This window comes from Flavobacterium sp., assembly GCF_032153895.1.
Taxonomy (GTDB): Bacteria; Bacteroidota; Bacteroidia; order Flavobacteriales; family Flavobacteriaceae; genus Flavobacterium.
In genome coordinates, this window is the sequence record NZ_JALDYN010000013.1 from 1 (window position 1) to 57,671 (window position 57,671).

General features: G+C 39.2%; 44 protein-coding genes and 1 tRNA gene (1 of these 45 running past the window's edge). 20 read left to right on the top strand and 25 right to left on the bottom strand.

Features of this window, described 5'->3' with window-relative positions; genetic code table 11:
* The 5 genes from mscL to RUH60_RS06480 all read left to right on the top strand — a co-directional run.
* Positions 1-417 (top strand): large conductance mechanosensitive channel protein MscL (mscL, locus tag RUH60_RS06460; protein ID WP_313806584.1); only part of this gene is annotated, 417 nt, incomplete at its 5' end.
* A gap of 150 nt (positions 418-567) precedes the next feature.
* On the top strand, positions 568-1,557 hold the full coding sequence (locus tag RUH60_RS06465; RefSeq protein WP_313806586.1) for an aspartate-semialdehyde dehydrogenase: 990 nt from the start codon (positions 568-570) through the stop codon (positions 1,555-1,557).
* A 138-nt stretch (positions 1,558-1,695) separates the two neighbouring features.
* Positions 1,696-1,986, top strand: a complete 291-nt coding sequence (locus RUH60_RS06470; protein ID WP_313806588.1) for a hypothetical protein — start codon at positions 1,696-1,698, stop codon at positions 1,984-1,986.
* 62 nt (positions 1,987-2,048) lie between these two features.
* Entirely contained in the window at positions 2,049-4,253 is a 2,205-nt protein-coding gene (locus RUH60_RS06475) for a TonB-dependent receptor domain-containing protein (protein ID WP_313806590.1), read from the top strand.
* A 126-nt stretch (positions 4,254-4,379) separates the two neighbouring features.
* On the top strand, positions 4,380-6,464 hold the full coding sequence (locus tag RUH60_RS06480) for a prolyl oligopeptidase family serine peptidase (RefSeq protein ID WP_313806670.1): 2,085 nt from the start codon (positions 4,380-4,382) through the stop codon (positions 6,462-6,464).
* Positions 6,465-6,532: 68 nt separating this feature from the next.
* Here RUH60_RS06480 and RUH60_RS06485 read toward each other — a convergent pair whose 3' ends face one another.
* The 6 genes from RUH60_RS06485 to RUH60_RS06510 form a co-directional block, all read right to left on the bottom strand.
* Complete coding sequence (locus RUH60_RS06485; RefSeq protein ID WP_313806592.1) at positions 6,533-10,753, bottom strand: T9SS sorting signal type C domain-containing protein; 4,221 nt, start codon at positions 10,751-10,753, stop codon at positions 6,533-6,535.
* 245 nt (positions 10,754-10,998) lie between these two features.
* Entirely contained in the window at positions 10,999-11,799 is an 801-nt protein-coding gene (locus RUH60_RS06490) for a TIGR00266 family protein (RefSeq protein WP_313806594.1), read from the bottom strand.
* A 74-nt stretch (positions 11,800-11,873) separates the two neighbouring features.
* Positions 11,874-12,620: a monofunctional biosynthetic peptidoglycan transglycosylase gene (mtgA, locus tag RUH60_RS06495; RefSeq protein WP_313806596.1), complete on the bottom strand. Its 747-nt coding sequence runs from the start codon at positions 12,618-12,620 to the stop codon at positions 11,874-11,876.
* The gene (locus tag RUH60_RS06500) at positions 12,620-13,732 is read right to left on the bottom strand and encodes an FAD-dependent oxidoreductase (RefSeq protein WP_313806598.1); all 1,113 of its coding nucleotides are present in this window, start codon (positions 13,730-13,732) and stop codon (positions 12,620-12,622) included. Before RUH60_RS06500 ends, mtgA begins: the two co-directional genes overlap by 1 nt.
* A 6-nt stretch (positions 13,733-13,738) precedes the next feature.
* Positions 13,739-14,425: a VTT domain-containing protein gene (locus RUH60_RS06505; RefSeq protein WP_313806600.1), complete on the bottom strand. Its 687-nt coding sequence runs from the start codon at positions 14,423-14,425 to the stop codon at positions 13,739-13,741.
* 19 nt (positions 14,426-14,444) lie between these two features.
* Positions 14,445-15,695 (bottom strand): dicarboxylate/amino acid:cation symporter, encoded by a 1,251-nt coding sequence (locus tag RUH60_RS06510; protein ID WP_313806602.1) that lies wholly within the window; start codon positions 15,693-15,695, stop codon positions 14,445-14,447.
* Between the two features lie 168 nt (positions 15,696-15,863).
* Here RUH60_RS06510 and RUH60_RS06515 point away from each other — a divergent pair, with 168 nt between their 5' ends.
* From RUH60_RS06515 to RUH60_RS06530, 4 genes are all read left to right on the top strand, one after another.
* Positions 15,864-17,771: a S9 family peptidase gene (locus RUH60_RS06515; RefSeq protein WP_313806604.1), complete on the top strand. Its 1,908-nt coding sequence runs from the start codon at positions 15,864-15,866 to the stop codon at positions 17,769-17,771.
* A gap of 136 nt (positions 17,772-17,907) precedes the next feature.
* A complete protein-coding gene (locus RUH60_RS06520) occupies positions 17,908-19,101 on the top strand; it encodes an aminopeptidase C (RefSeq protein WP_313806605.1) in 1,194 nt (397 codons plus the stop codon).
* A 112-nt stretch (positions 19,102-19,213) separates the two neighbouring features.
* Positions 19,214-20,395, top strand: a complete 1,182-nt coding sequence (locus RUH60_RS06525; RefSeq protein ID WP_313806607.1) for a hypothetical protein — start codon at positions 19,214-19,216, stop codon at positions 20,393-20,395.
* A 113-nt stretch (positions 20,396-20,508) separates the two neighbouring features.
* The gene (locus tag RUH60_RS06530; protein ID WP_313806609.1) at positions 20,509-22,794 is read left to right on the top strand and encodes a GH92 family glycosyl hydrolase; all 2,286 of its coding nucleotides are present in this window, start codon (positions 20,509-20,511) and stop codon (positions 22,792-22,794) included.
* Between the two features lie 150 nt (positions 22,795-22,944).
* Here the strand turns inward: RUH60_RS06530 and accC are convergent, their stop codons facing one another.
* From accC to pdxA, 6 genes are all read right to left on the bottom strand, one after another.
* A complete protein-coding gene (gene accC, locus RUH60_RS06535) occupies positions 22,945-24,285 on the bottom strand; it encodes an acetyl-CoA carboxylase biotin carboxylase subunit (protein ID WP_313806611.1) in 1,341 nt (446 codons plus the stop codon).
* A gap of 111 nt (positions 24,286-24,396) precedes the next feature.
* Complete coding sequence (gene accB / locus RUH60_RS06540) at positions 24,397-24,882, bottom strand: acetyl-CoA carboxylase biotin carboxyl carrier protein (RefSeq protein ID WP_313806613.1); 486 nt, start codon at positions 24,880-24,882, stop codon at positions 24,397-24,399.
* Between the two features lie 26 nt (positions 24,883-24,908).
* Positions 24,909-25,907 carry a beta-ketoacyl-ACP synthase III gene (locus RUH60_RS06545; protein ID WP_313806615.1) on the bottom strand — a complete coding sequence of 333 codons (999 nt, stop codon included), beginning with the start codon at positions 25,905-25,907 and terminating at the stop codon, positions 24,909-24,911.
* A gap of 162 nt (positions 25,908-26,069) precedes the next feature.
* Complete coding sequence (rpmF, locus tag RUH60_RS06550; protein ID WP_313806617.1) at positions 26,070-26,264, bottom strand: 50S ribosomal protein L32; 195 nt, start codon at positions 26,262-26,264, stop codon at positions 26,070-26,072.
* 9 nt (positions 26,265-26,273) lie between these two features.
* The gene (locus RUH60_RS06555; protein ID WP_313806619.1) at positions 26,274-26,816 is read right to left on the bottom strand and encodes a DUF177 domain-containing protein; all 543 of its coding nucleotides are present in this window, start codon (positions 26,814-26,816) and stop codon (positions 26,274-26,276) included.
* A gap of 70 nt (positions 26,817-26,886) precedes the next feature.
* Positions 26,887-27,936, bottom strand: a complete 1,050-nt coding sequence (gene pdxA, locus RUH60_RS06560) for a 4-hydroxythreonine-4-phosphate dehydrogenase PdxA (RefSeq protein WP_313806621.1) — start codon at positions 27,934-27,936, stop codon at positions 26,887-26,889.
* 58 nt (positions 27,937-27,994) lie between these two features.
* Between pdxA and RUH60_RS06565 the strand changes: the two genes are divergently transcribed.
* Entirely contained in the window at positions 27,995-28,585 is a 591-nt protein-coding gene (locus RUH60_RS06565; protein WP_313806623.1) for a riboflavin synthase, read from the top strand.
* Between the two features lie 14 nt (positions 28,586-28,599).
* On the opposite strand, the gene RUH60_RS06570 is transcribed toward RUH60_RS06565, so the two are convergent.
* The 3 genes from RUH60_RS06570 to mce all read right to left on the bottom strand — a co-directional run bounded on the left by RUH60_RS06570 (position 28,600) and on the right by mce (position 29,628).
* Entirely contained in the window at positions 28,600-28,809 is a 210-nt protein-coding gene (locus RUH60_RS06570; RefSeq protein WP_313806625.1) for a hypothetical protein, read from the bottom strand.
* Positions 28,810-29,061: 252 nt separating this feature from the next.
* Positions 29,062-29,135, bottom strand: a tRNA-Ile gene (locus tag RUH60_RS06575).
* A gap of 88 nt (positions 29,136-29,223) precedes the next feature.
* Positions 29,224-29,628, bottom strand: a complete 405-nt coding sequence (gene mce, locus RUH60_RS06580; RefSeq protein ID WP_313806627.1) for a methylmalonyl-CoA epimerase — start codon at positions 29,626-29,628, stop codon at positions 29,224-29,226.
* 100 nt (positions 29,629-29,728) lie between these two features.
* Between mce and rbfA the strand changes: the two genes are divergently transcribed.
* The 3 genes from rbfA (at position 29,729) to RUH60_RS06595 (ending at position 32,904) form a co-directional block, all read left to right on the top strand.
* Entirely contained in the window at positions 29,729-30,121 is a 393-nt protein-coding gene (rbfA, locus tag RUH60_RS06585; RefSeq protein WP_313806629.1) for a 30S ribosome-binding factor RbfA, read from the top strand.
* 2 nt (positions 30,122-30,123) lie between these two features.
* Positions 30,124-31,323, top strand: a complete 1,200-nt coding sequence (locus RUH60_RS06590; RefSeq protein WP_313806631.1) for an ABC transporter permease — start codon at positions 30,124-30,126, stop codon at positions 31,321-31,323.
* A 153-nt stretch (positions 31,324-31,476) separates the two neighbouring features.
* A complete protein-coding gene (locus RUH60_RS06595) occupies positions 31,477-32,904 on the top strand; it encodes an MATE family efflux transporter (protein WP_313806633.1) in 1,428 nt (475 codons plus the stop codon).
* A 43-nt stretch (positions 32,905-32,947) separates the two neighbouring features.
* On the opposite strand, the gene RUH60_RS06600 is transcribed toward RUH60_RS06595, so the two are convergent.
* Together RUH60_RS06600 and dusB are read right to left on the bottom strand one after the other, a co-directional pair.
* Complete coding sequence (locus tag RUH60_RS06600) at positions 32,948-34,501, bottom strand: hypothetical protein (RefSeq protein ID WP_313806635.1); 1,554 nt, start codon at positions 34,499-34,501, stop codon at positions 32,948-32,950.
* Between the two features lie 327 nt (positions 34,502-34,828).
* Positions 34,829-35,821, bottom strand: coding sequence for a tRNA dihydrouridine synthase DusB (dusB, locus tag RUH60_RS06605; protein WP_313806637.1), 993 nt, complete (start codon positions 35,819-35,821; stop codon positions 34,829-34,831).
* A 266-nt stretch (positions 35,822-36,087) separates the two neighbouring features.
* Here dusB and lepA point away from each other — a divergent pair, with 266 nt between their 5' ends.
* The 3 genes from lepA to thiL all read left to right on the top strand — a co-directional run bounded on the left by lepA (position 36,088) and on the right by thiL (position 43,381).
* Positions 36,088-37,884, top strand: coding sequence for a translation elongation factor 4 (gene lepA / locus RUH60_RS06610; protein ID WP_313806639.1), 1,797 nt, complete (start codon positions 36,088-36,090; stop codon positions 37,882-37,884).
* A 122-nt stretch (positions 37,885-38,006) separates the two neighbouring features.
* The gene (locus RUH60_RS06615) at positions 38,007-42,221 is read left to right on the top strand and encodes a choice-of-anchor L domain-containing protein (RefSeq protein ID WP_313806641.1); all 4,215 of its coding nucleotides are present in this window, start codon (positions 38,007-38,009) and stop codon (positions 42,219-42,221) included.
* A gap of 107 nt (positions 42,222-42,328) precedes the next feature.
* Positions 42,329-43,381, top strand: coding sequence for a thiamine-phosphate kinase (gene thiL, locus RUH60_RS06620; RefSeq protein ID WP_313806643.1), 1,053 nt, complete (start codon positions 42,329-42,331; stop codon positions 43,379-43,381).
* 38 nt (positions 43,382-43,419) lie between these two features.
* Here thiL and RUH60_RS06625 read toward each other — a convergent pair whose 3' ends face one another.
* Together RUH60_RS06625 and RUH60_RS06630 are read right to left on the bottom strand one after the other, a co-directional pair.
* Positions 43,420-44,961 carry a glycine--tRNA ligase gene (locus RUH60_RS06625; protein WP_313806645.1) on the bottom strand — a complete coding sequence of 514 codons (1,542 nt, stop codon included), beginning with the start codon at positions 44,959-44,961 and terminating at the stop codon, positions 43,420-43,422.
* Positions 44,962-45,026: 65 nt separating this feature from the next.
* Entirely contained in the window at positions 45,027-45,614 is a 588-nt protein-coding gene (locus RUH60_RS06630) for a hypothetical protein (RefSeq protein ID WP_313806647.1), read from the bottom strand.
* Between the two features lie 126 nt (positions 45,615-45,740).
* Here RUH60_RS06630 and RUH60_RS06635 point away from each other — a divergent pair, with 126 nt between their 5' ends.
* Both RUH60_RS06635 and RUH60_RS06640 read left to right on the top strand, forming a co-directional pair.
* A complete protein-coding gene (locus RUH60_RS06635) occupies positions 45,741-46,430 on the top strand; it encodes a ComF family protein (RefSeq protein ID WP_313806649.1) in 690 nt (229 codons plus the stop codon).
* A 65-nt stretch (positions 46,431-46,495) separates the two neighbouring features.
* Positions 46,496-48,097, top strand: a complete 1,602-nt coding sequence (locus RUH60_RS06640; protein ID WP_313806651.1) for an Ig-like domain-containing protein — start codon at positions 46,496-46,498, stop codon at positions 48,095-48,097.
* Here the strand turns inward: RUH60_RS06640 and RUH60_RS06645 are convergent.
* The 4 genes from RUH60_RS06645 to RUH60_RS06660 form a co-directional block, all read right to left on the bottom strand.
* Positions 48,081-48,848, bottom strand: coding sequence for an amidohydrolase (locus tag RUH60_RS06645; protein WP_313806653.1), 768 nt, complete (start codon positions 48,846-48,848; stop codon positions 48,081-48,083). The genes RUH60_RS06640 and RUH60_RS06645 overlap by 17 nt on opposite strands.
* Before the next feature lie 85 nt (positions 48,849-48,933).
* Positions 48,934-49,695 (bottom strand): succinate dehydrogenase/fumarate reductase iron-sulfur subunit, encoded by a 762-nt coding sequence (locus tag RUH60_RS06650; protein WP_313806655.1) that lies wholly within the window; start codon positions 49,693-49,695, stop codon positions 48,934-48,936.
* A gap of 93 nt (positions 49,696-49,788) precedes the next feature.
* Complete coding sequence (locus tag RUH60_RS06655; RefSeq protein WP_313806656.1) at positions 49,789-51,798, bottom strand: fumarate reductase/succinate dehydrogenase flavoprotein subunit; 2,010 nt, start codon at positions 51,796-51,798, stop codon at positions 49,789-49,791.
* A gap of 16 nt (positions 51,799-51,814) precedes the next feature.
* The gene (locus RUH60_RS06660) at positions 51,815-52,666 is read right to left on the bottom strand and encodes a succinate dehydrogenase cytochrome b subunit (RefSeq protein ID WP_313806658.1); all 852 of its coding nucleotides are present in this window, start codon (positions 52,664-52,666) and stop codon (positions 51,815-51,817) included.
* Between the two features lie 209 nt (positions 52,667-52,875).
* On the opposite strand from RUH60_RS06660, the gene RUH60_RS06665 reads away from it, so the two are divergent.
* The gene (locus tag RUH60_RS06665; protein ID WP_313806660.1) at positions 52,876-54,168 is read left to right on the top strand and encodes an aminopeptidase P family protein; all 1,293 of its coding nucleotides are present in this window, start codon (positions 52,876-52,878) and stop codon (positions 54,166-54,168) included.
* A 121-nt stretch (positions 54,169-54,289) separates the two neighbouring features.
* Positions 54,290-55,075, top strand: a complete 786-nt coding sequence (locus RUH60_RS06670; protein WP_313806672.1) for an alpha/beta hydrolase — start codon at positions 54,290-54,292, stop codon at positions 55,073-55,075.
* Here RUH60_RS06670 and RUH60_RS06675 read toward each other — a convergent pair.
* Both RUH60_RS06675 and RUH60_RS06680 read right to left on the bottom strand, forming a co-directional pair.
* A complete protein-coding gene (locus tag RUH60_RS06675) occupies positions 55,072-55,740 on the bottom strand; it encodes an ATP-binding cassette domain-containing protein (protein WP_313806662.1) in 669 nt (222 codons plus the stop codon). The two genes, RUH60_RS06670 and RUH60_RS06675, sit on opposite strands and share 4 nt — an antisense overlap.
* A gap of 290 nt (positions 55,741-56,030) precedes the next feature.
* Positions 56,031-57,671, bottom strand: the 3' portion of a protein-coding gene (locus RUH60_RS06680) for a PD-(D/E)XK nuclease family protein (protein WP_313806664.1). It continues 1,122 nt past the right edge of the window; only the last 1,641 of its 2,763 coding nucleotides appear in the window; the start codon falls outside the window, past its right edge; the stop codon is at positions 56,031-56,033.

A 57,671-nucleotide genomic window follows, 5' to 3' on the forward strand; every position in this document is an offset into this window, starting at 1 on the left:
ATTTCAGAATTTAAGGAATTTGCCATGAAAGGCAACTTAGTGGACATGGCAATTGCTTTCGTTATGGGAGGTGCTTTCGGTAAAGTAGTTACGGCTTTCGTGGAAAAAATGTTCGCTCCGATTGTAGGTTTGATTATGGGCGGTATCGACCTGAATGACAAGAAATTTGTCATCACAGAAGCGGCTGCCGAAGTAAAAGACGCTACAGGTGCTGTAACCACACCCGCGGTTGCCGAAGTAGCTATTCAATGGGGAGCTTTCTTAACAGCTTTAATCGATTTCATCATCGTAGCTTTCGTGATGTTCCTTATCATCAAAGCGATGAACAAAATGAAAAAACCTGAACCGGCTCCGGCACCAGCAGGACCAACTCAGGAAGAATTGTTAGGTGAAATCCGCGATTTACTTAAAAAATAATCCGCTACACAACATATTCTAACCTAAACCGTCCAAATGGGCGGTTTTTTTATTCAAAATTTTTTCTTGTGATTTTTTAACGTTAGCACTTTTTAACACACGATTTGTTTTAATTTTGCAACTCTAATTAACTAAAACACACTAAGTAAAATGAAAGTAGCAGTTGTAGGCGCTACCGGTATGGTAGGCGAAGTAATGCTTCAGGTTTTAACCGAAAGAAATTTTCCCGTAACCGAATTGATTCCTGTAGCCTCGGAGAAGTCTGTTGGAAAAGAAATCGAATTCAAAGGAAATAAGTTTAAGGTAGTAAGCATGCAGACCGCTATCGATATGAAACCCGAAATTGCTATTTTTTCAGCGGGTGGTGACACTTCGAAAGAATGGGCTCCAAAATTTGCAGAAGTAGGCACAACCGTAATCGACAATTCATCGGCCTGGAGAATGGATCCGACTAAAAAATTAGTGGTTCCGGAAATCAACGCTTCTACTTTAACCAAAGAAGATAAAATTATTGCCAATCCAAACTGTTCTACCATTCAGATGGTGATGGCTTTGGCGCCACTTCACAAAAAATACGACATCAAACGAATCATCGTTTCTACGTACCAATCCATTACCGGAACTGGTGTAAAAGCGGTTCGTCAATTGGAAAATGAATATGCTGGTGTTCAAGGCGATATGGCTTACAAATATCCAATCCACAGAAACGCGATTCCACAATGTGATGTTTTCGAAGAGAACGGCTACACCAAAGAAGAAATGAAATTGGTGCGCGAAACGCAAAAAATCCTTGAGGACAAAACTATCGCTGTAACGGCAACTGCTGTTCGTGTTCCGGTAGTTGGCGGACACAGTGAAGCGGTTAATGTGGAGTTTGAAAACGATTTTGAAGTAAGTGAAGTGCGTTCCATTCTACATAACACAAACGGAATTACCGTTCAAGACAATATTGATACGTTTACTTATCCGATGCCGTTGTATGCACAAGGGAAAAACGATGTTTTCGTGGGCCGAATCCGTCGCGACGAAAGCCAACCGAACACCCTAAACATGTGGATTGTAGCCGATAATTTAAGAAAAGGTGCTGCTACAAACGCGGTTCAGATTGGGGAATATTTAGTGGCAAATCAGTTGGTGTAAATCCAAATTACATTACAAACAAAATCCGTTTTTCTTAAAAAGTTGAACGGATTTTTTGTTTTTACTATCTTTGTCAAAATGTCGAAAAAACTGCAAAATATAAGCCTCTCGTTACTGATTAGCGTATTGTTCGCAATATTGTTTCAATCAGTGCACTCTTACGAGCATTTGGTTCAGCAGTTTACGGAAGAACATTGCGATCACAAATACGATTTTTCCCAAACCGAATTTACACACAGCCATCACGATTTCGACGACTGTTTTGTTTGTGAGTTTTCGTTCAGCAATTACATTCCGTTTGAGTTTTTCTCCTTTAACTTTCGTTCAGTCCACAACACGACTGAATCTATTTCCTTCTTTGTTGAAAGCCCGATTGTCTTTTCAGGCAGTTTCTTTTCACTTCGCGGACCGCCAGCTTTTATTGTCTAATTTTTTAAGGCCGACTTTCTTATCGGCGCCATTAATTGTACAATAAAGCAAACTAAAAAAACATGAAATTTCATATAACAGTCCTGCTTTTAGGACTATCCGTATTTGCTTTCGGGCAAAACAAACTTGTTGGTATCATAACTGATTCTCACAACACCCCTATTGAAAATGCAGCAGTGTCAATAACTGAATTGCATTTGGAAACTCAAACCGATGTCAACGGAAATTATACATTGAACAATCTTCCAAACGGCACATTTAAAGTAAGCGTTTCCTTTTTTGGGCACGAAAACAAAACAGTAACCGTAACGCTTTCCGAACAAAACACGACTTCAAATATTACACTTGAAGAAACGTCAACTCACATGGATGAACTGATTGTTTCAACAGTTTTCAACAAACTCCAGTCGCAGAATGTGATGAAAGTGGAGCACAAATCGATGAAGGAATTGCAACAAACTGGTTCGGCTACCTTAATTGAAGGGCTTGCCAAAATACCAGGCGTAGCTCAAATTTCTACTGGAACTTCTATTGGAAAACCTGTAATTCGAGGACTAAGTGGTAACCGAGTTTTAGTATACACCCAAGGTATTCGCATGGAAAACCAACAGTTTGGCGACGAACACGGTTTAGGCATGAGCGATGCCGGCGTGGAAAGTGTCGAAGTCATCAAAGGACCAGCTTCTTTATTATATGGTTCTGATGCTTTGGGCGGCGTGCTGTATTTCAACCCAGAGAAATTTGCAAAACCAAATACTTTTTCGGGTAATTTCAATCAAAAACTCTTTTCGAATACGGAAGGCAGTAATTCCTCTTTCGGAATAAAAACTTCTTCTGACAACTGGAAATTCTTAACACGAGCCAGTTATTCCACTCATGCGGATTACAAGATTCCTTCCGGTGAAAAAATTACCAACACGCGTTTTATTGAGAAAGATTATAAAATTGGAATTGGATATTCCGGCATTACGTATCAAACCGATTTCCGTTACAATTACAACAATCTGAACATCGGTTTACCAGAAGAAGATATTGAAAATTCTGGATTCAGAACACCGTTGTATCCGAAACAGGATATCGACAACCACATGCTAAGCTGGCATCAGAAGTATTTCTTCAAAAATTCTAAACTCGAAGCCGATTTAGGGTATACGTACAACAACCGCAAAGAATTGGAAGCAGAAGACGAAGTTGCACTTCACATGAAACTGAAAACTGCGAGTTACAATTTGAAATATTATCTGCCGAAATTCGGAAATCTGGAAACTATTATCGGAGTTCAGGGGCTTCATCAAACCAATACCAACAATGGTGAAGAAATGTTAATTCCAGACGCGACCACTAATGACATCGGTTTTTTGGCGACTTCAATATACGAGTGGAAACAGCATACGTTTCAGGCCGGAATTCGCTATGACAACCGTAAAATTACAACAGAAACTCACGGTACTTTTGGAGAAGAAGGTTATTTTCAAGCAATTGACAAAAGCTTTGACAGTTTCAACACTTCGTTGGGTTACAAAACCAAACTTCGCGACAATTTGACCATGCGACTTAACCTAGCAACCGGTTTCCGTGCTCCGAATTTAGCGGAATTGACTTCTAATGGTGTTCACGAAGGCAGTAATCGTTACGAGATCGGGAATGCAGATTTGAAAAACGAACAGAATTTCCAAACCGATTTAAATCTGGAATACGGCAACGCCCACTTCGAATTTTTCGTAAACGGATTTTACAATCATGTAAACAATTATATTTTCATTGCGCCCAACGGTTCGACAATCGATGGTAATGATGTGTTTGATTACCTTCAGGACAATGCGGCTCTATATGGCGGTGAAGTTGGAATTCACCTGCACCCGCATCCTTTGGATTGGCTGCATTTCGTGAGCAGTTTTGAAACGGTAACCGGCAAAAAAGACAATGGCGATTATCTGCCTTTGATTCCGGCGAACAAATTTTCAAATACGTTACGCACTGAATTTGAGCTGAAAAACTGGCTACAAAAAGCGTATGCTTCCGTAAATGTGGATTATGTTTTCAATCAGAACAATAGCAGTACTTTCGAAACCAAATCGTTGGATTACACTTTAGTCGGCTTAGGGTTTGGCGGAACTATGGCTATCGGAAAAACAAAATTTGATGTAAATCTGACGGCTAATAATCTGTTAGACAAAACCTATATTTCGCATTTGTCCCGCTTAAAATCGGATGGTATTCCAAACATCGGGAGAAACATTTCATTAGGCGTCAATTTTAATTTTTAACACTGAAAAGCTATCCGTTTGGATAGCTTTTTCTTCTTTAAACATCAGATTCTTTATATTTGTTAGACTAATAAACCACACATGAAAAATACAATCATCGCTGCGGCTGTAATCTGCAGTTTTACTATGAATGCACAAACACCGAAAACTTCCGGCAAAATCAAATATCCGGAAACTAAAAAAATTGAACATACCGATACTTATTTCGATACCAAAGTAAACGATCCGTATCGTTGGTTGGAAGACGACCGTTCTGCGGAAACCGGTGCTTGGGTAAAAGCACAAAACGAAGTAACTTATGGCTATTTAAAACAGATTCCATTCCGTGAGGCAATCAAAACCCGTATGGAAAAACTATGGAATTATGAAAAAATCGGCGCTCCGTTTAAAGAAGGCGATTATACCTATTACTACAAAAATAACGGCTTACAAAACCAATCCGTTTTGTACCGAAAAGACAAAGCTGGCAAAGAAGAGATTTTCTTAGATCCGAATACGTTTTCAAAAGACGGAACAACTTCCTTAGGTGGCTTGGATTTCTCTAAGGACGGAAAAAAAGTAGCCTACGCAATTTCAGAAGGCGGAAGTGATTGGCGCAAAGTCATCATCATGGACGCGGTTTCCAAGAAAATTTTAGAGGACACTTTGGTGGATGTGAAATTCAGCGGTGTTTCCTGGAAAGGCAACGACGGTTTCTACTATTCCAGCTATGACAAACCCAAAGGAAGCGAATTGTCTGCTAAAACCGATCAGCACAAATTGTATTTCCACAAATTGGGAACCAAACAAAAAGAAGACAAAGTTATCTTCGGATTAGACCAAAAAAGACGCTATGTAGGCGGTGGTGTTACGGAAGACGACCGCTATTTAATCATCAGCGCATCGACTTCAACCTACGGAAACGAATTATATATCAAAGATTTATCTGTAGCAAACAGCCCAATCGTTCCGATTGTGGACAACTTCAACAATTCTAGTTACGTAATTGAAAACGAAGGTTCAAAATTATTCATCGTAACCGACTGGAACGCGCCGAACAAGCAAGTTATGACGGTAGATGCTACCAATCCGAAGCAGGAAAACTGGAAAACCTTCATCGCTGAAACCGAAAACGTTCTTTCGCCCTCTACCGGAAGCGGGTATTTCTTTGCCAATTATATGAAAGATGCTGTTTCATTAGTAAAACAATACGATTACAACGGAAAATTAATTCGTGAAATTGCTTTACCAGGCGTTGGTTCTGCCGGAGGATTCGGTGGTAAAAAAGAAGAAAAGACCTTGTATTATTCCTTTACCAATTACATCACCCCAGGAACTATTTACGCTTTTGAACCAAAAGCCGGAACGTCAACAATTTATGAAAAACCGAAAGTAGATTTCAAATCGGAAAATTACGAATCGAAACAAGTTTTCTATACGTCCAAAGACGGCACCAAAATTCCGATGATTATCACGCATAAAAAAGGCTTGAAACTGAATGGGAAAAACCCAACAATGTTGTACGGTTACGGCGGTTTCAATGTAAGTTTGACGCCAAGTTTCAGCATTGCCAACGCGATTTGGATGGAAAACGGTGGTGTTTATGCCGTTCCGAATTTACGTGGTGGTGGCGAATACGGTAAAAAATGGCACGATGCGGGAACCAAACTTCAGAAGCAAAATGTCTTTGATGATTTTATCGCTGCAGCAGAATATTTGATTGCTAACAACTACACTTCGAAAGACTTCTTAGCGATTCGCGGAGGTTCCAACGGAGGCTTATTGGTTGGTGCTACGATGACACAACGTCCTGATTTGATGAAAGTCGCTTTGCCAGCGGTTGGCGTTATGGACATGTTGCGTTACCATACCTTTACCGCAGGAGCAGGCTGGGCGTACGACTACGGAACGGCTGAGGATTCTAAAGAAATGTTCAACTACCTGAAAGGGTATTCTCCGGTTCACAACATTAAAAACAATGTTCAATATCCGGCAACAATGGTAACTACCGGTGATCATGACGACCGCGTGGTTCCGGCGCACAGTTTCAAATTTGCAGCAGAATTACAGTCGAAACAAACCGGAAACAATCCTGCTTTAATTCGAATTGATATTAATGCTGGGCACGGAGCTGGAAAATCTGTAGCGGCTACCATTCAGGAAAATGTGGATATTCAAGCGTTTACGTTCTACAATATGGGAATTACGAAATTGCCTGTTGTGAAAAAATAATAAAAATCATTTCCATAAAAAAAGCGACCAAATTATTGGTCGCTTTTTTTATCATCAACATTCAATGCTTAAAAAATCACTTTTTTGGTTACAATCGCACCGTTCTCTAATGTAATCTTAAGAATTAAACTTGAATTTGTTGGTTTAAGATTAGTAATCACAAACTCATTGGTCTTAACATTATTATGTGTTACCAATTGTCTTCCTTGCACATCAAAAACACTAACGGATTTAATGACTTCTATTGTAGATTTTACAACTATATCATTTTCTGTATAGGCAAATACCGATTGTTCTAACACCGTAAAATCAACATCTCTTAAAGTATTTTGCAGATAACGTAAAACAAAACGATTGTCGAAATTCCCCGAATCAGAAGTAAAGCTATAAGCCTGACTCTTAAGATCATGAGTAATGCCTAACAACTTATCTTCAAGATAAATAGTCTGATTTGCAAACGAAGCGTCGATATGGTCAATTCCGATAGTATAAGAGCCCTGTGATGTAGCGTTATAGCCAAGCGGAACCACATCCTCTTGATTAAATGGCCATGGTCTGCTTTGAATGGTTAATTTCTTATCCTGAATCAATGAATAAAACTTCACTGCATTTCCTGCTAAGGCCTGACCGTCAAAACCACGATCCCAACCCAAAGTTTGTCCTTGCACATAACCTACCAAAATTTGGCTGAAACCTCCGTTATTGTTTGACAAGTTAAGCCATACTCGTTGTTTGGATAAGTTCTGAGCATCAAAATTATTTGCATCAACTCCTGAAGCTTGTCTGTAGAAAACATTGTTGTTATTAAACACGCGCATGCTGTTCTCAAATGTGACATTATCCGTTGTACCATCTGCTTTGCTATCATCGGCACTCACAAAGAACGATTGTCCGGATGCTATATAAGTTGTTGGTGTAACTCCGCCTGTCGCTGCCGTGGTAACAGCTCCAGCTGAGTTCACTGTTGCGTAATCACTAATGGTATAATTATAGGTATAGTTCCCGTAAAAAGGATCTAAAGTAGCATCTGACGGTACTGTATTATGTGTCCACAAATAAATAGTACCATCTATAACCGGTACGTTACTAGGGTGATTCAAGAAACTAACAATATCTACCGCAGATGGATATGGATTCCCAATTAAATTCCACTCATCGTCTGCATCGGTAATAATTGTTGTATTACCAGGCACTGTTTGTCCGATATTGGCATCCGTTCCTTTAGAAATCGGCATGGCTATCGTTCCGTTGTTAGGGGTTCCCGTAAAGGTTGTTGTAAAAGTTTGTTTGGTTCCGGTAGTTGGAAAACTACTAGGTGCGCGTGCAATAACTCCATAGGTTGGATTCATAGACGCTGCTGCACTCATTTGAATCCATTTTCCATTTCCTCCCGCTATTGTTGGTGAATAGCGATAAATAAGATTGGTTCCGGATGTTAAATTACCCACCGCAAAAGCAGAAGTAAGTGTGATTGGAGAATTCCAATATGTATAGTCCAAACGATACATCGGCTCCGATTCCCTAATAATATGAGCAACACCTGTATTGCTAACATCGTTAGTCTGAATTAAACTCGCTGAATCTTCAATGACCAAATCTCCTCCAGTATTAATCGCTACTTCATCTACTACATATAAATTATTATCCGTATTAACTGTTAAAGCAGCATTATCGTGAATAGTAACATTATAAGCATTGCCTTCGTAAGCCGAACCACTAATAATCGGGTCATTAGGTGTAACCGGAATCACAACACAATCTGCCGTAGTTGGAACACCCACAGGAGTCCAGTTGTTCGGGTTTTCCCAATTCACACTTTGGGATCCATTCCATTCCTTTCCTCCTGATACCGTTACCGTTGTTTCAGCTGTTTTCTTTAAAGTACTTCCGTTACATAAAGTATAAGTTACTTCAGCAGTATAAGTTGTTGTTGCTGTCGGACAAACATTGATAACATCTGCCGTTCCAATAACTGATCCTGAAGTTCCTGAACCTTCATACCATTTCAATGACGTAATGGATGAACCTGATGGAACAAAACGCCACGCTTCATTGATAACCGTCCAGTTGGCATCCAATCCATTTCTTCCCGGAGCCGTAACCGATTGTGTAGCCGTTGCATTTTGTACGCCTACAATAGCGTTTCCACCATTCCAAGGGGCACCTCCGTCAATTCGCTTTTCTCTGATGTAAACTTCAATTACATTGGTATTTTCATATAATACCATCATACCGGTATACAATATCGAGTTATCGTAATACATCGGAACATTATACCAAGAAGCAACTAAGGCTCTACAACCGGTATCTAAAGTAATTAGCTCCCAACCTACTTCCCCTCCTTTGCTAGGATCAATATCGTGATATACCCCGTAGATAGAATTTGGAAAAAGAGCTCCGCTAGAACTTGGTAAATTATTACTAAATGCATATCCTGAAGAAGTACTTGCATTAGCTCCATTGAATGATAAAATACCATTTGAGCCAATTATACAAGAATTATAATTGTTTCCGTAAAAACAAAAATTAAACGGCAAATTGACTAACGGAGACCAAACATCATCAACATTAACACTCACTGGGTTTTGCAAACATCCGAATTGATACGGAGGATTATAAGGTATAGCTTCGACATTATAATTTGTTGACTGCCCTAATTGTAAATAATTGGCCTGAAGATCTACACAATTAGAAGCCGAGTAACAGTAAATTGGATCTGGATTAGAACCACTATACCCATACCCTCCTGCTATTACTGATGGACATCCTAAGGATGTTGTTCCTAAACCTGAACCAGCAGTACAAACTTCTGGAGATGTAACACATATTCCAAAGGTACCATTGTTATTGTTTCCACTCTCCCAAATTCTTATATACAACGTTGAACCTGGAGTTAATCCAGAGCGGGTTATCATTGGCATGGCACCGTTCTGACTGTCATCATCATCACACTCTAGTAAAGTTAATGCTCCACAGTTGCCAGAATATAAAGCCATTCCTCCGTCGGTTAAAACACCAGTCTGAGTATTCACACGGATAGATCCGTTAGCAGGTACTGTGATAGAAAACCAAACATCTCCACCAGAATAATCAGCGCAACCAGGTGCAGTCACTCCGGCTGTATTGGTAGCTCCTGAATTGGAATAAGATGTATAAGAACAAAACTCATCTACAGATAGATTAATAGCATTACACGGATTATCATTCATAATTGGCGTAGTAACACAGATACTGAAATTTCCTTGTCCAGATCCGTTACCGGCACTATGAACGCGAACGTAATAGGTGTCTCCGACTGTAAGTCCTGTCAAAGTGGTTGTTTCAGCATTGAAACCATTCGTTCCGTTTATACAACCTAAATTCACAAGTCCGGTACAATTGCCACTAAATGTCTGAAAAATAATATTAGACAACGAATTCGGGGTTGTAACCGTTATTGTTTGTGTACTATTAATGGCTTCAAATTTGTACCAAACATCATCATCTGCGTAACCCGCACAACCTACCATCGATTGTGTAGCTCCTAACGTTGTTCCCGTAACAGCTGTTGCGCAACTCGGAGACATACTCGATGTAATAGCAATCGCAGAAGAACAATTGTCATTTACAGGTGCAGGAGGTACAGATGAAATCACAGAAATATTGTCAATAGCCGCAGGTGGATCTCCAGTAAAAGAGCCATTATTCACCCATTCAAAAACCAACCGAAATGTAGTACCCGCATAACTAGAAGGCAACGATATGGTTCCTGAATTAGTCCATAATGGCTGTCCATCGTAAAAATTTAGCCCTTGCAGCAAATTAACTCCAGAAGCATTAATAACTGTTCCATAAGTTGGGTTGTAAGTAGTAGGTACAGTCCAGACACGCAATCTATCATTACCGTTTCCTTCCCCATAATTAATCCAATCAAAATTTAACGTAATCAAAGTTTGCCCAGCCGGTACCGTAATATTGCGATACAGGTGAGACACTCGAGTAGTAAACAAATTAGTGGTATAGGTATGTGGCGGAGGGGTTGCAGAAGCATTATCTGTAACATACGCCGCCCTTGTTCCGGAAAAACCGGCAGTTGCTCCAGTATTACAAACCCATTGATTTTGAGTTGAAGACCCCGTTGTTACAGTCCATCCATTGGCAGCAAAACTGGTTCCTGCTTCAAATCCTCCGTTTCCTGTTGGAGAAATAAGTGTTGTTTGCGAAATACACAGATTTGCAAACAACACCATAAGTAAAGAATACCATATTTTGAATTCCCATAAATTGGGCCCTCTTTGCTTTAGTGACAAACAAAAAAGTTCTGTTTTCACTGGTTGTAAGTAAGTTTTTTTCACGTTTGATAATTTGGGATTATACTTTTCTTTTTGAAATAAATTCAACGTGAAAATAACAATTCATTAAATTACTTAACGAAAAACCCTACAAAAAAAACTTTTTTACAACAAAACCAATGAAATTATAACAATACTTTCTTTACAATATACAGAGAAAACACAAAAAAGAAATTCAATCGTGAATTACAAACAAAATGTTATTAAAATCGATTATCTCCGTCTAACATTCTGCCTAATCCGCCTAACAAACTTCCTTCTTCTCTACCGCTTCCGCCGGCTTGTGGTGCTGAAGCAATGATGCGATCGGCTAATCGGCTGAAAGGTAGCGATTGAATGTACACAACACCCGGTCCACGTAAGGTTGCATAGAACAAACCTTCTCCACCAAAAACTGAGTTCTTAATTCCGCCAATGAATTCGATATCGTAATCTACATCTTTGGTAAAGCCAACAATACAACCTGTATCTACTTTCAATACTTCGCCGGCTTGCAATTCTTTACGAGCCAACGTTCCTCCGGAGTGAACAAAAGCCATCCCATCACCTTCTATTTTTTGCATGATGAAGCCTTCCCCACCAAACAAACCGCGACCTAATTTTCGGGAAAATTCAATTCCTACGGCAACGCCTTTGGCTGCGCATAAAAACGAATCTTTCTGGCAAATAAACTTCCCTTGGTATTTTGTCAAATCAATTGCTACAATTTTTCCGGGATAAGGTGAGGCAAAGGACACTTTTCGCTTTCCGCCATCTTGGTTGATGTAAGCGGTCATAAATAAACTTTCTCCGGTAAGAACTCGTTTTCCTGCAGTCATCAATTTTCCTAAGAAACCTTGCTGTTGTCCGGAACCGTCACCAAAAATGGTCTCCATTTTGATACCGTTATCCATCATCATGAAGCTTCCGGCTTCGGCAATAACCACTTCCTGCGGATCCAATTCGATTTCTACATACTGCATTTCTTCACCATAAATATGGTAATCAATTTCATGTGCTGTCATTTTTTAAAGTTTTTTGATTGTTCTTTATTAAACGAAAAGAATCGTAAAAAGTTACAAAAAGAAATGCGTTTTTACTAATATTCAATCTTTCCGACATAACGCATCACGCGGACGATTTTGTCTTTGCGACGACTGGTGTAAGAAGAAGAATTCGAAGCTTTAAATTTTCTAGGATTGGGCAAAATAGCAGCAATTCCGGCGGCTTCGTATTTGGTTAAATCTTTGGCGTCTTTTTTATACCAATATTCTGAGGCTGCTTGCGCTCCGTAAACGCCGTTACCCATTTCAATGCTGTTCAGATAGACTTCCATAATCCGTTCTTTGCCCCAAATCAGTTCGATTAAAACGGTGAAATAGGCTTCTAATCCTTTTCTTAGGTAACTTCGTCCTTGCCAAAGAAAAACGTTCTTTGCAGTCTGTTGGGAAATAGTGCTTCCGCCTTTGAGTTTTTTACCTTTCTGATTGCCGTCATAGGCTTTGGCCATCGCCTGAAAATCAAAACCGTTGTGTTTTAGAAAGTTACCATCTTCACTGGCGATAACCGCTTTTTGAAGGTTTACCGAGATATCTTCCAATGGAACCCAATCGTGATTCAGATAGACTTCTTTTTTATCGGCTGTATTTTCAATCGCCCGAATAGCCATTAATGGCGTAAACGGAACTGGCACAAACTTGAACAAAACCACAAAAAAGATGGACAATCCAAAACCCCACAAAAATAATTTGAATAAGAAAAAAAAGACTCTTCCCATAAAACTTCTGTTTTGGGTTTTCGACTTCGCTCTCGAATTTGTTTTCTTTACGGGTTTCTTTGTTGCCATTATACTAAATCTGCTAATTCCTGTCCTACCAAACTACCGATAGCCACACCCATTCCGCCTAAACGAACACCGCAATACACATTGGAACTCATTTGTTCAACGATTGGTTTTTTGTGAGCTCCTAAGCCCATGATGCCACTCCAACGGTGGGCAATTTTGTAATCAGTATTGGGTAATATTACTTCTTTCAATAACGAATCTAATCGATTCTGAATTTTTTCTGTCAAGCCGAATGCTGTAGTCGTTTCACCCTCAAAGTCAAGATTTCGTCCGCCGCCAAACAAAATTCGGTTTTCGATGTTTCGGAAATAATAATAACCGCCATCAATGTGAAACGTACCCTTAATATCTAAATTTGGAATCGGCTCGGTGATTAAAACCTGTGCTCTGGCCGGACGTACTTCATTACTCGTCAATTTTCCGGCAAAACCGTTGGTCGCAAACAAAACCTTTTTGGAATTGAACACAAAATCGTTGGTCTTAATTGAAACTCCATTCTCGAAATCCTGAAATTCCGTTACATCTTGCTGGTTCAGAATCAGAATGCTGTTTGCATGCGCTTCTTTCAATAACGCCTGCATCATGTTGCCGGTATCGATTTGGCCTTCAAACGGATTGAAAATCAAATATTCGTGTATGCCTTTAAAATCAAAGCGATCGACTTCTTTAGTAAAAACATCAGTTTTGAAAAGGGATTTTAAAATATCGTTGACGAAAGGCAATTTCTGCAAACATTCGGAATAAGTGCTTTCGTCTTCTTTCAGAAACAGTTCGTAACCGCCATATGGTTTGAAATCAATTACCGAATCTCCTAAACGTTTTCTCAATAACTGCAAACCATTCCAACGTTTTTGAATGAGTTGAATGACGTCTTCTTCGGAATAATTTCGCAAATCTTCGATGATTTCTGAAAGGCTACCAAAACAGGCAAATCCTGCATTTTTAGTACTTGCGCCTTCCGGCAACGCGCCTTTTTCCAACACCAAAATTTTGCTTTCCGGAAAACGCTCCCGCAATCGCAACGCAGTATGCAGCCCGACAATACCGCTTCCTACGACGGTAAAGTCTACATTTGAAAACCAGTTTTTAAGTTCCCAATAGCTTACATTCATACGCGATTATTTACGAGCTTTCAGTTTGTTTTTTAAGGAATTGATAAGGATTGGCGCAGTCGAAATCAGAATAATTCCCACAACAATCAATTCGATGTATTTTTTTAAGTCAATCTGATGATTGTCTAACAAGTAACGATACAAATAATGCCCCGAGAAAATCAGGGTAAACGACCAAAGAAACGAACTCACGATGTTGTAAAACATGAACTTCTTTTTCTCCATCTGCACGATTCCGGCTACAATTGGCGCAAAAGTTCTGATAATAGGAAGAAAACGAGCAAAAATGATGGCTCTTCCTCCGTGTTTTTCAAAAAACAAACGCGATTGAATTAAATACTTTTTCTTATACCAGAAATTATCTTCTTTGGAATACAAAAAGTGGCCGCTTTTCGCCCCGAACCAGTAGCCAAAAATGTTTCCGATAATTCCCGAAACGGCTACTAATGTTGACAAAACCGCTACATTGGTAAATTCGCTTTCGATGATAAACAGTTCTTTCATCAAAGTTTCACTGTAAATTCCGGAAAGGAACAACAAGCTGTCACCCGGTAAAAAGAAACCGGCGAACAAACCCGTTTCAGCAAAAACGATGAACAAGACCACATAAATACCGATGTGGTGTCCGGCAATCTCCAGGTTAATATAAAACTCCGGATTCAATAATTGGGTCCAGTGAAATTCTTCTTTCATTTGGAATATTTTTTAAATTTTAATTATCTGATTTTGTTTCCCATTTGTCCACCGCACTGGTTGCCAAAGCATTTCCTAACACATTGGTCATACTTCTCGCCATGTCGCAAAAATGGTCAATTGGTAAAATTAAGGCGATTCCTTCCGGCGGAATTCCGAACATCGCACAAGTGGCTACAACCACAATTAAAGAAGCACGTGGCACTCCCGCAACTCCTTTACTGGTTAACATAAGCACCAACAACATCGTCAATTGCTTCTCTATTGGCATATCGATTCCGTAAACCTGCGCAATAAATACACTGGCAAAGGTCATGTACATCATACTTCCATCAAGGTTGAAGGAATAACCTAATGGCAAGGTAAACGATACGATTCTGGGTTGACAGCCAAAACGTTCCAACTCTTCAACCATCTTCGGGAAAACCGCTTCGCTACTCGTAGTGGAAAACGCAATTAACAAGGGGCTTTTAATTCTTTTCAGCAACGTCCATAAACGCTGTCCTAAAATGATATAACCAACAAGCAATAGAATAATCCATAAGGCGATAATTCCAATCGTAAATGCTAAAAGATAATTGGCATACAAACTGAAAATTTCAAAGCCGTAATTCGCCACAGCTGCTGCAACCGCTCCAAAAACACCTAAAGGTGCCACCCACATAATATAAGTCACCATTTTAAGTACTACGTGAGAAATCGAATCCAATAATTTTATAATTGGTTTGGCTTCTTTTTTACTGAAGGCCGAAAGCGCAATTCCGAACAAAATCGAGAAAATTACAATTTGTAGAATTTCATTGGTGGCAAACGCCTCGAAGATACTTTTCGGCACTACGTGTTTTACGAATTCTTCTAACGAAAAAGAATGGGTTTTTTCCAATAAATCCGCTGCAGAAGAGGTGTCATCCATTTTGATATTGGTTCCTTTTCCAGGCGCCAACGTGTTTACCAAAACCAAGCCTAATAACAACGAAACCAATGAAGCGGTAATAAACCAAGCCATGGCTTTTCCACCCACTCGGCCTACCATTTTCATATCGCCCATTTTAGCAATTCCTACTACTAAAGTTGAGAATACTAATGGCGCAATAATCATTTGAACCATTCGGATGAAAATCGTTCCGAGCAGTTTGATATTTTTAGAGAAAACTTCTTTGGAATCCGGTAACTGATAGTGTACTATTCCGCCTAAAATCACACCCAAAATCAGCGCGACAATGATGGCGATAAACAGTTTATTGTTATTGCTTTTCACTTCTACTTGCATTTTAGTTCGTGAAAATAGGCATATTTTTTCAATTAAGCCGTCCTAAAAAAGGTTAAAATCGATTTTGAAATCCTAATCGTCTAATTTTAAGCTGTTGGTAATTTTAACATTGTTCGCTAGCCTATAATTGCTTACTTTAGCCTTTCGTTCAAAAACAATACGATTAAAATGAAAAAATTACTGATTCTAACGCTTGGAATGATGGGATTATCCGCTGCTGCTCAGGATGTGATGACACCTGAATTATTATGGAAATTGGGCCGAATAACCCCAATCGGAATTTCTAAAGACGGAAAAAATATTGTGTACAAAGTTTCGACGCCTTCGGTGGAAGAAAACAAATCGAATTCGAAATTTTACACCATTCCAATCAATGGTGGTGCAGCTGTAGAAGTTGCCGACACTAAAGATTTGGTAAAAGACAAAAACCTTTCTGCAGACGGTAAATATTCGCTATCGCATAAAGAAGTTAAAGTAGAAAAAATTCAGGGAAAAGATTTATATCCGGAACTTAAAAAAGCCGATGCTCAAGTATACGATGGATTGGACTACCGTCATTGGGACACTTGGCGCGACGGCACGTTTAACCACGTATTCTATTCGGACGCTAACGGAAACGACAAAGCCATTCCGGTGGATATCATGAAAGGAGAAAGTTTTGATTCGCCTCAAAAACCATTTGGTGGTGATGAAGATTACATTTGGTCACCTGACGGAAAAAGCATCATTTACGTTTGCAAAAAGAAAGCCGGAACGGAGTATGCCATTAGTACCAACACTGACTTATACGAGTACAACTTAGAAACGAAAACCACTAAAAACCTAACCGATAAAAATTTAGGCTACGACACCCATCCTTTATATTCTCCAACAGGAAATCTGACTTGGTTGCAGATGAAACGCGATGGTTACGAAGCCGACAAAAACGACATCATCGTACGTTTTAAAGGCATCGACATGAACCTGACTGCAAATTGGGACGGAACGGTAGACAGTTTCAAATGGAGCGAAGATGGTAAAAAAGTCTATTTCATCGCAGCTACTGACGGAACCAAACAATTATTCGAAGTGAACTTCCCAGGAATGACCCGAATTGCCATCACGGTAAAACAAATAACCAACGGCGATTTCGATGTAACGGAAATCATCGGTTTCACGGAAGGCAAAGTGATTGTAGCGCGCAACGACATGAACCATGCTTCGGAAATTTATTCGTATGAATTCAAGAAAAAAGCATGGAAACAACTAACCAATGTTAACACGGAAGTTTACAGCAAATTAGCACTAAGCAAAACTGAAAGACGTTACGTTACCACAACCGATGGCAAAAAAATGTTGGTTTGGGTAATCTTACCTCCGAATTTCGATAAAAACAAAAAATACCCAACCTTATTATATTGTCAGGGCGGACCACAATCGGCGTTGACGCAGTATTATTCATTCCGATGGAATTTCCAGACGATGGCGGCACAAGGCTATATAGTTGTAGCACCGAACCGTCGTGGTATGCCGGGTCATGGTGTAAAATGGAACGAAGACATCAGTAAAGACTGGGGCGGACAGGTAATGGACGATTATTTATCGGCAATTGATGACGTAGCCAAAGAATCGTACGTAGACAAAGCTCGTTTAGGAGCTGTGGGAGCGAGTTATGGAGGCTATTCTGTGTTTTACTTGGCCGGAATGCACAACAACCGATTCAAAACCTTTATCTCGCATTGTGGGGTTTTCAACTTGCAAAGTATGTACGGCACAACGGAAGAAGTTTTCTTCAACAACTTCGATCACGGTGGCGCCTATTGGGAAACAAACAATACGGATGCACAGAAAGCCTATTCCAAATTCAACCCGATCAACATGGTGAACAACTGGAACACACCAATTTTAATCATTCAAGGTGGAAAAGACTACCGCGTACCAATTGGCCAAGGGCAAGAAGCTTTCCAAGCCGCTCAGTTAAAAGGCATTAAGAGCCGATTTGTGTATTTCCCGGAAGAAAACCATTGGGTTTTAAAACCACAAAATGCGCAGGTTTGGCAACGCGAATTTTTCAAATGGCTAAAAGAAACCTTATAAAACACTGAAATCCTGATGCTTACATCGGGATTTTTGTTTCTTAAGAAAAACCTAAAATGTTGTTAAAAATCAATTCAGTGTGTAACATTTTTTAATTTTACCCACCAATAGTTTAGAAAAACCAAAAAATCAGAATATGGCATTACCTATTAAACCTTTTCTTGTAGCATCATCGTTGATTGTAAGTGCGGCTTCCGGATTTGCGCAAGATAATTTAGTAAACTCGTTAAAAATCAATGCGAGTGAAAAAAGTAAAGAATCCTTCAAATTCAGTGATGTAATCAACATCGAAAATACTTCCGTTAAAAACCAAGGTTCATCAGGAACGTGCTGGAGTTATTCGGCTAACTCGTTCTTAGAATCGGAAATGATTCGTATGGGAAAAAAACCGGTAGAATTGTCTCAGATTTTCTCGGCACGCAACGCCTACATCGAAAAAGGAAGAAACTATGTAAAAATGCATGGTTCGGTTGCTTTGGGTGACGGTGGCGCGTTTCACGATGTGATTAACATGTACAAAAAATACGGTGCTGTGCCGCAATCAGTGTACACTGGTTTAAATTATGGTACCGATAAAAATAAATTTGCGGAAATGGCAGCTTTAACTGAAAGCGTATTGAAAGCCGTAGTTAGCAATCCGAACGGAGAATTGACACCAAACTGGGAAAAAGCCTATACTGCTGTTATTGATTCGTATTTAGGACAAGCGCCAAAATCATTCCAATACAACGGAAAAACCTATACTCCAGAATCGTTTGCGAAAGAAGTTGTTGGCATCAATGCGGATGATTATGTGGAAATTTCTTCATTACAGGAATATCCGTACTACACCAAATTTACGTTAATGGTGCCGGATAACTGGTCGTACGATCAGGTGTACAATGTAAAAATGAACGAATTGACCGAAACGATTGACTACGCTTTGAAAAACGGTTATTCAGTAGCATGGGCGGGTGATGTGAGTGAAAAAACATTCTCATGGAAAAACGGAGTAGCTTTTGTACCGGAGAAAAAAGTGGAAGACATGACTGCCGAAGAAAAAGCCGATTTGTTCAACGGCCCTAAAAAAGAAGCAGTAGTTACAGAAGAAATGCGTCAGAAATCATTCGACAATTACACTACTACAGACGATCACGGAATGCACATCGTTGGAATTTCCAAAGATCAAAACGGAAAAGAATACTATATCGTAAAAAACTCTTGGGGAACTACCAACGATTACAAAGGCTACTTATACATGAGTAAAGAGTTCGCGAAATACAAAGCGACTGCAATCATGTTGCATAAAAAAGGTATTCCTTCAGCAATTGCTAAGAAATTAAGTATTTAAGCATAAAGCAATCATCAATCAGAATCAAATCTCAGAGTGAAAACTTTGGGATTTTTTTATGACTATTGCGTACTATTTTTCTCATTTTTGAGTTCTAATTCAAAAACCAATCATGAAGTTAAAACATTACTTTTTTAGTCTATTACTCGTTTATTATTTCTTACATATTTTCGGATTTATATTCGGTTTTGTCTTTGAACCGCTTGTCTATTTTATAGGCGAACATATTTTTAAAATCGACTACACTTTTGAAGTAAACGGTTACGGCAGCGGAGACAACACGTACAGTTACCTTGCTTCCTTCTGCAATCTTTTGGCAGCATTCGTAGTCGCATTTCCTGTTACATTCTTACTGAACAAAGCTAAAAACATTCAGGTTATACAGAATTACTTCTTTGTTTTACTTCGCATGTACCTGATTTTCTTTATGCTGATCTATGGTTTAAGCAAAATTTACCCAATGCAGTTTCCGCCAATTGGTCTGCAACGTTTGGAACAGACCTATGGTGATTCTTCTCCAATGGGACTGGCATGGTCGTTTATGCAATATTCACAAACCTATACGGCTTTTGCAGGGATAACCGAAGTTTTAGGCGCTTTACTATTACTAAGCAGAAGAACCATGACCCTAGGAGCCTTGGTGTTAACGGGTGTATTGACCAATATTGTTATGATGAATTTCTGTTACGACATTCCTGTAAAACTGAGTTCTTCCCACATGCTTTTGGCTGCGCTTATTTTATTGCTTTCCGATTACAAACGTTTTATAAACTTCTTTGTTTTGAATAAAGAAATCAAGGCCAAAATACATCATAACGGTTTTGAAAACGGCGAAGAACCCAAAGCCTTTTTCCTTGGTAAGGTTGTATTAAAAGCTTTTTTTGCAGTCGGAATCACCACTTATTTTACCATACAATATTTCAGTTACAAAGATGAAATGGAGAAAAAGCCGTTGTTATATGGCATTTATGAGGTAGTACCATCCGAAGAAAACACTGCCACTTACCGCTCGTTCATTTTCGACCGATACGACACCGGTGTCATCACAGATACAAACTACAAAAAAAATATTTACTCCTATAAAGTTGACACCAAAACAAAGACCGTTACTTTTGACGGAAGCCAAGACACAACCGCAGTAAAACAAGTTTTCAAGTATCAAAAAACAAAAGACGAATTAATTTTGACAACAACTTCCGCTAAAAAAATACATTTGAAAGAGAAAAAAGGAGAGGCTATTCTTCTTACTTATCGTGGTTTCAATTGGATTAATGAATATCCGTATAATCGATAACAAATTTTTCCCGAGGCGCCCTTCGGGATTTTTTTTGGAGTCTAAAAAAATAAAATCCTTAAATTGTAACTAAATTGAGATACCATTTTCGTTTATCTGTACTATCCTCTAAAATGAAACAATTCTTTATCCTTTCGATTTCTATTTTCACCTTATTTTCATACGCGCAAAAGAACGATAAAAACCTTCTGAAGTATGTAAAACCAATTATCGGAACACAACGGATGGGCCATGTTTATCCTGGTGCTACGGCTCCGTTTGGAATGGTGCAACTAAGTCCAGACACCGATACGATTCCTTATTCCGTCAACGGAAAATACAATCCGGATGTGTATAAATATTGCGCAGGGTATCAATACGATGATAAAACGATTGTAGGTTTCAGTCACACGCATTTCAGTGGCACAGGGCATTCCGATTTAGGGGATTTTTTAATCATGCCCACAACCGGAAAATTACAGTTAAACCCAGGCATCGCCAGCAATCCGTCCACAGGTTTCCGATCGGCTTTTTCACATGACAATGAAACCGCGCAGGCTGGCTATTACAAAGTAAAATTAGACGATCACAACATTACCGCAGAATTAACCGCTACGAATCGCGTTGGTTTTCATCAGTATACGTTTCCAAAATCAGACGAAGCTCATATCATTTTGGATTTGATGAGCGGCATTTACAATTATCCCGAAAAAAACGTTTGGACCTACGTGCGTGTGGTGAGCGACACTTTAATTACCGGCTACCGTCAAACCAATGGCTGGGCTAAAAACCGGGTGCAGTATTTCGCGCTTACTTTTTCAAAACCGTTTATCAGCTACGGCAGCAAAAACTTTGAAGAGAAGCAAGTTTATAGAGGGTTCTGGGGAAAATTCAATCAGAACAAAAACTTTCCTGAAATTTCCGGAAAACAAATCCGTCTGCATTTTGATTTTAAAACCGACGATCAGGAAAAAATTAAAGTCAAATTGGCACTTTCTCCGGTAAGCATGCGTGGTGCGGTTCAAAACCTTATTACCGAAGCCCCGTATTGGGATTTTGAAACCATAAAAAAACAAACCCAGGATTTGTGGGAATCTGAACTCCAAAAAGTAGAAATCGAAGGCAATACCGAATTGAAAGAGAACTTTTATACCGCAATGTATCATTCCTTCTTGGCGCCGACTACTTATATGGACTTGGATGGAAAATACAAAGGCTTAGATCAGGAAATTCATCAGGCGGAAGGTTTTACTAATTATACCACGTTTTCCCTTTGGGACACTTACCGGGCATTACATCCGCTTTTCAATCTTCTGCAACCCAAAAGAAATAACGACATGGTTCATTCCATGCTGCAACATTACAACCAAAGTGCACAAAAAATGTTACCGATATGGAGCCATTATGCCAACGACAATTGGTGCATGAGTGGTTATCATAGTGTTTCAGTTATAGCCGATGCTGTTCTAAAAAACGTTTATACCGGAGATCCTTTAAAAGCATTGGAAGCCTGCGTCAACACAGCTAACAAACGCAACTATGAAGGCATTGGTGACTATATTGACAAAGGATATATCCCGGCAGAGAAAAGCGGGATTTCGGTTTCCAACACTCTGGAATATGCATACGACGATTGGGCTATTGCACAATTAGCCAAAAAGTTAAACAAACAAACGCTTTACGAACAATTTTTAAAACGTTCCGGAAACTGGAAGAACAACTTTGATAAAAGTATCGGGTTCATGCGTCCGAAATTAGCAGACGGAACCTTTAAAAAAGAATTTGACATCTTAAGCACTCATGGGCAAGGCTTCATCGAGGGAAATAGCTGGAACTATAGTTTTTTTGTCCCGCAAGATCCGTCTGCACTAATTGCTGCTATGGGTGGCGAAAAAAAATTCATCAAAAAGTTAGACCAATTGTTCGCGATGGATTTACCAGATAGTTTTTTTGCTGATACCGAAGACATTACCCGCGATGGCATTATTGGTGGTTATGTACATGGAAACGAACCAGCCCATCATGTGGCCTACTTGTACAACTGGACCAAGCAACCTTGGAAAACACAAGAACAGGTTCGGAAGATTTTAAAAATGCAATACAAACCTACACCAGACGGCTTAGGCGGCAATGACGATTGCGGTCAGATGAGTGCATGGTACATTTTTTCTTCTTTAGGCTTTTATCCCGTAGCACCCGGAAGTAACCAATATGCTATCGGAAGCCCTAGTGTGGAAAAGGCAAAACTTCATCTTGAAAACGGAAAAACATTTGAAATTGAAGTTCACAACCAATCAGACAAGAACATTTACGTCAAAAAGATGCTCTTGAACGGAAAGCCGCTGCAAGACTTTTTTATCAGCCATGACACCATCGTAAACGGTGGAAAGTTAAGCATAGAAATGAGTGCGACGTATTAATAAAGGTTCAGTTACATCGTTGTCTTTATATTTCTTGTTGTAGCAAAAAAACTGTAGCAAAATAATTGCTACAAAAAAACTGCTACAGCATTTTCATTTATAAAAGCAAAAACCCAGTCTCTCAACTGGGCTTTTCCTATTTAAAAAGAATTACTCTTTCATTTCAAACGTTTCCATAAACTTGGTGGTGTAGTTTCCGGCAACATAATCCGGATGGTCCATCAACTGTCTGTGGAACGGAATCGTAGTTTTGATTCCCTCGATGTAGAACTCGTCCAAAGCACGTTTCATTTTAGAAATTGCTTCTTCACGAGTTTGCGCCGTAGTAATCAACTTGGCAATCATCGAGTCATAATTTGGCGGAATCGTGTACCCAGCGTAAACGTGCGTATCCAAACGAACGCCGTGTCCTCCCGGTGAATGTAAAACCGTAATTTTACCCGGTGACGGACGGAAATCGTTATACGGATCTTCCGCATTGATACGACATTCGATTGAGTGCAACTGTGGCAAGTAGTTTTTACCGGAAATCGGCACTCCTGCAGCCACTAAAATCTGCTCGCGAATCAAATCGTAATCAATAACCTGTTCTGTAATTGGGTGCTCTACCTGAATACGGGTGTTCATTTCCATGAAGTAGAAGTTACGGTGTTTGTCTACTAAGAACTCAACGGTTCCGGCTCCTTCGTATTGAATGAATTCTGCTGCTTTAACCGCAGCTTCACCCATTTTTTCACGCAATTCATCCGTCATGAACGGCGATGGCGTTTCTTCTGTTAATTTTTGGTGACGACGTTGTACCGAGCAGTCTCTTTCTGACAAGTGACACGCTTTTCCGTAAGAATCTCCAACCACCTGAATCTCGATGTGACGAGGCTCTTCGATTAGTTTTTCCATGTACATTCCGTCGTTTCCGAAAGCTGCGGCTGCTTCCATTCTGGCACTTTCCCAAGCTTTTTCAAGCTCTTCCTCTTTCCAAATGGCACGCATTCCTTTTCCACCACCACCGGCAGTAGCTTTCATCATTACCGGATAACCGATTTTTTTGGCTACTTTCTTAGCTTCGTCAAACGAATCCAAAATTCCTTTAGAACCTGGTACACAAGGCACCCCTGCTTCTTCCATAGTTGCTTTAGCAGTAGCTTTGTCTCCCATTTTCTCAATCATTTCCGGAGAAGCACCAATAAATTTAATATTGTGCTCCTGACAGATTTTAGAGAATTTAGCGTTTTCAGATAAGAACCCGTAACCCGGGTGAATCGCGTCTGCATTGGTAATCTCAGCAGCAGCGATGATATTGGACATCTTTAAATAGGAAAGGTTACTTGGCGCAGGACCAATACAAACCGCTTCGTCTGCAAATTTTACGTGCAAACTTTCCGCATCGGCTGTTGAATACACCGCTACGGTTTTGATTCCCATTTCTCTACAGGTTCTGATCACACGAAGTGCAATTTCTCCCCTGTTGGCGATTAATATTTTTTTAAACATAACTTTCAATTAGATAATTAGACAATACGGAATTTAGACTTTAGAATCCAGAATTCTGAATTTTCAGAACCCTGTTATCTTCTAACCTCTAACTTCTAACTTCTAACTTATTTATGATGGATCTACTAAGAATAACGGTTGGTCAAACTCTACCGGAGACGCATCGTCTACTAAAATCTTAACGATTTTTCCAGAGATTTCCGATTCGATTTCGTTGAATAATTTCATCGCTTCAATTACACACACTACATCGCCTTTTCCTACTGAACTTCCTACTTCCACAAACATTGGTTTGTCTGGAGCCGGTTTTCTGTAGAATGTTCCAATCATTGGTGATTTGATGGTGATGTATTTTGAGTTATCGTCTGCTGCCGGAGCCGCTGGAGCTGCCGGAGTTGCCGCTACTGGAGCTGCTGCAACCGGAGCCGCCACTTGAGGCATAGCTTGCATTGGAACATGTTGTACATAAGTAGTTTCAGCAGCACCACCTTCAGTTGTTTTGATGGTGATTTTAAAATCATCCATTTCTAATTTTACTTCTGTAGCACCAGATTTTGCTACAAATTTGATTAGGTTTTGAATTTCTCTGATATCCATACTATTCTAAATTTGGTTTTGGTTGTTTATTGTTTGTTATACGCCCATTTCAAGTATACGGCTCCCCAAGTGAAACCGCCACCAAAGGCCGCAAAAATAATATTATCTCCTTTTTTCAATTGTGTTTCAAAATCACTTAACAACAACGGTAAAGTCGCCGAAGTCGTGTTTCCGTAGCGATGAATGTTCACCAGCACTTTATCTTCGTCAACACCCATTCTGCTGGCTGTTGCATCAATGATTCGTTTGTTTGCCTGATGCGCCACCAACCAGTTTACATCGTCTTTCGACAGGTTGTTGCGCTCCATGATTTTCTCGCTTACGTCTGCCATTCCGGAAACTGCATATTTGAATACCGTTTTTCCGTCTTGGAATACATAATGCTGCTTGTTTTTTACGGTTTCTTCCGATGCCGGTAAAATAGAACCGCCTGCATCAATTTTCAAAAACTCACGTCCGATACCGTCGCTTCTTAAAAATTCATCCTGAAATCCTAAACCTTCGTTGTTCGGTTCAAACAATACAGCTCCGGCACCATCTCCGAAGATGATACACGTAGCACGATCAGTATAATCAATAATGGAAGACATTTTATCGGAACCGATTAACAATACTTTTTTGTAACGTCCGGATTCGATATAAGCAGAAGCAGTTGATATTCCGTAAAGAAAACTGGAACATGCGGCATGTAAGTCGTATGCAAAAGCATTTGTTGCTCCAATTTGTGTGGCAACATAAACTCCCGTAGAAGCTACCGGCATGTCCGGGGTTGCCGTGGCCATTAAGACCAAATCGATGTCTTTTGGGTCGACACCAGATTTTTCAAATAAATTTTGTGCGGCTCGTATCGCCATGAAAGAAGTTCCCTGCCCTTCTTCCTTTAACAATCTTCGTTCTTTAATTCCAGTTCGCGAGGTAATCCATTCGTCATTCGTATCCACCATCGTTTCCAAAACTGCATTAGACAACACAAAGTCTGGAACATAGGCACCCACGGCTGTAATAGCGGCTGTTACTTTACTCATAAAATTGTATTTTTCTTCCTGAAAAAAGATTTCAAAAAGTGGTGGAAATTACGAAAAAAATCCCAAATCCTACTCTTTTTAACTCTAATAAAATTAATTTTGAAAGGATTTTTAACAAAAAAAACTCCCACACAGTGAGAGTTTTCTCTAGTATTTTTCGGATTAAGCCTCAGCTACCGATTTGTCAATAACAACTTGACCTCTGTAGTACATTTTACCTTCATGCCAGTAAGCTCTGTGGTATAAATGTGCCTCTCCAGTTACAGGACATGTTGCAATTTGAGGAGTTGTAGCTTTATAATGCGTTCTTCTCTTGTCTCTTCTTGTTTTCGAGGTTTTTCTCTTAGGATGTGCCATCTTACTATATTATTTATCCGTTAATAGTTGTTTTAATTTATCCCATCGGGGATCTGTATTCTCTTCTTCTTCTTTTTCTTTCACCTGTTCTTTTGGCGCCAATTCATTCAGTTTTTCGATTGCTTCCGATTGCAGTGTTCCGTCTTTTACACCCGGATGCACGCGCTTGGAAGGCACCGACAATACAATCATCTCGTAAATATACTGCGCTACATCAATCTGATATTCGCCATGAGGAATGACTAAAATTTCTTCATTCTCATTATTAAAAGTGTCACCAAATTTTACAATCAAATTCAGTTTTCCTTTAATCGGCTGATCAAATTCTTCTCCTGTCAAATCACAAGGTACATTTACCGTTCCTTTGTGTTTGAAGGCCAGCTCCAGCAAGGTGCTTTTTTTATCTAAAACCAAATCAACTTTTACGTTTACATCATTGTATTCGTCGAAGTTGTACGCTTCAAAGAACTTTTTATCAATCTGATAATCAAACTGGTGTTTCCCTTGTTTTAACCCGACAAACGGAATTAAAAAATCTTTCTCAATATTCATAACAACAGTTTTGAGCGTGCAAAGATATAAAATTATTGTAAATTCAAACGAGTTGTAAACATTTTTTTGTTTATAACTGTTTTTGTTTGGTTTTCAAAGGATTTTTAATCAGTTCGTTATGCTCATTTCGATTATTGAACACATCGATAGCCAAATAAACTGCCTCTTTAAATGAATTAAAATCCGCTTCACCTTTTCCCGCAATTTCATATGCTGTTCCGTGATCGGGCGAGGTTCTGATTTTATCCAAACCTGCCGTATAGTTCACTCCTTTACCAAATGACAAGGTTTTGAACGGAATCAGTCCTTGATCGTGATACGCCGCAATTACCGCATCGTATTTTTCATATTGCCCACTGCCGAAGAAGCTGTCTGCCGAAAACGGTCCGAAAACCATCACACCATCTTCAAACAATTTTTTCAAAGCCGGTTTGATAACTTCTTCGTCTTCTTTTCCAATCACACCATTATCACCACAATGCGGATTCAAGCCTAATACTGCAATTCTTGGTTTGCGAATTGAAAAATCCTGAACCAGCGTTTTGTTAATCGTTTCAATCTTAGTGCGAATCAAAGCCTCCGTTAAGTGTTTGGACACTTCATTCACAGGAACGTGATCGGTTAATAGACCAACTTTTAAATTATCCTGAACCATCAACATCAGCGCATCACCTTCCAATTCCTGATGCAGATAATCTGTATGGCCTGGAAAAGCAAAGTCTTCCGATTGAATATTATACTTATTAATAGGAGCGGTTACCAAAACATCTACCAAACCCTCTTTTAACGCTTGAGTAGCTGCCACAAAAGATTTGATGGCGTATTTGCCAACATTTTCATCATTTACACCGAACTCTAGATTCACGCCTTCGCGCCACACATTCAACACATTGATTTTCCCGTGAAGCAACTGATCTAATTTATCGATTCCGTGAACCGGCGATTCTAAATTCAGATTCTTCTTAATGAACGACAAAATCTTAACGTTTGCAAAAATAACCGGCGTACACAATTCAAGCATGCGGGAATCTTCAAAGGTTTTCAGAATTACCTCTGCCCCGATACCGTTTAAATCGCCAACCGAAATTCCGACTATAATATTCTCTGCTTTTTTAACCATGCCGATTCGTTATTTATTGCTATTTTTGAAGTGCAAATTTAGCAAAATAAATCTAGTTATGTTTACCGGAATCATTGAAACTCTCGGAACCATTCAAGACATTCGAAAAGAGCACGACAACATTCATGTCACCATCGAATCTTCCATCACTCCTGAATTAAAAATAGACCAAAGTGTAGCGCACAATGGTATCTGTTTGACTGTGGTAGCAATTCAGAACAATTTCTATACGGTTACCGCCATAAAGGAAACTATTGACAAAACCAATTTAAGCGATTGGAATACCGGCGACATGGTCAATTTGGAACGCGCCATGAAACTAGGCGATCGCTTAGACGGCCATATTGTTCAAGGACATGTGGATCAAACCGGAATTTGTAAAAATATTGAAGATGCCAACGGAAGTATTTATTTTACGTTTGAATACGACAAAACTCACAACAATATAACCATTGAAAAAGGATCGATTACTGTGAATGGAGTTAGTTTGACGGTAGTAAATTCAAAAGAAAACGAGTTCAGTGTCGCTATTATCCCTTACACCTTAGAACATACCAACTTTAAAAACTTCAAGGTGGGAACAAAAATCAATTTGGAATTTGATGTAGTCGGAAAATATGTCGCTCGACTTAACGAATTAAGAAAATAAAAAAAGGCTTCCGATTAATTGGAAGCCTTTTTTGTAGTTATACTTTTATAATAAAATGCTAATGCAATTGCCCCTACAACCAACAAAGCAATACCTGAATCGATAGGCAAACCTGGTGGAGGTGTTGGCGGCGGCGGTGTTGGCGGCTCCTCTTGAGAGAACATTACAACGCTGTTTAATAAAACCGCTCCAAACATTATTTTTTTAATTAGGGCACTTTTCATGGGTTCAAAATTATAAATATTTAATTTCCAGCAAAACAAAAAACCAAATCTTTATCCAGATTTAATAATTATTTAAAGTTTTGCAGAATAAAAACTTACGTTTGTCGTTACAAAAAAAACGACCACACACGAAAATAGAAAGATTTTTTTATAAAACAACATTCTTTCAAAAAAAATCTTAATTTTTTCTTAATTTGATTTTGTCTAAACAAAATCGAAAACTCTTAAAATAATATCAAGAACAAATTCTTGTGGTCCCACCTGGGCTCGAACCAGGGACCACCTGATTATGAGTCAGGTGCTCTAACCAACTGAGCTATAGGACCGTAACTTCAAAACGAATTTTAAAGTCTAAAACAGAGCTAACTCTATTTGAGGGTGCAATATTAAGACTATTTTTCGTTTACGCAAAAATTAATTTGATATTTCTTGACAAAGTTCTACCAATACCCCGTTAGTGCCTTTTGGATGTAGGAACGCAACCAGTTTGTTATCTGCTCCTTTTTTTGGGGTTTCATTCAAAACTACAAAACCTTCATTTTTCAAACGTTCGATTTCAGAAACGATATCTTCCACATCAAAAGCAATGTGATGGATTCCTTCACCTTTCTTCTCAATAAATTTTGCAATAGGACTATCCGAATTAGTGGCTTCTAACAGTTCTATTTTATTAGGTCCATTCATAAAAAAAGAGGTTTTTACACCTTCACTGGCAACTTCTTCCTCTTTATAGGCCGGAGCTCCGAATAATTTTTCAAAAAGCAAATTAGATGCTTTTAAATCTTTAACCGCAATCCCGATATGTTCAATCTTTCTCATATTATATAGTATTGAGTGACAAATTTCGAAAAGTTTTCCCAAAGAAACCAAAAAACACCACCAAAAACCGAGCTACTCAAAAAAATTGTACTTTTGCATCATGGAAACAAACAGACAAAAAAAAATAGGAACGCTTTTACAAGAAGATTTGGTGGATATTTTACAGGGTGAAGTACGTAAAAACGGCATCAGCAATTTGATTATCTCTGTTTCTAAGGTAAATGTAACGACCGATTTATCGATTGCCAAAGTATATTTGAGCGTTTTCCCTACGGATAAAGGCCCGGAACTTTTGGAAGCCATCAAAACCAATACGCCATTAATCAAACACGATTTGGCACAACGCGTAAAACAACAATTGCGTCGAGTTCCGAATCTAATTTTTTATATTGATGATTCATTAGATTATATTGAACAAATTGACAATGCTTTAAAAGGGGAAGAAAACCCAATTGAAAATCGCGATTTACTAGCCCGAAGAAAGAAATCCTAAACTTGAATTTTCCGTTCTACATAGCGCGTCGGTATACTGTTAGTTTCAGCAAAAGCACTGCGATTAACATTATAACCGGTATTGCCGCTGTTGGAATTATGGTAAGTGCCATGGCTTTATTTGTGGTGCTTTCTGTGTTTAGTGGCTTGCGCACCTTCAGCCTTTCTTTTGCCAACGATACAGACCCAGATTTAAAAGCATTCCCGACGGAAGGAAAATCGTTTCTCATCACCCCAAATCAGGAATCCGCACTAAAAAAATCGGAAAACATTGCCGTTTACAGCAAAATTATTGAAGAGCGGGTACTCTTTTCGTTTAGCGAAAAACAGGAAGTCGCTTACTTAAAAGGTGTTGATACTGACTACACCAAAGTAAGTCATTTCGACAAAAAAATCTATGCCGGACAATGGATTCAACCCAATACGTCGCAAGTGGTCGCCGGTTATGGCATTGCCCACAAGCTTTCCATGGGGCTATTCGATTTCAACAATGCCTTACAGGTTTTTGTACCGAAACCCGGAAAAGGACCGATTGACAATCCGGAAGAAGCCTTCAACGAGTCGTTTCTGACACCTATTGGCATTTACGCCATCAATGACGATTTGGATAAAAAATATGTTTTTGCCAATTTGAATTTAGTTCAGGAATTGCTGCAATACCAATCCAATCAGGTTTCAGCCATCGAATTCCAATTGAAACCAAATGCCTCGGAAAGTAAAGCCATTGCTGAACTGGAAACAGTATTTAAAAACAAGGTTGCTGTAAAAACCCGAGCTTCTTTAAACGACAGCCTGCACAAAATGCTGAACACCGAAAACATTGCTATTTATCTGATTTTCACATTGGTTATCATCGTGGCACTTTTCAACCTCATCGGAGCTTTAATCATGATGATTTTAGACAAAAAAGCCAACTTAAAAACCTTATTCAATTTGGGTAGTGATCTTCGTGATTTGCGTAAAATATTCTTATTTCAAGGGCTTTTGCTTTCCGTTTGTGGCGGTATTATCGGTTTGCTGTTGGGAATCGGCTTCGTATTACTGCAACAGCATTTTGCTTTAATTATGATTACGCCTTCTATGGCTTACCCGATTGAATTCCGATTGACCAACATCATATTGGTATTTGGCACCATACTCATTTTAGGTTTTTTAGCTTCCTGGATTGCTTCGAGCCGTGTCAACAAAAATCTTCTGGATTAATTTTCCGATTGAAATTAATTTTATATTTGCCTTTATAAAAGAACGCCCATGATTGTTTTTGTCGCGTCCTAATGATATCAGGAAGATAGATAGGACATTTCTCTTTTATCCGACAACTTGTTCGGCAGTATTAATTTATTATCCTTATTTATCATGACAGAAGCAACTTCTTCTAACAATACATTTTCACGCATTTTTTCAACTATCAAAACTGCAGTTAAAGGGGACGAAAGTTTCGATTATACCAGCGGAAGCATCAAAAAAGCCGTAATCCTTTTAGCCATTCCGATGGTCTTGGAGATGATGATGGAATCCGTTTTCGCCTTAGTGGATTTGTATTTCGTAGGCCATTTGGAACACAGCAGTTTTGCGATTCAAACCGTTGGGCTTACCGAATCCGTTTTAACCATAATTTATTCTTTGGCGATTGGTATCAGTATGGCCGCCACTGCCGTAGTAGCGCGAAGAATCGGAGAAAAAAATCCGGAAGCAGCAGCCAAAGCCGGAATGCAGGCGATTCTTATTGCCTTTGCCGTAAACACGCTCATCAGCATTTTTGGTTTTATTTATGCTAAAGAAATTTTACTGCTTATGGGCGCTTCACCGGAAGCTGCCGATTATGGCGTGAATTTCACCCGCATCATGATGGGCGGAAGTTTGTGCATCATGCTCCTATTTCTAATCAACGGAATTTTCAGAGGTGCCGGAAATGCAGCGATTGCCATGCGCAGTTTGTGGTTGGCCAATCTCTGTAATATTATTTTATGTCCGATTTTCATCAACGGCTTAGGACCGATTCCTGCTTTTGGCTTAGTTGGCGCTGCGATTGCCACAACTACCGGACGCAGCATCGGGGTTTTGTACCAATTGTACCATTTGTTTAACGGCAAAGGAATTTTGAAAATTGTCGTATCACATTTCATTCCGGATTGGGAACAGATTCGCAACATCGTTAAAATTGCCGCACCAGGTGTTTTGCAATTCGTAATCGCTTCGTGCAGCTGGATTTTCTTAGCGCAATTGGTAGCGACAACCGGAGGTGATGAAGGCTCAGCAGGCTATCAGACCGCTTTGCGAATTATGATGTTTTTCATTCTTCCGGCTTGGGGATTGAGTAATGCTGCAGCAACTTTGGTCGGGCAGAATTTAGGCGCCAAACAAGTGGAACGTGCCGAAAAATCAGTCTTTACCACCGCAAAATACAATGTCATTTTTATGGCGACCATTATGGTATTCTGTTTGGTGTTCGGGAATTTAGTGATTTCGTTTTTCACCAATGACGCAACAGTTCGGGATATTGCCGTTCAGGCGTTACAGATTATGAGTCTCGGCTATATTTTCTACGGTATCGGCATGGTACTGATTAATACTTTCAACGGAGCTGGCGATACTTGGACGCCTACCAAAGTGAACTTCTTCGGATTTTGGCTGTTTCAGATTCCGTTGGCGTATTTGCTGGCGAAGTATTTTAAAATGGGACCTACAGGTGTATTCTTAGCTATTCCGATTGCAGAAACAGCAATTACTTTAGCGAGTATTGTGTTGTATCGCAAGGGGAAGTGGAAGAAAGTGGAAGTGTAAACAACATAAAAAAAGCCGGAAAATGTTTCCGGCTTTTTATTTACTATAAAGTCACTTTCAGCAACTGTTTTTTCTTTCCTTTTCGTCCGATGAAGTACACGGAGTTTTTAGAAACCGCTCCATCAGAAACCATGAACGGAACCTCATTATCCTTGTCGTCCAAAATTTCCTGAAAGCTGAAATTACCGTCCGGTGTAATTCTGATTACGTTAAGGTTGGAACGTTTGGTGCTGGTCTGCCCGAACTGAATTCGGTCATTGCTCAATTTTTTTACTTTTTCTCCCGTGTTGATAAAAAAGAACGTATCGTTGCCTTTTACCGTTGACGTGTACGAAATATATGCATCGCTTCCGCCGGTTGCCTGGCGCTTGTTAATGTTTCTTGCCCATAAAATACTTCCATCTGAAGCGATTTTAGCACTAACAATATCGTCATAATGATAAACATACGTATAGGTTCCGCCTCCCCCGTTAGGACTCATATGATAGTGTGTAGTCATATAATATTCTTCCGCATTGAAAACAATTTCGTTTTGCTCGGTAATCAACAATCCTCTAAAAGAAAGGTTTTTCAACTCTTTATCTTTGTTTTTTCCGTACTTATCCACCATAAACTGCTCCGTAAACGGATTGTACTTCGATTTGCGGATTGCCAGTGAAATCGGATCCAACTCAAAATAGCTTATTCCTTTATAACGATAATCTTTCTTGTCCGAATAGAAACCCAAACAAGTTAATTTATCTTCAAAAATTACCGTTTTCAAAGAGCCTGCAAAATGTTCATCAGTGTCAAAAATCTGAGTCGCCTGACCTTCATTGCTTATTCTGGTCAATTCATACTGGTATTTTCCACCTTCTTTTTTCTTCTTTTTCTCCTCAGTATAAACTTTCCCTAAAAGATACAAGTTGTTCCCGTCTTTAGACACATCGATATTCTCGTAGATGAACTTTTTGTCCTTAATTTCACGTTTAAAGTCGTAATCAATTCTTTTGTTCAGTTGCTTGTCGAACAGGTATATTTTATGCGTTTCAGCATCTTTGTTTTTGATATCAACGGTAATCGCAAAAGCCGTCTTGTCTTCATTAATCATGAAATTAGCTCCCGAATCGCCGTCAAATTGATTGCTTCCAAACCATTGCGATTTCATAACATCACTATAAGCAATTCTGAAAAGCTCTTTTTTCTCAAAATTAAAACTGCTGATGTTAGAAGTCAGAGCAGAACAAACAAAAGCCTTCTCTTGAGTATTGTACAAAAAGTCAATTAAACTAACCTGGTCGCCATTCATGACTATTCCTAAAATCGATCCCCATTTTTCAACATCAGATCGTTTCATTTGGTATTCATATTCTTTTATCAGTTTCAGATTAGAATCGTAATGCTCAAAATAGTATCCGGCTCCGGAAGAAAACATTCCTCCAGCATAGCTTCGAGCAATAAATACGCCGTCTTTACCATCATCTTCCACCAAAGCGATAGACGAATGTTTGTATTCATCTTTAAAAACATCGCTCTTTTTAATCGTGTTCGGAATTTCCTGTGCGTTAAAAACAGTAGCCCAAAGGCTAAAACAAAATACTGTAAATAGTTTTTTCATAAAATTAATTAGTGTTTATGGTGTTTCCTTGTTATCAACAAGTTTCTTAAAAATGAGGCTTGCAAAATTGTTGGCAAACATAGGATTTTATTTTCATTTTCTATTGGTTGTTTTCAGAATCCAGCAACGCGATTTCAGATCCGTTGCAAATAAAATATTTTTCAATAAATGCAACAGCTTTTGTTGCAAACTGAAATTTTAAAAAAATTTGCAACAGTTTTTGTGTTAAACAAATAAAAATAAAATTTTAGCACAACTGCTATTCAATTCATAAAAAAATCCGTCTGATTCTAAACCAGACGGATTTTTATTATTTTAAATTATACTTTACACAAACTGATAATCGGAATACACCTCACGGATTTCCTCAAAAACCTTCGCTAAATTTTCCGCTTCGTTCGTGGTTACTAATTTTTGTTTGTATTCCTTGAAACCGTGAATACCTTTAAAGTAATTGGTGTAATGACGACGCATTTCCACAATACCTACATGTTCTCCTTTCCATTCCATCGACCAGTTCAAGTGGTTTTGGGCGGCTTGAATTCGGGCTTCCATATCGGGTGGCGCTAACAATTCTCCGGTTTTGAAGTAATGTTTGATTTCGTCGAAAATCCACGGATAACCAATCGCAGCACGACCAATCATCATACCATCAAGACCATACTTATTTTTGTATTCTAAGGCTTTTTCTGGGGAATCGATGTCGCCGTTACCGAAAATCGGCATGGTAATTCTCGGATTTTCTTTTACTCTTTGGATGTGCGACCAATCGGAATGGCCTTTGTACATTTGAGCTCTGGTACGCGCGTGTATCGTTAAAGCCTGCACCCCAACATCCTGCAAGCGTTCGGCAACCTCATCAATATTGATAGAGCTTTCATCCCAACCCAAACGGGTTTTCACCGTTACCGGAAGATTGGTTCCTTTGATAACCGCTTTAGTTAAACGTACCATCAAATCAACATCTTTTAAAACGCCGGCTCCCGCTCCTTTGCAGACTACCTTTTTTACCGGACAACCGAAATTGATATCTACTAAATCCGGTTGAACGGTTTCCACGATTTTGGCTGACATTTCCATCGCTTCTTCATCACCACCAAAAATCTGAATTCCTACCGGACGTTCGTAATCAAAAATATCTAGTTTTTTACGGCTTTTCATAGCATCACGGATTAAACCTTCACTGGAAATGAATTCCGAGTACATCAAATCGGCGCCGTGCTGTTTGCACAAACGACGAAACGGTGGGTCGCTCACGTCTTCCATAGGCGCGAGTAACAAAGGGAAATCGGGTAATTCTATGTTGCCAATCTTAACCATCCTGCTGCATTTTGCGGCAAAATTACGATTTTTAAGCTAAAAGGGACAAGGGATAAGTAAAAAGTATCTTTTGTTTGTGTTCATGAAGCTTTGAAACTGACGAATTTAAACTATATTTGCCGATTAATTCCCTACCTTTAAGGTGGGTTTGCGTTAGGGGTTGCAGCGGCATCCTTTTTGGTGACTGAGGCTCTCGAAGTCACTAAAAAGATACAGCGGAAGACCCGACCCTTGTGGGAACGCCCTGAAAAAGACACAGAACGACGATGAAGAAAATAAGAAACTTTTGCATTATTGCACACATTGACCACGGTAAAAGTACGTTGGCAGACCGTTTATTAGGTGCAACCCAAACCGTAACGGCCCGTGAAGAAAAAGCGCAGTTGCTGGACAACATGGATTTGGAGCGCGAGCGTGGGATTACCATTAAGAGTCACGCGATTCAGATGGAGTACACCTATAAAGGTGAGCAATATATCCTGAATTTGATTGATACTCCGGGACACGTGGATTTCTCGTATGAGGTTTCCCGTTCAATTGCGGCTTGCGAAGGCGCACTTTTGATTGTGGATGCAGCACAAAGTATTCAGGCACAAACCATTTCCAACTTGTATTTAGCTTTAGAGAATGACTTGGAAATTATTCCGGTTTTGAACAAAGTAGATTTACCAAGTGCAAACCCTGAGGAAGTAAGTGACGATATTATCGATTTATTAGGTTGTAAACTGGAAGACATTATCCACGCTTCGGGTAAAACCGGGTTTGGTGTTGATAAAATTTTAGAAGCCATTGTAGAGCGTATTCCGGCTCCGGAAGGCAATCCTGATGAACCGCTTCAAGCATTGATTTTCGACTCGGTTTACAATCCGTTTCGAGGTATTGAAGTTATTTTCCGTGTGAAAAATGGAGAAATCAAAAAAGGTCAGAAAATTAAATTCATGGCGACCGGAAACGAATATTTTGCAGACGAAATTGGAACACTGAAACTGAATCAGGTACCGAAAAACGTAATTTCTGCCGGAGACGTAGGCTATTTAATTTCGGGTATTAAAGAAGCGAAAGAAGTAAAAGTGGGTGACACGTTAACCGACGCAAAAACCCCAACCACCAATATGATTCACGGATTCGAAGACGTAAAACCAATGGTATTCGCCGGAATCTATCCAGTAGATACCGAAGATTATGAGGATTTACGTGCTTCGATGGAAAAATTACAATTGAACGATGCTTCGCTTGTATTTGCTGCGGAAAGTTCAGCGGCTTTAGGATTTGGTTTCCGATGCGGATTCTTAGGAATGCTACACATGGAAATCATTCAGGAGCGTTTGGAGCGTGAATTCGACATGACGGTAATCACAACGGTTCCCAACGTGTCGTACTTAGCGTACACCAAAAAAGATCCGGATACACCGTTTGTAGTAAACAACCCTTCGGATTTACCGGAACCTTCGAAATTGGATCGTGTAGAAGAGCCTTTCATCAAAGCTACTATCATTACCAAATCAGATTTCGTAGGTAACGTAATGAGTTTGTGTATCGAAAAACGCGGACAGATTACCAACCAAACCTACTTAACGCCGGAACGTGTGGAATTGAATTTCGACATGCCGCTAGCGGAAATCGTATTCGACTTCTACGATAGATTGAAAACCGTTTCTAAAGGTTATGCTTCATTTGATTATCATCCGATTGGTATGCGTACTTCTAAATTAGTTCGTTTGGATGTACTGTTGAACGGTCAAAACGTGGATGCTTTATCAGCATTAATTCACGAAGACAATGCGTATCACATCGGTAAAAAAATGTGTGAGAAATTGCGTGAGTTAATCCCGAGACAACAGTTTGACATTCCGATTCAGGCGGCAATTGGTGCGAAAATCATCGCGCGTGAAACCATCAAAGCCTTGCGTAAAGACGTAACCGCAAAATGTTACGGTGGAGATATTTCCCGTAAACGTAAATTATTGGAAAAACAGAAAGCCGGTAAAAAACGTATGCGTCAGGTAGGAAACGTAGAGATTCCGCAATCGGCGTTTATGGCCGTTTTGAAATTGAACGATTAATTACGAAAATCACAATAAATTAAAAGCCCAATTACTTATGTTATTGGGCTTTTTTATTAAATTTTATTCCTAGTTTAACAGCTTATATTTTGTATCTTTAATTTGCCCTATTCAGTATCTCTATGAGCAGAATTTATATCATATTGTTTTTCCTTATTGGTCTTATAGGCCAGTCACAAACCATTACTGTAGACGATACTAGCAATTCTGCTTCCGATTTAGTTTCTGTTTTACTGGGAAATTCTTGTATGGAGGTTTCGAATATATCGATTTCTTCACCGCAATCGGTCGCTTATTTTAACCGAAACGGTTCTTCCTTTCCGATTACGGAAGGCGTCATCCTGAGAAGCGGAACTGCCACACATACACAAGGCTCTTACACAGGTAACAACCTAAGCGGAACTGCATCTGGGGGCGGAAGTGATACTTTTCTCCAGAATTTGAGCAATACTAGTAGTGGCACCTCAACACCTTTGCTGGACTTAGCTTTTTTAGAATTTGATTTTGTGCCGGTTTCGAGCGCTTTCAGTTTTAATTTCCTATTTGCTTCCAACGAATACGGACAGTACCAATGTTTGTCGAATGATATTTTTGCTTTCGAATTAACAAATCTAAGTACCGGAGTTACAACAAATCTGGCGGTTGTTCCGGGAACAGCTAATCCGGTTTCGGTTAAAAACATCAAAAATGCGGCTTATAATAATACTTGCGGCTCTACCAATCCAAACCTCTTTTCCGTTTATAATGTAAACAACCCAGCAGCTTCTACTTTAAACATGAGAGGTCACACGGTTGTGCTGAATGCTTTTTCTACCGTTACACCAAATACCGCTTATCGTTTAAAATTAGTAATTGCGGATTATGGTGATGCCGATGTAGATTCTGCGGTTTTTATAGCTGCCGGAAGTTTTCAGAACGCCTTCAATTTAGGAAATGATCGGATTATTTGTACGGGTGATGAATCCCTACTCGACACCAACTTAGACAATTCTTATACTTACGAATGGCTGATGAACGGAAACCCGACCGGAATCACTACCCCTACTTACACGGTAACCCAACCTGGCACATACACGGTTAACATCACCAAAGGCACTTGTTTCCTGACGGACACCGTTGTCTTCAATGATTTATTGGTTACCAATCCTGTTAATTTACAAACTTGCAATACAGGAAGTGCTTCCTATTCTTTCAATCTGAGCACAAATGATGAAGCGAGTTTGGCTATTGATGATAGTGTATTCGATGTTTTTTATTATGCTTCTTTGGCTGATGTAGCATCAGACAATCCAATTCCTGCAGGAAATTTGTCGAATTATGCCAGCCCAGGTGCCGAAACCATTTATATTAAGATTTTCAACACGGAAACCAATCAGTTTTGTGATGCCGTTTATCCATTTGATTTGATTGTTACCAGCCCAGTGAATTCTGCTCCGGATTTTACAACAAGTATCTGTGACAGTAATTTTGGACAGACATTTGATCTTTCCAATTTGAACAACGGTATTCTTTTAGGACAACCTGCTTCCAATTTCAACATTACTTTTTACAGTTCGCTAACCGACGCCCAACAAGCCAGTAATAGTATCGGTACAATTCTAAACATTCCCGCCGGAACAACCAGCATCAATGTTTGGGCTTTAGTTCAGGATATAACCAATCCTAATTGTTCGGACATAACCGGAATCACTTTTAACATCAATCCGCTTCCTTTGGTCAGTTCGCATCCGATAGTAGTAGAATGTAGCAGTTATACTTTACCAACCATCGCGAATGGAACCTATTATAACGGACAAAACGGCACGGGTACGCAATACAATCCGGGAGATGTTATTGATGAATCCGGAACTTACTATATTTTTTCAGGCCCTGATGCCAACGGCTGTACCAATCAAACCTCCTTTGAAGCTTATTTTATTGAAGAATATGAACCCTCTTTTGACCATTGCGGCACCTTTAGTATTCCTGCACCTCCGTACGGCATTGGCGCTTTTTATACTGCTGCCGGAGGTCCATCTGGAGGAGGAACTTTATTACCAACTGGAACTGAGTTTACCAACACTACTCAAGCAACCATCACACAAAACATTTTTTATTATGCTGAAATGAATGATGTACCTTGTATTGACATCATGTTCACCATAAACATTCATCCTATTCCGCTGGTTGATGACCCTGCCGATGTAATAACCTGTGATTCTTATACATTACCAGCACTTACAAACGGAACATACTACTATATTGATTCTTCATCAGGAGTACCGCAACAGGTTTTTGTTTCACCTGGTTATGTTGTTTCACAAACGCAAACTATTTATGCTTACAATCAAATTATTTCGACCGATTACTATGGCAATCCTTGGTATTGTACTGCTGAAAATCCGTTTGTTGTTAATATTATAGATACCAATTTATTTACTCCACAACAAGCATGTGGCAGCTACACTTTACCTCCGGTTACCGTTGGTGGTTATTTTGATGCGCCAAATGGTGGAGGTAACCCTATTGATCCAGCCGAGCCAATTACTTCATCCCAAACCGTATACTATCACGCTCCTACAACATCGTTCCCAAACTGTACGGAGATTATGAATTTACATTTTGAAATTACCATTCATCCATTACCATTAGTGGATACTATACCTAGTGGCACACATTGCGGAGAGTTTATCTTACCAACACTTAATAATGGAACCTATTATACACTGCAAGGCGGCCCTGGAGTTATAGGTCAGACAGCTATACCTGCAGGTTCGCTTATCGATTTGTCCGGAATTAATTTAGCCCCGGGAACCTACTGGATTTATAATGGCCCTGATACCAACTTCTGTTTTAACGAAAGTTCATTTACCATTGGCATTACACCTTATCCTGTAACAGATGATCCAATCAATAGAATTGAATGTCAGCCTTATACCATTTCGACACCCATAAATGGAACGGTTTATACTGCACCTAATGGTCCCAACGGTTCTGGAACTGTTGTAAATGCAAGTGACACCTTCAGTAGCGATAATCTTTTTTATATGTATAATATTGATCCGGCTACAGGATGCGTTTTTGACAAACCGTTTCAGGTATATTATAACGGTATCAATCTACCTGATTTTGACGACATAGCTGCCTGCGATAGTTATACATTGCCAGTTTTAACACATGTCCCACCGGAATCAAGTGACAACTATAATATCGGGTATTTTTATGAACCCAATGGTGTTAACCCGGTTCCGAATGGTACAATCTTCACTTCCTCGAACACCCCTGACACGATTTATGTTTATGCGGTTAATGCTGGTCGCTTCGGGATAACGTGCATTGAAGAAAAATCCTTTACCATTACCGTTTCCGATACTCCGGTATTACCGACTATGACATTCCCTAGTGATAAATGCGGAAGTTACACCTTGCCAGCATTACCACCGGTAAGTTACAACATTGGTTATTATTCTAGTCCGGGTGGCGTGGGGTTAATTTCACCGGCCAATTATACTTTTTCAAATGCTGGTGATTATACGGTTTATGTTTATGCAACAGCGCCAAACAATCCTAATTGTAATGATGAGTTATCCTTTAATTTCACTGTTTATCCTTTACTCAATTTAACGTTAACAGGAGGTATTATTTGTGTGGATCCGATTACCAATACCGCACAGACCACTCATACTGTTAACACAGGGTTGAACCCGTCTCAATTCGATGCAGAATGGTACTTGAATGGAACACTAATGGGGACCGGTTTAAGTTACACGGCAAGTCAAGCAGGAACCTATACGGTGGATTTCATCAAACTTACTCCGGAATCTGGTGCTGATTGCAATTATGAATCTACTACGGTAACTATTGAACAATCCAGTGTGGCGGTTGCTAGTTATACATTATCCGGAGCCTTCGAAGACGTAATTGACATTACTGTAAATATTGATGCCGGATATGGCGAATATCTGTATCAATTGGAAGATGGCCCTTTACAAACCAGCAATGTATTTAGCAATGTACTTGCAGGAGAGTATACCATATCCATTTACGACACCAAAGCCAATTGCGGAAAAATAGAACTAACAGTAAACGTATTAAGTTATCCGAACTTCTTTACTCCAAATAACGATGGGATAAATGATTTTTGGAATATACAGAGTTTGGCAGATCAACCCGATTCTTATATTAACATTTACGACCGTTATGGCAAACTGCTGAAACAAATCAGTCCATCCGGAAAAGGTTGGGACGGAAAATACAATGGCGAAATGCTGCCTTCGACCGATTACTGGTTTCAGGTGTTTTACAAACTCAATGGCGAACCTAGAGAATTTAAAGCGCACTTTAGCATGAAACGCTAATTCAAAACCCGATTACAGTGTAATCGGGTTTTCTTTTGAAACTTTGTACCTTTGCTATCTTAAACTTAGCCACTCCATAACTTTGTAGCTTCGTAACTTTAAAAAAAATGATAGAAGATAAAAACCAACAACGTACCAGTATTGCCCAATTAGGCGAATTCGGTTTGATTGACCATTTAACCCAACAATTCGAAATCACCCAACCATCCACTATAAAAGGAATTGGTGATGATGCGGCCGTTCTGGATTTTAGCAATAAAAAAACGATCGTTTCCACAGATTTATTAATCGAAGGCGTTCATTTCGATTTGTCCTACATGCCTTTAAAACATTTAGGATACAAAGCCGTATCGGTGAACGTATCGGATATCTGTGCGATGAATGCAAAACCGACGCAAATCACTGTTTCTGTGGCGGTTTCCAATCGTTTCCCTCTGGAAGCTTTGGAAGAACTATACACCGGAATTGCCTTGGCTGCCAAAGTTTATAATGTGGATGTAATTGGTGGTGACACTACTTCATCACAAACCGGATTATTACTTTCCATTACCGCTTTGGGAGAAGCCGATGAAACTGAAATCGTGTATCGAAAAGGCGCCAACGCAACCGATTTATTAGTCATTTCAGGCGATATCGGAGCGGCTTATATGGGATTACAAGTTTTAGAACGTGAAAAACAAGTGTTTTTAGTGAATCCGAACAACCAACCGGATTTGGACAATTATACTTATTTAATTGAACGTCAGTTAAAACCGGAAGCTAGAATCGATGTTCGTGAGATTCTTGAAAAATTGGAAATTAAACCAACTTCAATGATTGATATTTCTGATGGTTTGTCGTCTGAAATCATGCATTTGTGCAAACAATCTGGTGTAGGGTGTAATGTATACGAAGACAAATTACCGTTAGATCCGCAATTCATCAATGTGTGCGAAGAATTCAATATTGACAGCACCACCGTAGCCATCAATGGCGGCGAAGATTACGAGTTACTGTTCACTATCAAAATGGACGATTACGACAAAATCAAAGGCAACCCGAATTTTACGGTAATCGGGCACATGACTCAAGAAAGTGAAGGCATTCATTTGGTGACAAGAGCCAATACAAAAATTGAACTAAAAGCGAGAGGCTGGAATGCTTTGAGCGAAGAGGCATAAAAAAAGGCTTTCCAATCGGAAAGCCTTTTACTTTTTATTTACATCTTCATCAACCAGTTTCGAACCGAAACCTCATTGCTGATAATATCTCTTAATTCAGAAATGGCAACACGGTCTTGCTGCATTGAATCACGGTGACGAATTGTAACCGTTTTATCTTCCAAAGTTTGGTGATCTACCGTGATACAGAAAGGCGTTCCTAAAGCGTCTTGTCTTCTGTAACGACGTCCTACCGCATCTTTTTCATCATAAGCTACATTGAAATCCCATTTCAAATCTTCAATGATTTGTCTGGCAACTTCTGGCAAACCGTCTTTTTTCACTAATGGTAAAACAGCTGCTTTTGTTGGCGCTAAAACCGAAGGCAAACGTAAAACCGTTCTGGTTGAACCATCTTCCAAAGTTTCTTCTTGTAATGCTTTTGAGAAAACTGCCAAGAACATACGATCCAAACCTACTGAAGTTTCCACTACGTATGGCACGTAATTTTTATTTTCTTCGGTGTCGAAATATTGTAATTTTTTACCGGAGAATTCTTCGTGGGCTTTCAAATCGAAATCGGTTCTGGAGTGAATTCCTTCTAATTCTTTAAATCCAAACGGGAAGTTGAATTCGATATCGGCAGCAGCGTTTGCATAATGTGCTAATTTTTCATGGTCATGGAAGCGGTAGTTTTCTCTTCCCAAACCTAACGACAAATGCCATTTTAAACGCGTTTCTTTCCAATACTCGTAGTATTTCATTTCTTCACCAGGCTTCACAAAAAACTGCATTTCCATCTGTTCGAACTCGCGCATACGGAAGATGAACTGACGCGCCACAATCTCGTTACGGAACGCTTTACCAGTCTGAGCAATACCAAACGGTACTTTCATACGACCCGTTTTTTGAACATTCAAGAAGTTTACGAAAATACCTTGAGCTGTTTCCGGACGCAAATACAAATCCATTGCGGTATCTGCAGAAGCACCTAATTTGGTTCCGAACATTAGGTTGAACTGACGTACTTCCGTCCAATTTTTTGAACCTGATTCCGGACAGGCGATTTCCAACTCTTCGATTAAAGCTTTTACATCGGCTAAATCTCCAGAATCTAAACCTTTAGCCATTCTTTGCAGAATCGCACTTTTTTGGTCCAAATATCCTTTTACTCTTTCGTTGGTTGCCACAAATTGCGCTTCATCGAAAGCATCACCAAAACGAGCCTTTGCTTTTTCAATTTCTTTTTGTGCTTTCTGGTTTATTTTTTCGGCATAATCCTCAATTAACACATCGGCACGGTATCTTTTTTTGGAATCTTTGTTGTCAATCAATGGGTCATTGAAGGCATCTACGTGACCAGACGCTTTCCAAGTGGTCGGGTGCATAAAAATAGCGGCATCAATTCCGACGATATTTTCATGCATCTGCACCATCGATTTCCACCAATAGTCACGGATGTTTTTCTTTAATTCAACACCATTTTGCGCGTAATCGTACACTGCGCTTAACCCATCATAAATTTCGCTCGACGGAAAAATAAATCCGTACTCTTTTGCATGCGAAATTACATTTTTAAATAAATCGTCTTGTTTTGCCATAGTGGCACAAAAGTATAAAATACGTCGTGAAAAAATAACACAAAACGTATCTTTTTAGCAGTTTTTTAATTGATTTTGTAGCTTGTAGACGCAATTACATCCTCCCCTTCAAGTAGACGCACGGAATAAGTACCAACTAAAGATTCGTGCTGGTACAGATTTACGAAGAAACAACCATCAGTAGGCCTTTGATCGTAGTAGATCTCTTTAATTAATCGAGCAGACGTTCCGGAATTCTTAATAACCCTTCCTTTCGGATTGATCAATTCAACCTTAATTTTTTTGTATCCTGACGGAATCAGTTTATTGGGTTGCAAGGTAAAACAGATACGCAACTGATCAATTTTGGATGATTTATTGGTTTCTACCACATCCTTACCAACCATACGCACACCTCTAACATTAAGATTAACGGCTGATAACTGTACTTTTTTGGCAATTGCTTTTTCTAAAACTTCAGGATGTTTTGCTTTTACATTCTCAGCGACAACTTTTTCAACGGAAGCATAATTACCTTGACCGACATAGCGGCTAACGGAATCGTAACGTTTTAAAATTTCAGATATTTGATTCTGATGTAAGTTTTTTTCTAAACTTAGCTTATCTTTAAGGCTGTCATTTTGCTTTTCTACAATGTAGAGCTTAAAGGACATGACTAACAGCCCAATGATTAAAAAACCAACACTGGTGGATGTGATACTAATATGTTTTCCTAGTGGCATTTGAGACAATTAATGATTGAAGCTACCTTTTATAAACCATACAGAAAAAAATAATCGATGAACGCCTTAAAAAATCTGTTGAATCTCCTTTTTCCGAATTTGTGCAACGGCTGTAAAACCCTGTTGCTCAGCAATGAAAAAACTATTTGTTTGCGCTGCCGACACGAATTGCCTTATACCAATCATCTGCAGCAGCCGGACAACGAAACCTTCAAGAAATTTTACGGAAAACTTCCGGTGGAGCACGCTTCTTCCATCGTTTATTTTCAGAAAGAAGGAATAACGCAACAACTAATTCACAATTTAAAATACAAAGGTACCGAAGAAGTTGGCCATTTTTTCGGTGCTTTGTACGCTGAAAACATCAATCAAAACCACATTCTTAAAACTGTCGATTATATCATCCCTGTTCCACTTCATCCGAAAAAATTACGAGAACGCGGTTATAATCAGGTGACGACATTTGGAAAAGCACTTGCGGCAAACTCTGGGAAAAACTATCTGGAAAACATTTTATTCCGCACTCAATATTCAAAAACTCAAACCCAAAAGAACATTATCGGGCGGGCGGAAGCCACCAAAGACATTTTTGACGTGAAATTCTCTGAAACCGATTATGGAAAACATTTTCTGCTCATTGATGATGTAATTACCACTGGAGCAACACTTCAGGACTGCGGCAGAGCTTTGCTGAAAATTCCCGGTGCTAAAATCAGTGTGCTGACTATCGCTTACGCGCAATCATAATTTTAGGAAAAACATTTCATTCGCAACAAATATAATCGTTATTTTGTGGCATAATTTGAGATCTGATGCTGAAGTCAAAATTTGTTTATACCGTTTTTCTATTCGCTTTATTCCTAACCAGTTGTGCGAAAAGAGGCACCATTTCCGGAGGTCCAAAAGATACTATTCCACCGGTATTGATACAAAGTGCTCCGAAAAATTTCAGCACGAATTTTAAAGGCGATTTCATTAAAATCACGTTCGACGAATACATCAAGGTGAAAGACATCACTAAACAGCTAATCATTTCGCCACCGATGAAGAATGCGCCGTACATCACGCCCATGGGAAGCGCGAGCAAATTCATCAGTATCAAACTGAACGATACACTTTTACCGAATACTACTTATAGTTTTAACTTCGGACAGAGTATTACCGACAACAACGAAGGCAATCCGTATTCCCAATTCAAATACGTTTTTTCAACAGGCGATTATATCGATTCGTTAAAAATTGGCGGTGTTATTAAAGATGTCCGTTCTAAGAAAGTAGATAATTTTGTCAACATTCAACTGTACGAAGCTGCGACATTCAACGATTCAACGATTTTTAAAGAACGACCGCGTTATGTGACCAATACATTAGACAGCGCTACCACCTTTACCCTGGAAAATCTGAAAGAAGGAAAATACCATGTCATCGCTCTTAAAGACGGGAACAACGATTTCAAATACAGTCCGAAAACTGACAAAATAGCCTTTTACAAAAAACCGATTCAAGTTCCGAACGATACTTTATTCCGATTGGATTTATTCAAAGAAGAAGTAGCTTTTAAAGCTGTAAAACCAGCTCAGGCGACTAACCAAAAATTGCTTTTAGGCTACGAAGGAACACTTAAAAAACCACAGGTTAAAGTTAAAAACGGCGCACAAGATATTTCGGTATTGGTAACCAAGTTTCCTAAAACAGATTCGTTGCAAATATGGCTTCCTAAACTTACTGTCGATTCATTGGAAACGGAAGTAACACAAGGAAATTACTCCAAGCGCTTTGTGACTAAAATCAAAGAAATGAAGGCAGTTGACATGCTTTCGTTCAAGGCAAAACTATCCGGAAACATTAATTTTAGTGATGTTTTTGCGGTAAATGCATCCATCCCGATAACTAAAATTGACAACAGTAAAATTACAGTAACTAAAAAAGATTCGTCGGCAGTTGCCTTCACAACCAAGTATCTCGATTTTGAACAGCAAATTCAAATTGACTTCAAAACCGAAGAAAGTGAAAAATACAAAATCACTGCTCTGCCAGGTGCGTTTACTGATTTTTACGAAGCTCAAAACGACACGCTTACCTACAACCTGAATACCAAAAAACTAACCGATTACGGGAATTTGAAAGTAACGTTGGAAAACGTAAACCGCTTTCCGGTGATTGTAGAATTGTTGGATAACAAAGAAACGGTGATTCTGTCCAAATATTCGGAAAAAGAAACCGTATTTAATTTCGAAGCAATAGAACCGCGTATGTACACCTTACGCGTGATTTACGACGATGATAAAAACGGCGAATGGACAACCGGAAACTATCTCGAAAAACGTTTGCCGGAAGAAGTCATCTACCTGCCAAAAGAAATTGACGTTCGTGCCAATTGGGATGTGGAACAGCCTTTTACTCTGACAGAGTAAAGCCGTCGCGGTCTTTTAAAAAACCGAATTTGTTGCGGTTGGCTAACATCAATTCTTTATCCAAACGCACGGAAAAAACCATTTCTTTTTCAGACGGTTCTACCATATAATTTCCTAAATAGTCAATAATTTGGGAATGGCCCGGATAATTGTTATCATTTTCGTCTTCTCCAATTCGATTTACACCGACTACATAGGTCATATTTTCAATAGCTCTGGCTTTCAATAAAGTGTCCCAAGCATGGATTCTCGGTTGCGGCCAGTTGGCTACATAAATCAACAAATCGTAATCGTCATTAAATCGGGAGAATACTGGAAAACGTAAATCGTAACAAATAAACGGAGCAATACGCCAACCCAAATAATTGATGATTTTGCGTTCGGTTCCTTTCGTGTAAACCTTATGTTCTCCGGCTAAGGAAAACAAATGGCGTTTGTCATAATACTCGACTTCGCCATTCGGAAAAACAAATAACATTCTGTTGAAGTAGTTATCCTGTTCCCGAATAACCATACTTCCCATAATGGCAATATTGCGTTGTTGAGCAGTTTCTTGCATCCATTGCACTGTTTCGCCATTCATATCTTCCGCTACTTCATGTGGATTCATGGTAAAACCGGACGTAAACATCTCAGGTAAAACCACTAAAAGTGTTTCTTCTGGAATATTTTGAATTTTAGCAGCAAAGTAATTTCGGTTGACTTCGGGGTTTTCCCAAAAAAGAGGCGCCTGGATAATCGAGATTTGCATAAAGAAACGTTTTGTTAAAAATAGTAAAAACAAAAAACGCATCCAACTATGCCGGATGCGTTTTCACATAAATTCGATTAAAAGCTTATTTCAAACTTGCTTTTAAGTATTCTCTGTTCATGCGAGCGATGTTCTCTAATGAAATTCCTTTCGGACATTCGATTTCACAGGCTCCGGTATTCGTACAGTTTCCAAATCCTTCTTCGTCCATCTGACGCACCATGTTTAGTACGCGATCAGTAGCTTCAACACGTCCTTGCGGCAACAAAGCATACTGAGACACTTTTGCACCCACGAACAACATCGCTGAACCGTTTTTACAAGTCGCCACACAAGCACCACATCCGATACAAGCTGCTGCTTCGAACGCTTTGTCTGCATCTGATTTAGGAACCGGAGTTGCATTAGCATCAATCGTTCTTCCTGAAGTATTTACAGAAACGAAACCACCCGCTTGCTGAATACGGTCAAAAGCTGAACGGTCTACCACTAAATCTTTGATTACTGGGAATGCTTTACTTCTCCACGGTTCAACGTAGATAGTATCACCGTCATTGAACATACGCATGTGCAACTGACAAGTTGTGATTCCGGTGTCTGGTCCGTGTGCTCGTCCGTTGATATACAACGAACACATCCCGCAGATTCCCTCACGACAGTCATGATCGAACGCTACCGGCTCTTTTCTTTCGTTAACTAATTGCTCGTTCAATTGGTCTAACATTTCCAAGAACGAACTGTCTGTTGAAACGTTGTCCAATTTGTATGTTTCCATACTTCCTTTCACCTTAGCGTTTTTTTGACGCCAGATTTTAAGGTTTATATTGATGTTCTTTTTAGAAGCCATAATTTTATTGTTTAAGTAGTTAGGAGTTAGTATTTAGGAATTCGTTTTTCCGCTCTTACTAATTACTGACCACTAATTACTGTTTACTAATTCTTATTTATAATTTCTAGCTGCGATTTTGATGTATTCGTATACCAACTCTTCTTTGTGAAGTACTTCTTTATTGATATCGCTGCCTTGGTATTCCCAAGCACCTACGAACTTGAAGTTTTCATCGTCACGAAGTGTTTCTCCTTCAGCATCTTGGTACTCTTCACGGAAGTGACCTCCGCAAGATTCTTTACGCTGTAAGGCATCCATCGCCATCAATTGTCCTAATTCCATGAAATCCGCCACACGAATTACTTTTTCTAATTCAGGGTTCAATTCGTCTGCACTTCCCGGAACATAAACATCTTTGTAGAATTCAGCACGTAAAGCATCGATTTCAGCAACGGCTTCTTTCAAACCTTGCTCGTTACGTCCCATACCTACTTTGTTCCACATGATGTTTCCTAAAGCTTTATGGAAATAATCAACCGATTTGGTTCCGTTGTTGTTCAAGAACATGTTGATTTGTTCGTTCACACGATTTTCAGCTTCAACGAATTCTGGTAAATCCGTAGAAATTGTTCCGGTACGAATTTCATCAGCCAAATAGTTAGAAACGGTGTAAGGCAATACGAAATATCCGTCCGCCAGACCTTGCATCAAAGCAGAAGCTCCCAAACGGTTCGCTCCGTGGTCTGAGAAGTTCGCCTCTCCGGCTACGAAACATCCCGGAATGTTCGTTTGTAAGTTATAATCCACCCAAACACCACCCATAGTATAGTGAACTGCCGGATAAATTTTCATTGGCGTTTCGTATGGGTTTTCATTGGTAATTTTTTGGTACATGGTAAATAAGTTACCATATTTTTCTTCCAACCACTGTTTTCCTAAAGCGGTAACTTCAGCGTCGGTAGGATGATGATTTCCTTTCGCGTAAGCTGCCTGTTTTCCTTTAGAAATAATTTCCGAAGAGAAATCTAAGTAAACGCCTTCGTTAGTGTCATTAGCCTCGATTCCGAAACCGGCATCACAACGCTCTTTTGCAGCTCTGGATGCTACGTCACGCGGCACCAAATTACCAAACGCAGGATATCTTCTTTCTAAGTAGTAATCTCTATCTTCTTCAGCAATTTGTGTCGGTTTTAATTTCCCTGCACGGATTGCTTCTGCATCTTCTTTTTTCTTCGGAACCCAGATACGTCCTGAGTTACGCAATGATTCTGACATCAACGTCAATTTCGACTGATTCGTTCCGTGTACCGGAATACAAGTCGGGTGAATCTGAACATAACAAGGGTTAGCAAAGAAAGCTCCTTGTTTGTGGATTTTCCACGCTGCCGTTACGTTCGATCCCATGGCGTTAGTAGAAAGGAAATATACGTTTCCGTAACCTCCTGAAGCAATGATTACAGCGTGTGCCGAATGTCTTTCGATATCACCAGTAATCAAGTTACGAGCGATAATTCCACGCGCTTTTCCATCAACTTTTACCAAGTCTAACATTTCGTGACGGTTGAACATTTGCACACGTCCTAAACCGATTTGTCTTGATAAAGCCGAATACGCTCCTAACAACAACTGCTGCCCAGTTTGACCTGCCGCATAAAACGTACGTTGTACCTGAGTACCTCCGAACGAACGGTTGTCCAACAATCCGCCGTAATCACGAGCAAACGGAACACCTTGCGCCACACACTGGTCGATGATGTTAGCTGAAACTTCCGCTAAACGGTGAACGTTTGCTTCACGCGCACGGTAATCTCCTCCTTTAATTGTATCGTAGAACAAACGATAAGTACTATCCCCATCGTTTTGGTAATTTTTAGCTGCATTGATACCTCCTTGCGCTGCAATCGAGTGCGCACGACGCGGAGAATCCTGAAAACAAAATGCTTTTACATTGTAACCCATTTCTCCAAGAGAAGCGGCTGCCGAAGCACCTGCTAATCCTGTTCCAACCACAATCACGTCAATTTTTGGACGGTTGTTTGGTGCAACAAGCTTTAAATGGTTTTTATGATTGGTCCATTTCTCGGAAATAGAACCTTCTGGTATTTTAGAATCTAACTTCATAATTTAGTGAGGTTGATTATTTAACAAAGTGAATGTAAAGTGGGATGATTGCAAATAAAATCGGAACGATTACTGCAAACAATTTTCCAAAAGTTTTAATCGCCGGTGTGAATTTATTGTTCACTCCTAACGATTGAAACGCACTCTGGAATCCGTGCAATAAGTGGAATGCCAAAACCCCCATTGCCAATACATATAAAATCGTAGCAATTAAACCGTATTTTGGATGTTGGAAAAATGCGAAGGTAATTTTGTGTAAATCTTTGTATCCTTCACCCACTTTAATTTTAGCCTGAGCGTTGTAAAAATCTTTACCGTGGTCGATATAGATTTGAGCACCCATTTCTTCCGCTTCTTTAGCATCTTTCGCTACTTGCATTACCGGAATATACGACCCGCTTGTGGTTACATACAAATCCTGCTTCTGTCCCATTACTTCAACCGTTGTAGCATAAATTGGCATCTTTTTATCAAAATGCATTTTAGCCCAAAAGTTCACCATGTGTGTAACGATGAAAATCAAAATTAACGTTCCTAAAATCGCCATGTTTCTGGAAGAAAAACCACTGTTAGCCGAAGCATTGTTTTTTGCATACCCGATTGGTCTTGCTTTAACGTTTTGATACGTTAACAAAAAACCATCGAAAGCATGGAATAAAATTGAAAAGTACGTTAGATAAGAAAGTAATTTTACCGCCGGATTGGATGTCATAAATAACGCGTACTGGTTGAATTGTAACGCATCACCAAAAATTAACTGAAGGTTTCCAGCCAAGTGACCTGCCAAAAACAAGCATAAAAATAAACCTGTAAGAGCCATCCAGTATTTTTTTGCAAGAGATGACTTTAAAAGCGCAGATTTTGCCATAGTATTTGTTTAGTATAATAGTTTTGTAAAAAAATCAAACAAAAATAAGCGTATTTCGTGGTACTCGCAAATGTTTATAGCTAATTTAGATTGAATTTAAAAACGAGTTAAAAAATCGAAGAAATTTAAATTTTAAAGCTTGTTTAACAGCTATTGCCCTCAAAGTTGTTAAATTTGGAATCTTATAATTTTTTCAAAACCATTTCAGTATGAAATACCATCAGATAGACCGTGATTTGTTCATCAAAAACCGACGCAAATTCACGGCACAAATGAAGCCGAACAGTGTGGCTGTTTTCAACTCTAACGATATTTATCCGGTGTCAGCCGACAGTACTTTACCGTTTGCTCAGCACCGTGACATCTTTTATTTATCGGGTGTGGATCAGGAAGAAAGTATCTTATTATTATTCCCTGACGCGCCTTACGAACATTTAAAAGAAATTTTATTTTTAAGAGAAACCAACGAACATATTGCCGTTTGGGAAGGCGAAAAACTAACCAAAGAAAGAGCTTTTGAAGTTTCTGGTATTAAAACCGTGATTTGGCTACAAGATTTCCACAAAACCCTGAAAGAAATCATGGCGTACGCCGACACAATGTACATCAACACCAACGAACATTACCGCGCGGCTATCGAAACCGAAACACGTGAGGCTCGTTTTATCAAATGGTGGAAGGAAAATTACCCGGCGCACAAAGTAGAAAAATCCAACCCGATTTTACAGCGTTTGCGTTCGATTAAAGAAAGTGAAGAAATCGACTTGATTCAAAATGCGTGTAACATCACCGAAAAAGGTATTCGTCGTTTACTTTCGTTCGTAAAACCGAATGTTATGGAATACGAAATCGAAGCGGAATTGGCACATGAATTCTTAAGAAATCGTTCCAAAGGATTTGCGTATACACCGATTATTGCTTCCGGAAACAATGCGAACGTGCTGCATTACATCGAAAACAACCAGCAATGTAAAGCCGGCGATTTAATTTTATTGGATGTAGGTGCCGAATACGCCAATTATTCCAGTGATTTAACCCGAACCATTCCAGTTTCTAGACGTTATACCGAAAGACAACGTGCTGTTTACGATGCCGTTTTACGTGTGAAGAACGAAGCAACCAAAATGTTAGTTCCGGGAACTTTATGGAAGCAATATCATGTAGAAGTTGGAAAAGTAATGACTTCCGAATTATTAGGTTTAGGATTACTAGACAAAGCTGATGTTCAAAACGAAAATCCAGATTGGCCAGCTTATAAAAAATATTTCATGCACGGAACGTCGCATCATTTAGGTTTAGACACGCACGATTATGGTTTATTGTACGAACCAATGCAGGCAAATATGGTCTTTACGGTGGAACCGGGAATTTACATTCCGGCGGAAGGTTTCGGTATCCGTTTAGAGGATGATGTGGTAATCCAGCAAAGTGGAGAACCGTTCAACCTAATGCGCAACATCCCGATTGAAGCTGAGGAAATTGAAAGTTTAATGAACTCATAGACTTCAGTCTTAGTTTACACCTAAAGCGGTTTACAATGTTGTGAGCCGCTTCTTTTTTAAAATAAAATTTAATTCTTCCGAAGTAAACAGTATTTTTGACGCTGAAAACCGTGACTCTACTGTGACTAAATTCATCCTCTTTAAAAACACCAAAATCGCGTATTCCGAAACCGGAAAAGGAACCGCTATTGTACTACTTCATGGGTTTTTGGAGAATTCGACTATGTGGAATTTCTACCTCGACGATTTGTCCAAAAAATACCGCGTTATCACCATCGATTTGTTGGGGCATGGTCAAACAGGATGTTTAGGCTACATCCATACGATGGAAGATATGGCCGACAGTGTTCAGGCGGTTTTACAGGAATTGCGTATTCGAAAAGCCCTTTTTGTTGGGCATTCCATGGGTGGTTATGTCGCTCTGGCTTTTGCAGAGTTGTATCCGGATAATGTGAAAGGAATTGTACTTCTAAATTCAACTTCCCGTGCCGATAGTGACGAACGTAAACTCAACCGCGACCGTGCTATAAAAGCCGTAAAACAGAATTACGCAACGTTTATCAGCATGTCGATCGCGAATTTGTTTAGTGAAGACAACCGCGAAAAACTTACCCTAGAAATTGAATCCGTAAAACAGGAAGCATTAAAAACGCCGCTTCAAGGTATAGTTGCAGCTTTAGAAGGCATGAAAATCCGAAAAGACCGCGAAGTGATTTTGCATTTTGCTCCGTATCCAATCTTACTGATTCTTGGCAAAAAAGATCCGGTTTTACCGTTTCAGGACAATCTTGAACAAATTGACGGTACAGCCATTCAACTGATTTCTTTTCCGGACGGTCATATGAGTCATATTGAAAACCAAGACCGATTGGGGAAAGTATTACTCGATTTTTTTAAAACCACTTAAAGCATCTCTTCCCAAAGATATCCTTTATCAATTAAGTCATTTTTATCTTTAAGATGATGTGTCTTTCCGGAAACCATCAAAATCAGTTTGGCAGAAACCGAAATGACGTTTCGATAATTGTGATCGGTTATAATCACTCCTTTCTCTTTTGCATTTTCCTTTAGCAAATCATTCACTTTTTCTGCCATAATGGGAGACAAACCATTATAAGGCTCATCAAGCAGCACAAATTTGGATTCATTCGACAGTATCAATTTTATTTCAAGATAACGCAATTCGCCTCCAGATAAATGCCTAATTTTTTTATCTAGTATCGACTGAATCATCGAATCGCTACAAAAATCATCAAATTTGGATTTCGCTATCGACAACTGAATAGCTTTTTTAACCGAAAACTGTTTCGGAATGAAATTATCCTGAGGTAAATAACTTATTTCTTTGAGCAATTCCGAAGTGGTTCTTTTTAGTTTTCCATCAATTCGAACAAACTTATAATCGGCAGAAACAATCCCAAAGATGATTTTTAAAAGGGTTGATTTTCCAGAACCATTTCTTCCAAGTAATCCGATAATATCACCCGTTTCACATTTCAGAAAAACATCTGAAACTACCAATTTATTGTTGAAATGCTTCTGAACACTATCGACTTCCAAAAGATGTTTCATAATTTATCTAATAAGAAAAATATAAATCGCAAGGCATAAAACCGTTACCATCAAGTTAATTAGTGCGGCACATATCCACAGCCTTAATTTTGACAAGCCGTTGTTATAATAAAACAAATAGGTGTCTTTATGATTTATTTCTTTTACAACAATACTACTGACAAAACCAAAGGTTGTGAAAACAGCAGAAAAAGCGTCAATCCCACCATAAAGAAGCGGGAGCAAAGAAATCATTAAATTGACTGGCAAGGTTGATTTATAAAATTCAAATATGTTTAAAAACTTCCTCATCAAATCAAACGCTCTTCAAACGAAACTTCCGGATTTAAAATTTCGGCAATCAACATCACAATTTCATCTGTAAAAGACTGGAGCATTTCTGCAGTAATAAATGTATCGGAAACTTTTTCTTCTTTCACACCAAAAGGCATAAACCCGGCTTTCATGTTTTTAAATGAAATGATTCCGGCTTCAATCGAAGTATCATTCGCTTCAGATTGATACATCAGTGCATAACACAACAACTGAATAATTTTGTCATTCTTAATATCAGTTGTCAAGCCTTCCCATGTTTTTAGCTGAACGTTTCTCAATTCCACTTTACCAGTTTTATAGTCGATGATTCGGATTCTATCATTGCGAAGTTCAATTCGGTCAACGTTTCCGGCTATTTTCACAGGATAAGGCAGGCGCTCGTCTTCGATTTCGCAACTTAATTTCGCTTCGAGTTGCAGTACTTTGACTGTGTTACCGTCTTCAATTTGTTTTTTCTCGGCATTCAGAAAATTGAATACATTTCTTTTGGCTACTTCAAAGGCTAAAAGATTTTTCCCTTTCTTAATCTCGCCTTCTTTATACACCAATCGGAACTGTTTTTCGACTTCCTCATTAGCCAAAAGCAACATCTGCTGTAAGATTTCCACAGTCAAAAAGGCATTCAGATAGGGTTTGTACAATTCTTCCAAAGCACCATGAATGATGGTTCCGAGTGTATTTAACGCAATGTTCTCTTCCACCTCCTCGACTTCCGAAATACGGAGAATTCGCTGGTTGTAAAACTGTATCGGATTGCGAATGTAGGTTGTTAAAGCAGAGGGCGAAAAGCCTTTATCGGTTGCAATTTCCTTTAAACGTTCCTGAACGCGTTCCGATTTTGCCACCACAATTGGTTCATAGGCTTTGTCTGGCAAATACGCATTGTAAATCTGATGACTCAACTCGTGATTGGGCTGTTTTTCGATTTCCAATTGGGTAATGAATCGGCTTTTTTCTCCGGCATCCAAACCTTCCGATTCGGTGTTGTAGAGCAAATAAACATTCTTGGCTCTTTGCAGCAAATGGTAGAAATGATAAGCATAAATCGCATCTTTTTCTTTATAAGTAGGTAAACCCAATTCGCGTTTCACATCATATGGAATAAATGTACTAGCCGATTTCCCAGCCGGAAAAACACCTTCGTTCATGGAGGTGATGATGACGTTTTCGAAATCCAAGACACGACTTTCCAAAACACCCATAATTTGCAATCCGGACAACGGTTCGCCTTCAAAAGACACTTCGGCTAAATCCACAACTTGTTTATACATGCTGTGCAAAACCTGTAAAGAATTGATTTGCTCGTATTTTTCCTGATAATTAATCAGTTTGTTGATCGTTTTATAAATAGAATAGACAAAGGCTTTGGTTACTTTTTCTTCTTCGGAATCATTTCCTAAAAATCCTTTGATGGTACGCAGAATTTGCGACAATCGCTGTAAAACTTGCAACACATCCGCTTCCCAACGGTCGAATAACTGATGGAAAAAATCGGTTACCTCAGCATCCATACTACTTAATCGGGTTTGCGAGAAAAAAGTAAGATTGTATTCGCCTATTTGTTTAACTACTTTTTTAGCATTGCTGTACGGTTCCACCAATGGATTGTTCAAGAT

Bases quoted from the DNA above. Each gene is read 5' to 3' on its own strand.
- RUH60_RS06480 (WP_313806670.1), top strand. From the start codon at position 4,380: ATGAATGCACAAACACCGAAAACTTCCGGCAAAATCAAATATCCGGAA.
- RUH60_RS06625 (WP_313806645.1), bottom strand. From the start codon at position 44,961: ATGGCAAAACAAGACGATTTATTTAAAAATGTAATTTCGCATGCAAAA.
- RUH60_RS06565 (WP_313806623.1), top strand. From the start codon at position 27,995: ATGTTTACCGGAATCATTGAAACTCTCGGAACCATTCAAGACATTCGA.
- RUH60_RS06645 (WP_313806653.1), bottom strand. From the start codon at position 48,848: ATGCAAATCTCGATTATCCAGGCGCCTCTTTTTTGGGAAAACCCCGAA.
- RUH60_RS06465 (WP_313806586.1), top strand. From the start codon at position 568: ATGAAAGTAGCAGTTGTAGGCGCTACCGGTATGGTAGGCGAAGTAATG.
- mtgA (WP_313806596.1), bottom strand. From the start codon at position 12,620: ATGGCAACAAAGAAACCCGTAAAGAAAACAAATTCGAGAGCGAAGTCG.
- RUH60_RS06520 (WP_313806605.1), top strand. From the start codon at position 17,908: ATGGCATTACCTATTAAACCTTTTCTTGTAGCATCATCGTTGATTGTA.
- dusB (WP_313806637.1), bottom strand. From the start codon at position 35,821: ATGGTTAAGATTGGCAACATAGAATTACCCGATTTCCCTTTGTTACTC.
- rbfA (WP_313806629.1), top strand. From the start codon at position 29,729: ATGGAAACAAACAGACAAAAAAAAATAGGAACGCTTTTACAAGAAGAT.
- mce (WP_313806627.1), bottom strand. From the start codon at position 29,628: ATGAGAAAGATTGAACATATCGGGATTGCGGTTAAAGATTTAAAAGCA.
- pdxA (WP_313806621.1), bottom strand. From the start codon at position 27,936: ATGGTTAAAAAAGCAGAGAATATTATAGTCGGAATTTCGGTTGGCGAT.
- RUH60_RS06650 (WP_313806655.1), bottom strand. From the start codon at position 49,695: ATGGCTTCTAAAAAGAACATCAATATAAACCTTAAAATCTGGCGTCAA.
- RUH60_RS06505 (WP_313806600.1), bottom strand. From the start codon at position 14,425: ATGAAAGAAGAATTTCACTGGACCCAATTATTGAATCCGGAGTTTTAT.
- RUH60_RS06660 (WP_313806658.1), bottom strand. From the start codon at position 52,666: ATGGCAAAATCTGCGCTTTTAAAGTCATCTCTTGCAAAAAAATACTGG.
- RUH60_RS06655 (WP_313806656.1), bottom strand. From the start codon at position 51,798: ATGAAGTTAGATTCTAAAATACCAGAAGGTTCTATTTCCGAGAAATGG.
- accC (WP_313806611.1), bottom strand. From the start codon at position 24,285: ATGTTTAAAAAAATATTAATCGCCAACAGGGGAGAAATTGCACTTCGT.
- RUH60_RS06525 (WP_313806607.1), top strand. From the start codon at position 19,214: ATGAAGTTAAAACATTACTTTTTTAGTCTATTACTCGTTTATTATTTC.
- RUH60_RS06555 (WP_313806619.1), bottom strand. From the start codon at position 26,816: ATGAATATTGAGAAAGATTTTTTAATTCCGTTTGTCGGGTTAAAACAA.
- RUH60_RS06570 (WP_313806625.1), bottom strand. From the start codon at position 28,809: ATGAAAAGTGCCCTAATTAAAAAAATAATGTTTGGAGCGGTTTTATTA.
- RUH60_RS06545 (WP_313806615.1), bottom strand. From the start codon at position 25,907: ATGAGTAAAGTAACAGCCGCTATTACAGCCGTGGGTGCCTATGTTCCA.
- RUH60_RS06510 (WP_313806602.1), bottom strand. From the start codon at position 15,695: ATGCAAGTAGAAGTGAAAAGCAATAACAATAAACTGTTTATCGCCATC.
- RUH60_RS06675 (WP_313806662.1), bottom strand. From the start codon at position 55,740: ATGAAACATCTTTTGGAAGTCGATAGTGTTCAGAAGCATTTCAACAAT.
- RUH60_RS06490 (WP_313806594.1), bottom strand. From the start codon at position 11,799: ATGACAGCACATGAAATTGATTACCATATTTATGGTGAAGAAATGCAG.
- accB (WP_313806613.1), bottom strand. From the start codon at position 24,882: ATGGATATCAGAGAAATTCAAAACCTAATCAAATTTGTAGCAAAATCT.
- RUH60_RS06500 (WP_313806598.1), bottom strand. From the start codon at position 13,732: ATGAATGTAAGCTATTGGGAACTTAAAAACTGGTTTTCAAATGTAGAC.
- RUH60_RS06600 (WP_313806635.1), bottom strand. From the start codon at position 34,501: ATGAAAAAACTATTTACAGTATTTTGTTTTAGCCTTTGGGCTACTGTT.
- lepA (WP_313806639.1), top strand. From the start codon at position 36,088: ATGAAGAAAATAAGAAACTTTTGCATTATTGCACACATTGACCACGGT.
- RUH60_RS06665 (WP_313806660.1), top strand. From the start codon at position 52,876: ATGAAATACCATCAGATAGACCGTGATTTGTTCATCAAAAACCGACGC.
- RUH60_RS06530 (WP_313806609.1), top strand. From the start codon at position 20,509: ATGAAACAATTCTTTATCCTTTCGATTTCTATTTTCACCTTATTTTCA.
- thiL (WP_313806643.1), top strand. From the start codon at position 42,329: ATGATAGAAGATAAAAACCAACAACGTACCAGTATTGCCCAATTAGGC.
- RUH60_RS06595 (WP_313806633.1), top strand. From the start codon at position 31,477: ATGACAGAAGCAACTTCTTCTAACAATACATTTTCACGCATTTTTTCA.
- RUH60_RS06475 (WP_313806590.1), top strand. From the start codon at position 2,049: ATGAAATTTCATATAACAGTCCTGCTTTTAGGACTATCCGTATTTGCT.
- rpmF (WP_313806617.1), bottom strand. From the start codon at position 26,264: ATGGCACATCCTAAGAGAAAAACCTCGAAAACAAGAAGAGACAAGAGA.
- RUH60_RS06630 (WP_313806647.1), bottom strand. From the start codon at position 45,614: ATGTCCTTTAAGCTCTACATTGTAGAAAAGCAAAATGACAGCCTTAAA.
- RUH60_RS06640 (WP_313806651.1), top strand. From the start codon at position 46,496: ATGCTGAAGTCAAAATTTGTTTATACCGTTTTTCTATTCGCTTTATTC.
- RUH60_RS06615 (WP_313806641.1), top strand. From the start codon at position 38,007: ATGAGCAGAATTTATATCATATTGTTTTTCCTTATTGGTCTTATAGGC.
- RUH60_RS06515 (WP_313806604.1), top strand. From the start codon at position 15,864: ATGAAAAAATTACTGATTCTAACGCTTGGAATGATGGGATTATCCGCT.
- RUH60_RS06635 (WP_313806649.1), top strand. From the start codon at position 45,741: ATGAACGCCTTAAAAAATCTGTTGAATCTCCTTTTTCCGAATTTGTGC.